This window comes from Flavobacterium riviphilum, from assembly GCF_055231795.1.
In genome coordinates this window covers 57672-115342 of sequence record NZ_JBUYSY010000008.1, presented here as the reverse complement: position 1 = coordinate 115342, position 57671 = coordinate 57672, and the positions used below count along the sequence as shown (strand labels likewise).

47 protein-coding genes (2 of these 47 cut by a window edge) are annotated in these 57671 nt (G+C 36.5%); 27 read left to right on the top strand and 20 right to left on the bottom strand.

Annotated features, from left to right (window positions below):
* The 8 genes from ACZIX2_RS09355 to ACZIX2_RS09320 all read left to right on the top strand — a co-directional run.
* Positions 1 to 1681 carry the 3' portion of a hypothetical protein gene (locus tag ACZIX2_RS09355; RefSeq protein ID WP_463339838.1) on the top strand. Its footprint begins 1610 nt before the window's first position, so 1681 of the gene's 3291 nt are visible here — the last part of the coding sequence; its start codon lies off the left edge, out of view; its stop codon occupies positions 1679 to 1681.
* Positions 1674 to 2093: an rRNA maturation RNase YbeY gene (ybeY, locus tag ACZIX2_RS09350; protein ID WP_463339837.1), complete on the top strand. Its 420-nt coding sequence runs from the start codon at positions 1674 to 1676 to the stop codon at positions 2091 to 2093. Before ACZIX2_RS09355 ends, ybeY begins: the two co-directional genes overlap by 8 nt.
* Positions 2094 to 2188: 95 nt before the next feature.
* The gene (mnmG, locus tag ACZIX2_RS09345; protein WP_463339836.1) at positions 2189 to 4060 is read left to right on the top strand and encodes a tRNA uridine-5-carboxymethylaminomethyl(34) synthesis enzyme MnmG; all 1872 of its coding nucleotides are present in this window, start codon (positions 2189 to 2191) and stop codon (positions 4058 to 4060) included.
* Between the two features lie 102 nt (positions 4061 to 4162).
* Positions 4163 to 5011, top strand: a complete 849-nt coding sequence (locus tag ACZIX2_RS09340; protein ID WP_463339835.1) for a class I SAM-dependent methyltransferase — start codon at positions 4163 to 4165, stop codon at positions 5009 to 5011.
* A 244-nt stretch (positions 5012 to 5255) separates the two neighbouring features.
* Positions 5256 to 5828 carry an OmpH/Skp family outer membrane protein gene (locus ACZIX2_RS09335; protein WP_463339834.1) on the top strand — a complete coding sequence of 191 codons (573 nt, stop codon included), beginning with the start codon at positions 5256 to 5258 and terminating at the stop codon, positions 5826 to 5828.
* A 128-nt stretch (positions 5829 to 5956) separates the two neighbouring features.
* Entirely contained in the window at positions 5957 to 7915 is a 1959-nt protein-coding gene (locus ACZIX2_RS09330) for an ATP-dependent DNA helicase (protein ID WP_463339833.1), read from the top strand.
* A gap of 338 nt (positions 7916 to 8253) precedes the next feature.
* Positions 8254 to 9417 (top strand): iron-containing alcohol dehydrogenase, encoded by a 1164-nt coding sequence (locus ACZIX2_RS09325; protein ID WP_463339832.1) that lies wholly within the window; start codon positions 8254 to 8256, stop codon positions 9415 to 9417.
* Between the two features lie 268 nt (positions 9418 to 9685).
* Entirely contained in the window at positions 9686 to 10681 is a 996-nt protein-coding gene (locus ACZIX2_RS09320; RefSeq protein WP_463339831.1) for an NAD(P)H-dependent glycerol-3-phosphate dehydrogenase, read from the top strand.
* A 299-nt stretch (positions 10682 to 10980) separates the two neighbouring features.
* Here ACZIX2_RS09320 and ACZIX2_RS09315 read toward each other — a convergent pair whose 3' ends face one another.
* The 3 genes from ACZIX2_RS09315 to ACZIX2_RS09305 form a co-directional block, all read right to left on the bottom strand.
* Positions 10981 to 11388 (bottom strand): hypothetical protein, encoded by a 408-nt coding sequence (locus ACZIX2_RS09315; protein WP_463339830.1) that lies wholly within the window; start codon positions 11386 to 11388, stop codon positions 10981 to 10983.
* A 91-nt stretch (positions 11389 to 11479) separates the two neighbouring features.
* Positions 11480 to 12499, bottom strand: coding sequence for a phenylalanine--tRNA ligase subunit alpha (gene pheS, locus ACZIX2_RS09310; protein WP_463339829.1), 1020 nt, complete (start codon positions 12497 to 12499; stop codon positions 11480 to 11482).
* A gap of 122 nt (positions 12500 to 12621) precedes the next feature.
* A complete protein-coding gene (locus ACZIX2_RS09305; protein ID WP_463339828.1) occupies positions 12622 to 12978 on the bottom strand; it encodes a hypothetical protein in 357 nt (118 codons plus the stop codon).
* A 148-nt stretch (positions 12979 to 13126) separates the two neighbouring features.
* On the opposite strand from ACZIX2_RS09305, the gene ACZIX2_RS09300 reads away from it, so the two are divergent.
* On the top strand, positions 13127 to 13627 hold the full coding sequence (locus ACZIX2_RS09300) for a CvpA family protein (RefSeq protein ID WP_463339827.1): 501 nt from the start codon (positions 13127 to 13129) through the stop codon (positions 13625 to 13627).
* A 59-nt stretch (positions 13628 to 13686) separates the two neighbouring features.
* On the opposite strand, the gene ACZIX2_RS09295 is transcribed toward ACZIX2_RS09300, so the two are convergent.
* From ACZIX2_RS09295 to ACZIX2_RS09255, 9 genes are all read right to left on the bottom strand, one after another.
* Positions 13687 to 14433: a tetratricopeptide repeat protein gene (locus tag ACZIX2_RS09295; RefSeq protein WP_463339826.1), complete on the bottom strand. Its 747-nt coding sequence runs from the start codon at positions 14431 to 14433 to the stop codon at positions 13687 to 13689.
* Positions 14434 to 14488: 55 nt separating this feature from the next.
* Positions 14489 to 14869 carry a GxxExxY protein gene (locus tag ACZIX2_RS09290; protein WP_463339825.1) on the bottom strand — a complete coding sequence of 127 codons (381 nt, stop codon included), beginning with the start codon at positions 14867 to 14869 and terminating at the stop codon, positions 14489 to 14491.
* A 47-nt stretch (positions 14870 to 14916) separates the two neighbouring features.
* Positions 14917 to 16668 carry a BatD family protein gene (locus tag ACZIX2_RS09285; RefSeq protein ID WP_463339824.1) on the bottom strand — a complete coding sequence of 584 codons (1752 nt, stop codon included), beginning with the start codon at positions 16666 to 16668 and terminating at the stop codon, positions 14917 to 14919.
* Positions 16669 to 16690: 22 nt separating this feature from the next.
* Positions 16691 to 17458: a tetratricopeptide repeat protein gene (locus ACZIX2_RS09280; protein ID WP_463339823.1), complete on the bottom strand. Its 768-nt coding sequence runs from the start codon at positions 17456 to 17458 to the stop codon at positions 16691 to 16693.
* 66 nt (positions 17459 to 17524) lie between these two features.
* Positions 17525 to 18556: a vWA domain-containing protein gene (locus tag ACZIX2_RS09275; protein WP_463339822.1), complete on the bottom strand. Its 1032-nt coding sequence runs from the start codon at positions 18554 to 18556 to the stop codon at positions 17525 to 17527.
* A gap of 126 nt (positions 18557 to 18682) precedes the next feature.
* Positions 18683 to 19684 (bottom strand): vWA domain-containing protein, encoded by a 1002-nt coding sequence (locus ACZIX2_RS09270; RefSeq protein ID WP_463339821.1) that lies wholly within the window; start codon positions 19682 to 19684, stop codon positions 18683 to 18685.
* A complete protein-coding gene (locus tag ACZIX2_RS09265; RefSeq protein WP_463339820.1) occupies positions 19684 to 21315 on the bottom strand; it encodes a hypothetical protein in 1632 nt (543 codons plus the stop codon). The genes ACZIX2_RS09270 and ACZIX2_RS09265 overlap by 1 nt, the downstream gene beginning before the upstream one ends.
* A gap of 63 nt (positions 21316 to 21378) precedes the next feature.
* Positions 21379 to 22242, bottom strand: a complete 864-nt coding sequence (locus ACZIX2_RS09260) for a DUF58 domain-containing protein (protein WP_463339819.1) — start codon at positions 22240 to 22242, stop codon at positions 21379 to 21381.
* Positions 22243 to 22323: 81 nt separating this feature from the next.
* Positions 22324 to 23328, bottom strand: coding sequence for an AAA family ATPase (locus ACZIX2_RS09255; RefSeq protein ID WP_463339818.1), 1005 nt, complete (start codon positions 23326 to 23328; stop codon positions 22324 to 22326).
* Between the two features lie 209 nt (positions 23329 to 23537).
* On the opposite strand from ACZIX2_RS09255, the gene ACZIX2_RS09250 reads away from it, so the two are divergent.
* From ACZIX2_RS09250 to ACZIX2_RS09240, 3 genes are all read left to right on the top strand, one after another.
* Positions 23538 to 24410, top strand: a complete 873-nt coding sequence (locus ACZIX2_RS09250; protein WP_463339817.1) for an aldo/keto reductase — start codon at positions 23538 to 23540, stop codon at positions 24408 to 24410.
* Positions 24411 to 24440: 30 nt separating this feature from the next.
* The gene (locus tag ACZIX2_RS09245) at positions 24441 to 25193 is read left to right on the top strand and encodes an SDR family NAD(P)-dependent oxidoreductase (protein WP_463339816.1); all 753 of its coding nucleotides are present in this window, start codon (positions 24441 to 24443) and stop codon (positions 25191 to 25193) included.
* A gap of 183 nt (positions 25194 to 25376) precedes the next feature.
* A complete protein-coding gene (locus tag ACZIX2_RS09240; RefSeq protein ID WP_463339815.1) occupies positions 25377 to 26516 on the top strand; it encodes a DUF5929 domain-containing protein in 1140 nt (379 codons plus the stop codon).
* Between the two features lie 11 nt (positions 26517 to 26527).
* On the opposite strand, the gene ACZIX2_RS09235 is transcribed toward ACZIX2_RS09240, so the two are convergent.
* From ACZIX2_RS09235 to ACZIX2_RS09225, 3 genes are all read right to left on the bottom strand, one after another.
* Positions 26528 to 27235 carry a heterodisulfide reductase-related iron-sulfur binding cluster gene (locus ACZIX2_RS09235; RefSeq protein WP_463339814.1) on the bottom strand — a complete coding sequence of 236 codons (708 nt, stop codon included), beginning with the start codon at positions 27233 to 27235 and terminating at the stop codon, positions 26528 to 26530.
* Between the two features lie 8 nt (positions 27236 to 27243).
* Positions 27244 to 29358: an FAD-binding and (Fe-S)-binding domain-containing protein gene (locus ACZIX2_RS09230; protein WP_463339813.1), complete on the bottom strand. Its 2115-nt coding sequence runs from the start codon at positions 29356 to 29358 to the stop codon at positions 27244 to 27246.
* 201 nt (positions 29359 to 29559) lie between these two features.
* Positions 29560 to 30552 (bottom strand): HU domain-containing protein, encoded by a 993-nt coding sequence (locus tag ACZIX2_RS09225; RefSeq protein WP_463339812.1) that lies wholly within the window; start codon positions 30550 to 30552, stop codon positions 29560 to 29562.
* A 201-nt stretch (positions 30553 to 30753) separates the two neighbouring features.
* Here ACZIX2_RS09225 and dprA point away from each other — a divergent pair, with 201 nt between their 5' ends.
* Both dprA and ACZIX2_RS09215 read left to right on the top strand, forming a co-directional pair.
* A complete protein-coding gene (gene dprA / locus ACZIX2_RS09220) occupies positions 30754 to 31854 on the top strand; it encodes a DNA-processing protein DprA (RefSeq protein WP_463339811.1) in 1101 nt (366 codons plus the stop codon).
* 200 nt (positions 31855 to 32054) lie between these two features.
* Positions 32055 to 32912 carry an MBL fold metallo-hydrolase gene (locus tag ACZIX2_RS09215; RefSeq protein WP_463339810.1) on the top strand — a complete coding sequence of 286 codons (858 nt, stop codon included), beginning with the start codon at positions 32055 to 32057 and terminating at the stop codon, positions 32910 to 32912.
* Between the two features lie 71 nt (positions 32913 to 32983).
* Here the strand turns inward: ACZIX2_RS09215 and ACZIX2_RS09210 are convergent, their stop codons facing one another.
* The gene (locus ACZIX2_RS09210; protein WP_463339809.1) at positions 32984 to 34294 is read right to left on the bottom strand and encodes an NCS2 family permease; all 1311 of its coding nucleotides are present in this window, start codon (positions 34292 to 34294) and stop codon (positions 32984 to 32986) included.
* Between the two features lie 264 nt (positions 34295 to 34558).
* Between ACZIX2_RS09210 and ACZIX2_RS09205 the strand changes: the two genes are divergently transcribed.
* On the top strand, positions 34559 to 36157 hold the full coding sequence (locus tag ACZIX2_RS09205; protein WP_463339808.1) for a S8 family peptidase: 1599 nt from the start codon (positions 34559 to 34561) through the stop codon (positions 36155 to 36157).
* 44 nt (positions 36158 to 36201) lie between these two features.
* Positions 36202 to 38076 (top strand): M1 family metallopeptidase, encoded by a 1875-nt coding sequence (locus ACZIX2_RS09200; protein ID WP_463339807.1) that lies wholly within the window; start codon positions 36202 to 36204, stop codon positions 38074 to 38076.
* A 109-nt stretch (positions 38077 to 38185) separates the two neighbouring features.
* Here ACZIX2_RS09200 and radA read toward each other — a convergent pair whose 3' ends face one another.
* From radA to panC, 4 genes are all read right to left on the bottom strand, one after another.
* The gene (radA, locus tag ACZIX2_RS09195; RefSeq protein WP_463339806.1) at positions 38186 to 39550 is read right to left on the bottom strand and encodes a DNA repair protein RadA; all 1365 of its coding nucleotides are present in this window, start codon (positions 39548 to 39550) and stop codon (positions 38186 to 38188) included.
* 40 nt (positions 39551 to 39590) lie between these two features.
* The gene (locus ACZIX2_RS09190; protein ID WP_463339805.1) at positions 39591 to 40745 is read right to left on the bottom strand and encodes an alpha/beta hydrolase; all 1155 of its coding nucleotides are present in this window, start codon (positions 40743 to 40745) and stop codon (positions 39591 to 39593) included.
* 289 nt (positions 40746 to 41034) lie between these two features.
* Positions 41035 to 41385, bottom strand: a complete 351-nt coding sequence (panD, locus tag ACZIX2_RS09185) for an aspartate 1-decarboxylase (protein WP_463339804.1) — start codon at positions 41383 to 41385, stop codon at positions 41035 to 41037.
* A gap of 12 nt (positions 41386 to 41397) precedes the next feature.
* Entirely contained in the window at positions 41398 to 42246 is an 849-nt protein-coding gene (gene panC / locus ACZIX2_RS09180; protein WP_463339803.1) for a pantoate--beta-alanine ligase, read from the bottom strand.
* A 107-nt stretch (positions 42247 to 42353) separates the two neighbouring features.
* Between panC and ACZIX2_RS09175 the strand changes: the two genes are divergently transcribed.
* From ACZIX2_RS09175 to ACZIX2_RS09125, 11 genes are all read left to right on the top strand, one after another.
* Positions 42354 to 43160 carry a glycogen/starch synthase gene (locus tag ACZIX2_RS09175; protein WP_463339802.1) on the top strand — a complete coding sequence of 269 codons (807 nt, stop codon included), beginning with the start codon at positions 42354 to 42356 and terminating at the stop codon, positions 43158 to 43160.
* Positions 43161 to 43179: 19 nt separating this feature from the next.
* Entirely contained in the window at positions 43180 to 44787 is a 1608-nt protein-coding gene (locus tag ACZIX2_RS09170; protein WP_463339801.1) for a DUF4270 domain-containing protein, read from the top strand.
* 6 nt (positions 44788 to 44793) lie between these two features.
* On the top strand, positions 44794 to 46641 hold the full coding sequence (gene glmS / locus ACZIX2_RS09165) for a glutamine--fructose-6-phosphate transaminase (isomerizing) (RefSeq protein WP_463339800.1): 1848 nt from the start codon (positions 44794 to 44796) through the stop codon (positions 46639 to 46641).
* A gap of 433 nt (positions 46642 to 47074) precedes the next feature.
* Positions 47075 to 49900: a TonB-dependent receptor domain-containing protein gene (locus tag ACZIX2_RS09160; RefSeq protein WP_463339799.1), complete on the top strand. Its 2826-nt coding sequence runs from the start codon at positions 47075 to 47077 to the stop codon at positions 49898 to 49900.
* A 27-nt stretch (positions 49901 to 49927) separates the two neighbouring features.
* Entirely contained in the window at positions 49928 to 51484 is a 1557-nt protein-coding gene (locus ACZIX2_RS09155) for a G-D-S-L family lipolytic protein (RefSeq protein ID WP_463339798.1), read from the top strand.
* Between the two features lie 256 nt (positions 51485 to 51740).
* Entirely contained in the window at positions 51741 to 53252 is a 1512-nt protein-coding gene (gene atpD / locus ACZIX2_RS09150; RefSeq protein ID WP_463339797.1) for a F0F1 ATP synthase subunit beta, read from the top strand.
* Between the two features lie 73 nt (positions 53253 to 53325).
* Positions 53326 to 53607: a F0F1 ATP synthase subunit epsilon gene (locus tag ACZIX2_RS09145; protein ID WP_463339796.1), complete on the top strand. Its 282-nt coding sequence runs from the start codon at positions 53326 to 53328 to the stop codon at positions 53605 to 53607.
* A 115-nt stretch (positions 53608 to 53722) separates the two neighbouring features.
* Entirely contained in the window at positions 53723 to 54874 is a 1152-nt protein-coding gene (locus ACZIX2_RS09140; RefSeq protein WP_463339795.1) for an aminotransferase class I/II-fold pyridoxal phosphate-dependent enzyme, read from the top strand.
* Between the two features lie 82 nt (positions 54875 to 54956).
* Positions 54957 to 55574: a dethiobiotin synthase gene (bioD, locus tag ACZIX2_RS09135; protein WP_463339794.1), complete on the top strand. Its 618-nt coding sequence runs from the start codon at positions 54957 to 54959 to the stop codon at positions 55572 to 55574.
* 110 nt (positions 55575 to 55684) lie between these two features.
* Positions 55685 to 56956 carry an adenosylmethionine--8-amino-7-oxononanoate transaminase gene (gene bioA / locus ACZIX2_RS09130; RefSeq protein WP_463339793.1) on the top strand — a complete coding sequence of 424 codons (1272 nt, stop codon included), beginning with the start codon at positions 55685 to 55687 and terminating at the stop codon, positions 56954 to 56956.
* A 228-nt stretch (positions 56957 to 57184) separates the two neighbouring features.
* A protein-coding gene (locus ACZIX2_RS09125; RefSeq protein ID WP_463339792.1) for a beta-ketoacyl synthase N-terminal-like domain-containing protein crosses the window boundary here: on the top strand, positions 57185 to 57671 show its start. Its footprint extends 719 nt past the window's final position; 487 of the gene's 1206 nt are visible here — the first part of the coding sequence; the start codon lies at positions 57185 to 57187; its stop codon lies beyond the right edge, outside the window.

Sequence of the window (57671 nt, the reverse complement as noted above, 5' to 3'; positions counted from 1 at the left end):
TTTTAAAACACAACAGCAAGTTAATGATTTTATTCAGCGTCAAGAGCAGCAAGATAAATTAATGCAATCTTTTTCTGAAAAAATCAAAAGTAATTTAACTAAAGAAAAAAGTGAAGTTTCCGATAAAAAGTTAGAAAATTTACAATCCAGAATTGAAAAAGCATCTGAAGATCTTGAAAGAAATAAGAAGTTATTAGACGAATTAAAAGCCTTATCACAAAAACTAGATGATGAACAGTTACAAGAAAAGCTGCAACAATTTAAACAGCTGAGTAAAAATCAAGTGAAAACTTTAGAACAATTGGTAGAGTTAACCAAGCGTTATTATGTAGATAAAAAAACAGCTCAATTAGCAGCTCAACTGGAAAAATTATCCCAAGCTCAAAAACAATTATCAGAGCAACAAAACAATTCTGTTCAAAAGCAAGAAGAATTACAACAACAATTCAATTCGCTTCAAAACGACCTTAACAATTTAAAAAAGGACAATCAATCGCTTAAAGCCCCATTTGATTTACCTAAGACTGATAATTTAGAAAAATCTATTGAACAAGAAATGAAAGACGCACAAAAGGATTTATCTCGTAATAATGGTTCTTCAGCACAAAAGTCTCAAAAGAAGGCCGCTCAAGATTTAAAAAAATTAAGCGAAACTTTGCAAGAAAGTATGAATGCATCCGAGCAAGAACAGTTACAAGAAGATGTATCTATGTTACGCCAAATTTTGGATAATTTGCTTTCTTTTTCCTTTTCTCAAGAAGGACTTATGAAACAAATTCGTAATACAAAAGTTGGATCTAGTAGTTATAATGCCTCTTTAAAAATACAACAATCCTTAAAAACTCAATTCAAACATATTGACGATTCTTTGTTTACCTTATCCTTACGTAATGAAAAGATCACTGAAATGGTTACAAAAGAAATTGGAACGATTACCTATAATTTAGATAATGCTATTGATAAACTAGGGAATGGATTACAACCTAGAGGTGTTTCTTACCAACAATTTGTTGTAGCTGCTGCTAATAAATTAGCCGATTTTCTTAGCGAACTATTACAAAACATGCAAATGAACTTATCAGGTCAAAGTGGTGGTAAACCAAAGTCTGGTCAAGGTCAGGGTTTGCAATTGCCCGACATCATTTCCAAACAAAAAGGTTTAAGTGATAAAATGCAACAACAACTCAATTCTAAAGAGGGTAAACCCAACGATAGTGCTTCGCCTCAAGGAAAAGAAAAATCAACAAGTGGAAGCACTCAGGAAGGGGAGGGGGAAGCTAGACGTTTGCTAGAAATTTACAAAGAACAACAAGTACTTCGCGAAGCCTTGCAAATTCAACTTCAACAACAAGGTAGTAAAGGTGCAGGACAACATGTGGTAGACCAAATGAAACAAGTCGAAAAACAACTTTTGAATAAAGGATTCAAAAATGAAGTGGTGCAACGTATGAAACAACTCAATCAAGAATTACTTAAACTCGAATCGGCACAGCGCGAACAAGGTCAAGATAATCAACGCCAATCAGAGACCAATCTCAAGCCTTTTTCTAACCCAGCCAAACCCTTGCCACCAGCCGTTATACAATATATGAATAGTATAGAGATTTTAAATAGACAATCCTTACCTTTGCGAACTGATTTTAATCAAAAAGTACAACGATATTTTAAACAAAATGATTGAGTTTAATTATGAAACCGATTTTAACCTAGACAATGAAGACGTTTATAGCGCATGGATTAGTCAGGTAATTAGTTCTGAAAACAAAAAGGAAGGAGAAATTAATTATATATTTTGTGATGATGATTACCTTCATCAAATCAATGTAGAGTATCTAAATCACGATACTCTTACCGATATCATTAGTTTTGATTATACTGTAGGTAATGAAATTAATGGTGATATTTTTATCTCTATAGAACGAGTACAGGATAACGCTTTAGATTTTGATACCAATTTCAATGAAGAATTAAAACGTGTTATGATACATGGTATCCTACATTATTGTGGATATAAAGACAAAACAGCAGCTGACGAAGCACTAATGCGTCAAAAGGAAAATGAAAAAATTCTAATGTTCCACGTGAAACCTTAAATCTCTTTTTTAATTAATATGTTTCACGTGAAACATATTTGACTACACATTTTTTAAACGTTCCACGTGGAACTTTAAATAAAAATTTTAATACTATGTTTTTAAATGAATATGATGTTATTGTTGTCGGTGCAGGACACGCTGGAGCAGAAGCGGCAGCAGCAGCAGCAAATTTAGGTTCTAAAACTTTATTGGTAACCATGAGTTTGCAAAACATTGCTCAGATGTCATGCAATCCAGCAATGGGAGGTATAGCCAAAGGACAAATTGTTCGTGAAATTGATGCTTTGGGTGGATATTCTGGAATAGTTTCGGATCGTACAGCGATACAGTTTAAGATGCTGAATAAATCGAAAGGTCCAGCTATGTGGTCGCCACGTGTTCAAAGTGATCGTATGCGCTTTGCAGAAGAGTGGCGTATGATGTTAGAACAAACTCCTAATTTGGATTTTTACCAAGAAATGGTAAAAGGATTAATTATAGAGCAGAATGTTGTAAAAGGTGTTGTTACTTCTCTTGGTGTGAAAATCTATGGTAAATCGGTTGTATTAACAAACGGTACATTTTTAAATGGATTGATTCATATTGGAGAAAAACAGTTTGGTGGTGGTAGAGCAGGAGAGAGTGCTTCTTATGGTATTACCGAGGATTTGGTAAAAGTAGGTTTTCAAGCAGGACGAATGAAAACAGGAACACCACCTCGTGTAGACGGACGTTCTTTAGATTATTCTAAAATGAATGAAGAAAGAGGTGATGATAATCCTTCGAAATTTTCTTATTCTGATTTGACTACTCCTTTGGTACATCAACGCTCTTGTTATATGTCGTATACTTCTCCAGAAGTACACGAAATTTTACGTGAAGGTTTTGATCGTTCTCCTATGTTTAATGGTCGTATTAAAAGTATTGGTCCTCGATACTGTCCTTCAATTGAAGATAAAATTAATCGCTTTGCTGATAAAGAACGTCACCAGTTGTTTATTGAACCAGAAGGTTGGCATACTTGTGAAATGTACATCAATGGGTTTTCTACTTCACTTCCTGAAGATATTCAATTCAAAGCTTTGCGTTCTGTCGCCGGTTTTGAAAATGTCAAATTTTTTAGACCGGGTTATGCGATAGAATATGATTATTTTCCACCTACGCAATTAAAGCATACTTTAGAAACGAAGTTGGTAGAAGGTTTGTATTTTGCTGGTCAAATTAATGGTACGACAGGTTATGAAGAAGCTGCCTCTCAAGGATTGATGGCGGGTATAAATGCACACTTGAAAGTACATGAAAAAGCACCTTTAATTTTAAAACGTGATGAAGCTTATATTGGAGTATTAATTGACGATTTAATTACAAAAGGAACAGAAGAACCTTATCGTATGTTTACTTCTAGAGCAGAGTATCGTACCTTGTTACGTCAAGATAATGCCGATTTTCGTTTAACGCCTATGTCGTATGAAATTGGTTTAGCTTCTGAAGCACGTATGCGACGTATGGAGTATAAATTAAATGCTTCGGAAAAAATGGTAGCCTTTTTAAAAGATACTAGTGTAACAGTTGCTGAAGCAAATCCGATTTTAGAAGCTAATGAATCTGCTTTAATCTCTCAAGGGGATAAGATGTTTAAAATTTTTACACGTCCTCAAATTGACATGAATGATATGTTACAATTTCAAAAAGTGAAAGAGTATGTTGAGCAAGAACAATTGGATATTGAAATTTTAGAACAAACGGAAGTGCAAGTGAAGTATTCTGGTTATATTGAAAAAGAACGTAACAATGCCGATAAATTGCATCGTTTAGAAGAGGTGAAAATTCCAGATAATTTTGATTATTCCAAAATAAAATCAATGTCAATTGAAGCACGTCAAAAATTAGAAAGAATTCGTCCCGTAACCATTTCTCAGGCCTCTCGTATTAGCGGCGTATCACCAAGTGATATTTCTGTTTTGCTTATTTATATGGGCCGATAATTGCATACGCTTTCGGGTTTGTTCCACGTGAAACTTTAAATACTTATTAAATAAATACAGTGACTTTTAATTACTGTGTTTTTTTTGTTTTTGCATTATACTATGAATATTTTAAATAAACCTCTTTATCTTACGGTAAAAGATTTTTCGGTATCTCAAGAAACATTCGAATTGTATCACGATACAGAGTTAGATATGTTGATTACCTATCCACAACCAAGTTTAGAAAATCTTGGAAAATATTATGAGAATTCAAATTATATATCTCATACCGATTCCAAACGCGGTCTTTTCGAAAAAGCGTATCATTTTGTCAAAGGAATAGCTTTGAAAAATAAATTGGCTTTGATTAATGCGCAACAGTCACAAAAAGGTAAACTTTTGGACATAGGTGCTGGTACTGGCGATTTTTTGATTACTGCTAAAAATTCCGGTTGGGAAATTACAGGAATAGAACCTAGTGAAAGTGCAAAAGCTTTGGCTATAAAAAAAGGAGTGTCTTTTGTAGATTCTACTTCGGATTTAGAAGAGCAACAATTTGATTGCATTACCATGTGGCACGTGTTAGAGCATGTACCCGATTTGGATTTTCAAATTAAGGAATTGAAGCGCTTGTTAAAACCATCCGGTACTTTGATTGTAGCTGTTCCTAATTTTAAATCGTATGATGCTTTTTACTATCAACAATTTTGGGCGGCCTACGATGTACCAATTCATTTTTGGCATTTTTCTAAACCTGCGATACAAAAACTATTTGAAAAGGAATGCATGCATTTGATTGAGGTACTTCCGATGAAGTTCGATTCTTTTTATGTGAGTTTGCTTTCTGAAAAATATAAAACAGGAAATATGAATTTTTTAAAGGCGTTTTGGATAGGATGTAAGTCCAATTGGAAAGCACGTAGCACAAAAGAGTATTCTTCGCATATTTATGTGTTCCAAAATCACTAAAACGCATTTTAAGCCCTTTTAAGCTTAGTTTTACTGGTTTAATAGGGGTTTTTATGGAAAATTTTAGAAAATCGTTTAAAATTGAGCTATTACAGTCGATTTTTATAACTGTTTTTTATGTGATTAATGGCAAGTATAATAAAAATTGATATGGAATAAATCGCCCAAATTTTCAAGTTTTAACAGTTGCTAACTATTTTTTTATATTTTTGTCCTACATCTTAAAATATTAAATTTAATTCCAATGAAAAAATCATTTGTTATCCTTGCACTAGCTTTTGCTTTTGTAGCGTGTGATAAAAAAGAAGAAGTAAAAGAAGTGAAAGAAGTGAAAACTGCTTATGTGGATACTGCTGAGTTAATGAAACAATACACAGAAGCCAAAGATCTTGAAGCAAAATACAAATCACAAGCACAAGAGAAAGGAAGACAATTAGAAGCTGAAATCAATCGTTTTAAGCAAGAAGCAGCTAATTTTCAAAGTCAAGCTCAAGCCAATGGTCAAGAGTGGGCACAAAAAAAAGGACTTGAATTGCAAAAAAGAGAGCAACAATTAGGCTATGCTCAACAAGCTTTGGCGCAACAATTGCAAGCAGAAAGTGGAAAAGAAATGGATTCTTTAGTAAGTGGAGTAAAGAAATTCATTAAAGCATACGGTAAAGAAAAAGGATATTCTTATATCTATGGCACTGGAGATGCTGCTACTATTTTGTATGCAGAAGATAAATATGATATCACTAAGGAAATTATTGAAGCTTTGAACGAAAAATACAAAGCTAATTCTTCTAAAACGGCTAAAGAAACACCAAAAAAATAGTTTTATATCGCAAAACTTCATCAAAAGCCTTCTACTTTTTTAAGTGGAAGGCTTTTTTTTATACTCGTAAACCGTTCTTTTTACTTTCTTACTATTTTTTTCTACTTTAGTATTTTAATATACGCCATATGACTTCTATTTCTAACGCCGCCGAATTGGCTCTTCAATTTGTTAATCAAACCCAACGCTCGGTATTTCTTACGGGCAAAGCAGGTACCGGAAAAACCACTTTATTGCAGCAAATTATTGCTACTACGCACAAAAATACGGTAGTAGTGGCACCCACCGGGATTGCAGCACTCAACGCCAAAGGAGTGACCATTCACTCGATGTTTCAACTTCCTTTTGCTGCTTTTATCCCAGATTATTCTGATCCTCTTTTTCAAGATGCGGTTACCTTTGAAACCAAAGCTACTTTACAACGTCATTTTAAAATGAATGGCCAGAAAAAAGCTGTACTTCGCAATTTGGAATTATTGATTGTTGACGAAGTCAGTATGTTGCGACCCGATATTGTTGATGCTATGAATTTTATGCTGCAAACTGTACGCAAGAATCCTTTACCCTTTGGCGGTGTACAAATATTATTTATAGGAGATTTACTACAATTACCACCTGTAATACAATCCAAAGAATGGTCAATATTGAGACGATATTACACAGGTAAATTCTTTTTTAATGCTCAAGTTTTACAGCAAAACCCCCCTTTGTATATAGAATTGTCTCATATTTATAGACAAACTGATGAAGTATTTATTAGGCTGCTAAATCATTTACGAACCAATGAAATCACCAAAGCTGACCTTGAGTTATTGAATCAGTATGTACAACCCGATTTTGATACCAAACAACACAAAGGCTATATTTGTTTGACCACCCATAATGCTAAAGCAGAAGCCATTAATGCTAAGTCGTTACAAGACATTCCTTCACCCGTTTTTCAATATTTTCCCGAAATCAAAGGCGATTTCCCTGAAAAGATGTATCCTTTAGAGTTTCAATTAGAATTAAAAGTTGGTGCACAGGTGATGTTTATCAAAAATGATTTATCTTTTGAAAAAATGTATTATAACGGCAAGATGGGGATTATCAACGATTTAAGTGATAGCGCTGTAACGGTGCATTTTCCAGAAGAGTCTAAAACGATTACCTTAGAGAAATATGAGTGGCAAAATATTCGATACACAGTAGATCCAAATACCAAAGAGATTCAAGAAGAAGTTTTAGGTTCCTTTATTCAGTATCCTATAAAGCTGGCTTGGGCGATTACGGTGCATAAGAGTCAAGGCTTAACGTTTGACAAAGCAGCAATCGATGTATCGCAAGTTTTTTTACCTGGACAAGCCTATGTAGCTTTTTCTCGTTTGCGTTCCTTAAATGGGCTTATTTTGCTTTCTCCATTGAAATTGCAAGGTATCGCTAACGATGATGAAGTAATTCAGTATGTACAAAGCAATATTCGGGAATCCCATTTAACTTCCATATTACATCACGAAACCCAAGCTTTTTTAACATCTTACTTGTGTGCGGCATTTGATTGGTCTGATTTAGCTCAAGAATGGCGAAATCATCGTTTTAGTTATTCCGAAGTGGCCGAAAAATCCTTAAAAAATACTTACGCTACATGGGCTCAATTGCGTTGCGAAGAAATAGAACAGCTGCTTGAACCCTCCACGAAGTTTATCAAACAGTTACAGCAATTAATGGCTACCGCATCTGTTGATTTACCTTTTGTTTTGCAAAGGGTACAGGCTGCCTACGATTATTTTTGGGATCCCATGGATCAGCTTTTAGAAAAACTTTTGCTTACAATTCACGAAGTTGAACAACATTCTAGAAGTAAGTCGTTTCTTGAGGAACTTTTACACATTGAAGCCATGCAAACTAAATCCGTATTGCAACTGATGAAAGCAAAGGTTTTACTCGAAACCATTGTAGCTGGAGCCCAAATAACCAAAGATACTTTCAAGACGCCAAAATTTACTTCCTACCTTCCGAATAAGATCGAAAAAGTACGTGCAAATTTCCTAGAAACCAAAGTTCAATCCTCAAAGAAGACCAAGAAAAGTTCTTCCAATTTACTATAAATATCTGGTTTATTGTGCTTTATTTTATTCTATGCCCGTATGCTTAATTTACAAACCATTAGATAGCATTCAGTTCGATACGCCAGTGGACTTAACTTAATAGTTTTTTTGTACGATACTTGGGTTAAACAATTTCTCTTTTTTTTTTGTAAGTAGTTAATAATAAATAGATTAACATTTATTTAGTATTAGTTGCGCTTTAATTTAATACATTTATTTTCTTAATTTAAGAGTATAGTTTAGGTATATGTAAATAAAATATTATAAGAAAATATTTATATATAATACATAAGATTATTTTGCACACTGTTTTTATTAACATCTTAAAGGCTTATCTAATGACAAATTTTGAATTATTTAATCCCACAACCATTGTTTTTGGGAAAGGGCAAATGGAAAAACTTAATACACTTATTCCTAAAAATGCCAAAATATTATTAGCGTATGGTGGAGGAAGTATCTTTAAAAATGGAGTGTATGATCAGGTCAAATCGGCTTTATCTAATTATGAATTAGTGGAGTTTGGAGGCATTGAACCCAACCCTCATTTTGAAACCTTGATGAAGGCTGTTGCTGTAATTCAAGCAAAAAAACTCGACTTTATTTTAGCCGTTGGAGGGGGGAGTGTTATTGATGGGGTTAAATTCATTTCGGCTGCAGTTCTTTTTGAGGGCAATCCTATTGATATTTTGCAAAAACAAATTGCAAGTAACGATCTACAAAAGGTGATTCCCTTTGGCACTGTTTTGACTTTACCCGCCACGGGTTCAGAAATGAATTCTGGTGGAGTTATCACTATAGAAGCTACTAATGAAAAATTAGCTTTTTTTGGAACCGCTTTGTTTCCAAAATTCTCAATTTGTGATCCCACGGTGATTCAATCTTTACCAAAGAGACAATTGCAAAATGGGGTAGTAGATGCCTATACTCACGTATTGGAACAGTATTTAACGTATCCTCATGAGGGAATACTACAAGATCGATTTGCTGAAAGTATTTTACAAACTTTAGTAGTAATTGGTCCTCAAGTAGTAGAAAATCCTAAGGATTATACGCTCGCCTCTAACTTTATGTGGAGTTGTACCATGGCGCTCAACGGATTAATTCAGTATGGTGTGCCAAGTGATTGGGCGACCCATATGATTGGTCATGAGCTCACAGCTTTATATGGCATAGATCATGCCCGTACACTTGCCATTATTGGACCCAATTTGTATCGGGTAATGTTTGATACCAAAAAAGAAAAATTAGCACAATACGGGCGTCGTATTTTTAATTTATCAGGTTCTGATGAGGACGTAGCCAAAGCTGCAATTGAAAAAACTGTCGCATTTTTCCAAACCATGGGTATGGAAACCAAAATCTCTCAATGCACCGATGATTATACCGCTTCGGCTCAGTTTATTGCCCATCGTTTTGAGGAAAGAGGTTGGTTGGGACTTGGAGAACGACAAAATGTAACCCCAGAAAAAGTAAAACAGATAGTGGAAATGAGTTATTGAGCAGAGTATAGTAAATACAAAAGGCGTATTACAATTGTAACTACGCCTTTTACTTACTAAACAAAAAACTAACTCAACCAAAATATGAAAAATCCTAATAGTAAACCTACTCTATTCATAGTAAATAAGTTACAACGGGTATTCCTTTGATTTATTGTGAGGAAAGCCCTTTTTTTAATCAAAACTATTGATGAAATGGTTTTGACTCGTAATATTAATTGTCCAACTTCTTTATTTTTGAATACTTTTGTAAAAATTTATAATACTAATGGCCGATACATTAAAATTTGCAGTAATTGGTGGAGGAAGTTGGGCTACAGCAATTGCTAAAATGCTTTGTGTGAATCAAAAAGAAATTTGTTGGTACATGCGAAACGAAAGCGCAATTGAACATTTAAAAAATTTCAAACACAATCCCAATTATTTAAGCTCGGTTGAATTTGATACTCAAAAATTGCTGCTTACTTCAGACATTAATGAAGCAGTCAATTATGCTGATTATTTAATTTTCGCCATTCCTTCCGCTTTTTTAGAAGGGGAATTGGCCAAAATAACGGTTTCCCTTAAAGACAAAATCATTTTTTCAGCCATCAAAGGAATTGTTCCTGAAACCAGTTTAATTGTTGGCGAACATTTTCACGTTCAATACGATATTCCTTACTACAACATCGGTGTAATTACGGGTCCTTGTCATGCTGAAGAAGTAGCTTTAGAACGTCTTTCTTATTTGACTATAGCTTGTGGCGATCCTGATAAAGCTAAACTAGTAGCTGATAATTTATCGGGTAATTATATTAAAGCTAAAATTTCCGACGACATTATTGGGACCGAATACGCGGCTATGCTTAAAAACATATACTCTATTGCTGCTGGAATTGCTCATGGACTAGGGTATGGTGATAATTTTCAATCTGTTATCATGAGTAATGCGATTCGCGAGATGAAGAAATTTATCAAAAAAGTACACAAAATGAAACGCAATATCAATGATTCTGCCTACTTAGGGGATTTATTGGTAACTGGCTACTCTATCTTTTCTAGAAATAGAATGTTTGGTAATATGATTGGAAAAGGTTACACTGTAAAGTCAGCCATGATGGAAATGAGTATGGTGGCCGAAGGGTATTATGCCGTAAAAAGTGCTTATAAACTCAATCAAGGTTATGGAGCCAAAACTCCAATTATAGATGCCGTGTATCAAATTCTATATGAAGGAAAAGAGGCGAAAATGGTCTTTAAAAAACTAACCGAGGAATTAGATTAATGGGATTCAAAATCTTTTGATATAAGATCAAAAATGGCAACTATATAAAAATAGTTGCCATTTTTACAAAAACACATAACTAACTTATCAATTAAATAACTACAAACTTTTACAGAGCATTATTCTGGTTTAAATAAATGCAAATGGCATGCCTAAGTAAAAAACTCTTAATTTTCAAAGGATTGTCTAATTTTTAGAGTAGTAAAACTGTCCATTTAATGGAATTCTTTTTGAATTTTGGACAAAAAAAATACCATCGGAACTCCAATGGTATTTTTTAAACTTTCATTATAGCTAATTTACCTTACAATTACACCATCCACAAAAAGAATAGGCACTTCCTCCATTTCGGCTTCATTGATGCTATTGGTTTTGAAAATGAATTTTTTATCGTACAAAGTGCCGTCAATAAAATAAGTCACCATAAACTCGTTATTGAGTGTAAGCACACTTTTCTCAATCATTTCTATTTTAACAACAGAAACAGCTGGTATTTCAACGAAAGCGTGACGCAAAAGCGACGTTTTCTTCATTTCGCCATCAATCGTTCCAAACGCTTTAGAAACGACCATAACACCTTCTAAATTAAAATCACTATCGTTTACCAAATAGGCGTACCACACTTTTTCCATAAAGTCGTCGCTCCATTCTTGAACGGCAGCAATAAATACATTTTCTACTACTGGTATGATGATGTCTTTTTTCATATCATAAAAAATAAGTCCTTAGTATTTAGTCCTTAGTCAATAGATGCTATGACTACAAAAGAACTAACTGCTAAGGACTATTGACTTGTTACTAAATAATCGATTTAAATTGCTCTAAGAAACGTACGTCGTTTTCATAAAACATACGGATATCACCAATTTGATACAACAACATCGCGATACGTTCTACACCCATCCCAAAAGCAAAACCGTTGTACTCCTCTGGATTGATACCGCAATTGGTCAATACATTAGGATCTACCATTCCACAACCACCAATTTCTAACCAACCCGTACCTTTTGTAATACGATAATCGGTTTCGGTTTTTAACCCCCAATAAATATCAATTTCGGCACTTGGTTCTGTAAACGGAAAATAAGACGGTCTAAGACGAATTTTTGACTTTCCGAACATTTCCTTCGTAAAATACAAAAGCGTTTGTTTTAAGTCAGCAAAAGACACGTCCTTGTCGATGTATAATCCTTCTACCTGATGAAAAATACAGTGCGAACGCGAAGAAACCGCTTCGTTACGAAATACACGTCCAGGAGAAATGGTTCGAATAGGCGGCTTGTTGTTTTCCATATAACGCACCTGCACTGATGACGTATGCGTACGCAACAACACATCAGGATTCGTTTGAATGAAAAAAGTATCTTGCATATCGCGAGCCGGATGGTATTCTGGCAAGTTCAAAGCCGTAAAATTGTGCCAATCGTCCTCAATTTCTGGTCCTTCAGAAACATTGAAGCCTATGGTTGAGAATATATCAATAATTTGATTTTTTACTAAAGAAATTGGGTGACGAGAACCGACAGTAAAGGGTTCTCCGGTGCGAGTTAAATCGCCATAAATCCCCTTACTTTCTTGCTGATTTTCTAAGCTTTCTTGAATCGATTTTACTTTATCTTCAGCCGTTGTTTTTAGTAGGTTTATAACTTGTCCAAATTCTTTCTTTTGCTCGTTTGGAACATTTTTGAACTCGGCAAACAAGGCTTTCAAAAGCCCTTTACTTCCTAAAAATTTAATTCGAAATGCTTCCAGTTCAGCACTATCTTGAGTAGAAAATGCCTGTGCTTCTGCAATGTATTCTTTTATCTTATCTATCATTTTCATTCCATAATTGAGGTGCAAATTTAGCTATTTTTGGTGATTAGTGAAAAGTAATTAGTGATTAGTCCAAAAAATTACCTCTTGCTAATCAAGAATTACTAATAACTTTTCACTATTTACTAATCAATCACCTCGCGTTCTACAAAATAATTTACAATGGCTTCTTTCATCAAAACGGTTTGTTCTCCCGCTTTTAATGGAGGCAATTCCTCTTTCACTTTATAATGTGGCCATCCCTCATCATCAAAATACTCGAATTCATAAAATCCGTAGGGTTCGAGCAATCTACAAATAGCGATGTGCATCAAGTTGACTTTTTCGTCTTTTTTAAATTCGCGATGCACCTGCCCCAATTCTTGAACTCCGATAAGGTAAATTATAGCGTCTAAATCCAAATCTTCGCCTTGCGAAAATCGATCCGACAATAGGGTAACTAAACGTTCCCAGCGTTCTTTTAACTGTATATCTCTAGACATTTTGCTTTTAAATTTTTTTTGACAATTTGATTATGGGTTGCGCCATTTATATCTTTTGCCATTTTTGGCAAAGATACACACTTGTAAACGCACTTACGGTATTGCCGAATTCTTTTATATTTGTGCTTCTAATTTTATTTTAAAAAATATGACTTTTTTTGATCTTTTAATCGGTGGTCTATTGGCGTATGCCTTGTTCAAAGGCATTCAAAACGGGCTTTTTGCCGAATTGGCGACTTTGGTTTCTTTAGTTATTGGAATTTATATAGCCGTAAAATTTTCGGCCATTATGAGTTCTGTGCTTTCTGGTTTTGTAAAATGGAATCCGTATACCATCAAAACGGTGGCTTTTATTCTCACTTTTATAGTGGTAGTGGTTGGAATTTACATGACGAGTAAATTTTTTACGGGCCTTGCCAATTTTGCTTATTTGGGCTGGATTAATAAAGTAGGCGGAGGCGTGTTTAGAGTGTTAAAATTTGTTTTGATTATCAGTGTGTTTTTGACCATTTTCGAAAAAATCAATTACAAAAATTTCTTAGCGAAAAAGGAAACCTTAGATAATTCCTTATTCTTTTACCCTATTCAAAAAACGGCCGATTTTATTTTTCCTTCTTTGGAAAAGCTGTACGATAAAGCAAAAAAGTAAATTGTTGCTTTTTTTGTAAACAAAGTGCCCTTGAAAGATTAAGCTTTCAAGGGCACTTTTTATTTTACTTCTTTAATAGCCTGAGCATTCAGCCAACCTTCGGTACCATCGGTAAGTTGTATTTTACGCCATTGTTCCAGTGTTTCAATTATATATACTTTGGTTCCCTCATGCAGGATAACTACTGTGGGGCTTGCGGTTTGCGGCTCACTTTTGACTTCGGTAACATCTGCAAATAATATAGCAGGGCGATCGTTTTTAAATTGATTTTGTTCAAAATAGCCCGCAAAAACACTTATTAAGACCAAAAGCAATCCAAGCAACATACCAAAAAAGAAAATACGCTTTGCTACTGAGGTTTGGCCAAAATAATAGCCAAAGAAAAACATTAAAAATAAGACCGCAAATCCTATGGCTATCCAGGCCCATGTGTCATAATGAAAAAATGAAGTGAAATCGTGTATCAGTTTTTCGAAACCAACTTTTGGGACCACTTTTATTTCATCTATGGTTTTCTTTTGTGCAAATTTCAAATTGTTTTGAATTTCAGCATCGTTGGGTTTCAACACCAAAGCTTTTTCATAATTGAAAATGGCAGGCGCTACTTGGTTGAGTTTGTAATAACAATTGCCCAAATTGAAATACAAATCGGCCGATTCTTTTTTCTCTGTTTGAATCACCGATTCATAGGCCTGAATGGCTTGTTCGTATTGCCCTTTTTTGTACAACGCATTCCCCGCTTCAAAACCATTTTGAGCGGTTAAAACACTGGTTATAAATAATAATAAATAAACTATTTTTTTCATAATTTGTTTAAATTTTAAACACAAAGATCACAAAGAAAGCACTAAGACCACTATTTTAAAGTGTGCCGTTTATTACCCTTCTCACTCCTTCTTTGAATAATTTGACGTTAAAATTGATTAATAATCCTAACTTACAATCTGACAATTTTAAATAAGTAAGCAGTTGAGCCAAATGAACATCATTTAAGCTTTCTACAGCCTTAATTTCAACAATAAACTTATCTTCAACTAAAATATCAATTCTATATCCTACATCTAATTTAACTTCTTCATAAACTAGTGGTAAGGATTTTTGTTTTTCAACTTTTAAATTTGCTTTCTTTAGTTCATAAAACAAGCACTCTTCATACGCACTTTCCAATAATCCTGGGCCTAAAACTTTATGAACCCTTAAGGCACATTCAAATACTATTTTGGAAATTTCATTTTCAGTCATCTATTTAAAAAATTGTGCTTTTTGTGCCTTCCTAGTGCCCTTTGTGGTTAAACAATTTGTTTTTCTAATCCCGAAATAATTTCAACGGCTTTATCAAAATCTTGCTGAATCGAGGCGCTAGAAGAAGGCGCATAACGTGCAATCTCGCAATTTTCTGTCAAGACAATAAAATCATTTACGGCCTCAGGATTGGCTTTTCTAGACAACAATAATTCTCGAATATTATCTTTACTCATTTCGGAGGTTTCGATGTGTAATTTGGCTTTTAAGAAATTATGCAAGGCTTTTTCCAAGGCAACATAGAATAATTCTTTGTTGGCTATTTGGTTTTTGGCTTCCGACAAATATTTCTTGGCCAATTTATTGTTCATTTTGATTCGGTTACCAAGTACATCTTTATCTAAAGTTTCTTTTTTCTTTTGGAACGCAATGATAAAGGGAACAATAGCAAATGGCAATAATAACAACGCATAGAAGCCTGTAGAGCCCAAGAAATCTTGTTCATGCACATCGGCTAGTTCCGTTTTGAGTTTTATGAATTTAAATTGTTCAGGATTGCTAATCCTATTTTTAGTAATATTAGTTATTGCCGTACTATCTGACGCCGTCGGTCCGTCCAACACGTTAATGAGGATTTCTTTTGAAGTAATCGTTTTGTAGGTACCCGAATTCAAATCAAAATAACAGAAAGTCATGGGTTTGATAGGGTAGGTCCCTTTGAATTGAGGGATAATGGTATAACTGTCGGATATTTTACCGGTCATTCCAGAGAGTGGCGTGTTAACCGATTCTGTATGAACAGGGTCATACATTTCTAGTGCATTAGGAACTACGGGTTTAGGTAAGGTAAATAATTTAAGATTCCCTTTTCCAGCCACACTCACCACCAAATCTAAACTTTCTCCATTGTGTAGTGTTGTTTTGCTTGGTGTCACTTTAAAATCAAAACTTCCCACGGCACCTGAAAAATCTGCTGGCTTACCGGATTCTGGCAATCCTTTTACAGCTATAGTTCTGGAACCAGCAGACACTCTTTTGCTGGTTTCGCGAATCATCATTTGACCAAAAATATCTCTTCTATTGGTCGGTAATTGTACATCTATGTCGAGCGATAACGGTTCTATTTCAAGTTTACCCGATTTTTGTGGATACAAAACCGTTTTACGCAGTACGACATATCGGAAACGTTCTCCTTTAAACATGCCTTCTTCTGCTACCAATTGTTTGATATCTATGTTTTGACTCCAAAAATCATTGTACTTAGGTTTGTTTAACTCACGCCAATTGGAGATCCCAATATTGTAGCTGAAATACAATTTGTAAACAACAGTAATGGGTTCGTTGATGTACGGATTGGTTTTAGAAACATCGGCTACGAGATACAAATTGTTATCGGCAGAGATGACACCATCGTTTTCTTCTTGTGATTCTTGTACGGCATTGGTAACATTTATTTTGACCGGAGTCGTTTTATACAACTGTCCGTTGAACTCTATAGCCGCTTGTTTGATGACTAGGTTTCCTTTTCGAGTGGGTAACAAGAAATAGGAATAGATTTTTTCAAAAGAGCTTCTGCCGTTGACCCAAGATTGACTCACTTGTTGGCTTGGACCAGCAATGATTCGGAATCCATCGAAGGAGGGTTGAATGAAATTATCGCCATCTACGTTCATGATAAAATCCACTCGAAGTCGTTCATTTAACGCTATTGTATTTTTGCTCACTCGGGTTTCAAACTGTACCTGAGCCAAAATGGGAGTGGTGATAATAAAAAGTACAAATGCAATGATCTTTTTCATTTTGAAATGGGGGTTTGTTGCTTTACCAGTCTTTATCCGTTGGTACGGGTTTTCCTTGTCCTTGTTTGGCTTTTACTTTATCTTGAATTTTCTTTTCTTCGTTATTTACAGCATCCAAAAGATTTTGTAGTCTATCAGGCGAAATCCCACCGGGTTTGGGTTTGGGCTGGCCTGGATTGTCTTGATTTTTATTGTTTTTAGGTTCGTTTTGCTTTGGATCTTGTTTTTTATCCTGATCGCCTTTGTCGTCTTTTTTGTCTTTGTCTTTATCTCCGTCTTTTTTGTCGTCTTTCTTATCTTTATTTTTATCCTTGTCTTTGTCTTTGTTTTTATCCTGATTGTTTTTTGGTGGATTTTCCTTTAGCATTTTCTTGGCCAAGGCATAGTTATACCGTGTTTCTTCATCTTTTGGATTGCATCGCAAGGCATTTTTGTAGGCTTCAACCGCTTCGGCATAATTTTTATCGTTCATAAAAGTATTGCCTAAGTTGTGTAAAATCTTGTGCTTTTGCGATTTTACTTTTGCTTTTTGAAGCGCATCGGCATAGGCAAATTGTGCTTCTGCATTTTGTTTTTGCTTATAGATTGTGTTTCCTAAATTGTAAGGAGCGACCGTACGGTTAGGGAATTGGGATTTAGAAATTCTATAATTGGCTTCGGCTTCGGCATATTTTTTTGTAAAATATTCTTCATTTGCTTTAGGTAAGGCATTGTCTTTAGTTTGAGCAAATAGGCCCCCTAACCCCCAAAGAGGAAACAAGAAAAGGAATATCAAATAGTTTTTAATCATTTGTGAATAGGTGTTTTATCACTTTCAAGTACAATAAATAACTTGAGATTGAAAGATCAGAAAGCTTTATTTTTCGTTAAACAAATTCAATTTTTTTATCCAGTTGGTTTTGCGTTCAAGCATAAAAATATCGGCAAAAATAAAAAAGAAAGCCAATCCTAAAAACCATTGAAATTGGGATTGATATTCAGCCATTTCAGTAGCTTCAAATTCTGTTTTTTGGATTTTATCCAAAGTGTTTTTTACAAACTCTAACACTTGTTTGGTGTTGGCTCCATTAACATAATTACCTTTAGTGGCTTGTGCAATGTTTTTAAGGCCTTCAGCGTTTAATTTGGTAATTACAATTTGACCTTCTTTGTCTCTTTTATAACTTTCAATAATGCCATTACGACGCAACGGTATGTTGCCTCCTTTTTCTGTTCCAACACCAATAGTAACTATCCTCATGCCTATTTTGTTGGCTTCTTGTGCGGCAGCTTCTGCACCTTCCGAATGATCTTCGCCATCCGAAATCATAATCATAAGTTTACTGGTTTTGCTTTTTTCATCAAAAAAAGTAGCGGACAATTGTATGGCTTCTTCCAAGGAAGTACCTTGAGAGGAAACGATATCCGTATTCATACTTTGTAAAAACATTTTGGCCACACTATAATCTGTAGTAATGGGCAACACGGGAAAGGCACTTCCTGCATAAGCGACAATTCCGATACGGTCGTTTCCGAGTTGATTGATAATTTGCGAAACGATTTGTTTGCTTTTTTCTAAACGACTAGGCGCAATGTCTTCGGCCAACATACTTTTGGAAACATCAATAGCAAATACAATATCGATACCTTCGCGCTTTACAGTTTCCAATTTGGTGCCAATTTTTGGATTTACTAGTGCTATTATAAGCGCTGCAAAAGCCAATACCATGACAATTAATTTGAGTACAGGTTTTGTAGTTGAGCTATCTGGGCTTAACTTTTTGACCATTTCTATAGAACCAAATTCGCGTTGTTTTTTCCTTTTCCAATACAAGTTGTATAGGAAAAACAACACCAAAATGGGTACTATCAACAATAAGGATAAATATTTTTTTTCGTCTAATTCCATTTCTTATTTAAATTCCAAAAATTAAATCCTAAATTCCAATTCTGAGGGTAACTACTTCAAAATAAACTCCAATCATTGGAATTTGGAATTTTAAAAATTGATTTTTGTTTTATTTAAAACAATGCTTTAAATAAAACTTCTGTATACTGTATTTCTCAAAACAACTTCTATAAGTAACAATAGCCCTGCTAGCAAAACAAAGGGGCGAAATTTTTCGTCGTAATCATAAAATTTTAATTCTTCTATTTCAGTGGTTTCTAGCTTGTTAATTTCGTTATAGATTTGTTGTAGTTTGTCATTGCTCGTCGCTCTAAAGTATTTTCCATCGGTTTTTCGGGCAATATTTTTCATCAATTGCTCGTCGATTTCTACTTTCATCATTTGGAACAAAAAGCCTCCATTCGGTGCGATAGCATAGGGAAACATGGCCATACCGTTTGTTCCAATACCGATAGTGTAGACTTTGATTCCGTATTGTCTGGCAATATCCGAAGCGGTTTCCGGTTCGATAAAACCAGCATTATTTACCCCATCCGTCAAGAGAATAATGACTTTGCTTTTTGCTTTACTGTCTTTCAAGCGGTTCACTGCCGTGGCCAATCCCATTCCTATTCCGGTTCCGTCTTGCAAAACATTATCGTACTTAATACTCTTGATGGCTTCTAGCACAATGGCTTTATCGCTTGTAACTGGGGTTTTGGTATAGGCTTCGGCAGCATAAACCACTAGTCCAATTCTATCATTTGGTCGTTCTTCGGCAAAATTGGCTGCTACTCTTTTAAGCGCCTCCATACGGTTGGGTTTCAAATCTTTGGCCAACATACTACCAGAAACGTCTATCGCCATGACAATATCAATCCCTTTTGTGGTTTTGGTTTTATTGCTAATATCTACCGTTCTGGGTCTAGCCAATGCTACAATTAGTAGCGCCAAAGCTATTATGCGTAAGATATTCAAATAGGGTTTCACACGAATCCAAAAGGTTTTTTTCCCTTCAAATCCTGCTGTTGAACTCATTTTTAAAGTAGCTACTAGTTGTTTTCTTTTCCAGAATTGCCAAAAAATTGCAATGGGTAGTAGCAAGAACAACCAAAAAAATTCTGGATTTAAAAAGCTGATTTTTTCCATTAGTTTCTGGTTAGTTTTAATTCAACGGAATTCATCATACGTTCGGCAATTTTCATTGCATAGTCATCGCCTTCTTCATGAAGAAACAGAATTTGTTGTAAACCTCCATTTTGACTGAATAAAATGACTTCATAATATAATTTGGAACTGCTATTGGACTGTTCGTCAATTTTGGAAAAAGTACCATAGCCTTTAATTCCTTTTAATCCTTCGGGAGTTTCAAAATCTTCTTGTTTGACCAACATGTTTTGGGCACCTTGATGCTCTAGCATTTTTATGGTACTATCTAAGGCTTTTGGTAAATCTAAGGCGTTTTCTTGTTGAAAACTGTAGGTAGATACCATAATGTAAAAATTGTCCTTAAAATTGCCATATCCGAACGATTGCATGTCTTTGATTAAGGCAAGTCCGTCTTTGGGTAACGATTTTTTTAAATCTATCCTAGTTAGTACTTGTGGTGTTTCAATTCTAATACCAGGATTCCCGTATTGACTTTTAATCCATTCCCCTTCAAGGAGTTCTTTGGATGGATGACCCAAAATGGAATCAATGGTATACCAAAATCCTTTGGTAATTACAAAAAAGGCAAAAACAGCGGTTAATAATCCCACACCAATACCCATACCTAGTCGCATTTTTGCTTTTCTCTCTTTTTCCTTTTGAAGCTGTAATTGTTTTTGTTTTTGCGCTTCGTTAAGCAGCAAGGCTTCATCGGTTTCAACTTCAGCAGGAATAGCGTTATCAAGGGTAAGAATCGCTTTTTGTATTTTATTTCGATCTTCGGTGATTTCAAAATCTAGTGGCTTTGATTTGGCAAACTTTACCAAATCGGCTTGTTTTAGAACGCGTTCTAGATTTTCTATCGTTTCCTGAGAAAGTTTCATGTTCTTTTTTTGAGAAGCCGCTTTTAGCCCAGCAATCAATTCTGAAGTAGTGCTTTCCATGGCAGGTATGGCGATGGCTTCTTCGATATAATTTCTAGCAATATCCGTTAATTCGCTGTAGTAGCCTTTAACATCTCCTTTTTGCCACAATTCTTTTTGTTCCAAAGTGTTCAATAAACTCGTGGCTTTTTCAATAGGAGTTTTGTAAACAATTTCTTCTTTGATGGGTGCTTTACGTACTTTGAAATACCAATAGGCCCATGAACCTAGACAGGCTAAAAGGATACATAGCAAAAGGTATTTCCACCAATTGCCCCAAGAATTTTCGGCTTTGATGATATCCTTGATATCGTACATTTTTTGTTTCAGTGTATCCACGGCTACATCGGCTACTTCAACTTTTACTGAATCGGTGTAAAAAGCCTTTTTATCGATTACAATTTTAATTGCTGGTATCGTATATTTTCCTGAATCAAATTGGGTCAATCCATATTTTTTTGTCAGTTCTAACAGGTTGTCTTTTTTGACAGTATCTATTGGATACGATTCAATTACCTCAAGCGCTCCTATGTTTTTAAGGTTTGGGAATTGAACTTTGTTAGACGGTTTTACAGTTGTTTTTACAGCCAGTACAAACTCGGCACCAATTTTATTCTTGGTAGTATCTATGGAGGTCAACACTTGTTTTTGTTGCGCCCAGATCGAAGTAGAAAAAACAATAAATAGTAAGTATAATTTTATCCTCATTTTATATTTTATTAACCCAGAAGCCCTTTCAGTATAAAAATGCTAAAAGGGCTAGGTTGTCATTTATCTTGATTTGAAGTAACTCAACAACTTGGTTACATAACTTTCATCCACTCGGGTACTCACGATTCCAGAACCGGATTTCCGGAAGGATTCTTTGAAATAATTGATCGTATCGAGATAATGTTTTTCATAATTTGTTCGCACCGTTTTTGAACCAGTATCAATAAGTTGTACACTTCCAGTTTCGGCATCGAGCATAGTAACCATACCTAAATTGGGCATTTTTTCTTCGCGCACATCATATACTCTAATTCCTGTTATATCATGTTTTTTTGCGGCGATTTTAAGGGTTTGTTCGTAATCTCCACACATGAAATCAGAAATCATGAATACAATCGCTTTCTTTTTTTGAGTGCTGGACAAGAATTTTAGCGCTTGTGCCACATCGGTTTTATGACTTTTTGGTTCAAATTCTATCAGCTCTCGGATAATTCGAAGAACGTGTGAACGTCCTTTTTTGGGTGGAATGTACAATTCTATCTCATCCGAAAACAAGATCAAACCTATTTTGTCGTTGTTTTGTGTAGCCGAAAAGGCCATGGTAGCGGCAATTTCAATGACAATTTCTTTTTTAAATTGACTGGTAGATCCAAAATGTTCCGATCCCGAAATATCGACCATCAACATCATGGTCAATTCGCGTTCTTCCTCAAAAACTTTTACATGGGCTTCATTGTAACGGGCCGTTACGTTCCAATCAATAGCTCGAATATCATCGCCATATTGATATTGACGCACCTCGCTAAAGGTCATGCCTCGGCCTTTGAAAGAAGTATGATATTCGCCAGAAAAGATATGATCGCTTAATCTTCTGGTTTTGATTTCTATTTTACGTACTTTTTTTAAAAGCTCTTTTGTATCCATTTATTAAGTGATTAGTGATTAGTAATTAGTAATTAGTGAATAGTAAAAGCTAATTACTAATCACCAGTTACTAGTCACTTTTTAGGGTACTTCGATTTCGTTTACGATTTTGTTGATAATATCTACAGAGGTAACATTTTCGGCTTCGGCTTCGTAAGTTACACCAATACGGTGACGCAATACATCGTGAACCACAGCACGCACATCTTCTGGAATTACATAACCTCTACGTTTGATAAACGCATAACATTTAGCAGCATTGGCCAAATTGATACTTCCACGAGGCGAAGCTCCAAAACCAATCAATGGTTTCAAATCGGCTAGTTTATATTTCTCAGGATAACGCGTGGCGAAAATGATATCTAAGATGTATTTTTCAATTTTTTCATCCATATACACTTCGCGAACGGCTTCTTGTGCACGTAAAATTTGTTCTACCGAAACTACTGGATTTACTTTTTCGTAACTTCCTTTTAAATTTTGACGAATCACATAGCGTTCGTCTTCCATTTTTGGATAATCTATTACGGTTTTAAGCATGAAACGATCCACTTGAGCTTCGGGTAATTGATAGGTACCTTCTTGTTCAATTGGATTTTGTGTGGCTAAAACCAAAAAGGGTTTGTCTAGTTTGAAGGTAGTATCGCCAATAGTTACTTGCTTCTCTTGCATCGCTTCTAACAATGCCGATTGCACTTTGGCAGGGGCACGATTGATCTCATCTGCCAAAACAAAGTTGGCAAAAATTGGACCTTTCTTGATTGAAAATTCGTTTTGTTTGATGTTATAAATCATCGTTCCGATAACATCTGCGGGTAGTAAATCTGGAGTAAATTGGATTCTACTAAACGTACCATGAACAGCTTGTGAAAGCGTATTGATGGCAAGGGTTTTGGCTAGTCCTGGCACCCCTTCCAACAGAATATGACCTTGTCCTAAAAGACCGATGAGTAATCGTTCGATCATGTGTTTTTGCCCCACAATAACTTTGTTCATTTCCATAGAAAGCAAATCTATAAAAGCACTTTCGCGTTCTATCTTTTCGTTGATGGCTCTAATGTCTAAAGTTGTTGCGTTTTCTTCCATTGTTTCGTTTTTATTCACTTTGATATGGGTAGTTAATTTGATGGTGCAAATTCAATCTTTTTTAGCAGGTATGATGTTAAAAAATGGTTAAAAATTACAAACAATTCTTAGTTTTAAGTAAGATTTAGGATACTTTATTTCAAAATTTAAGAACTTTGTTCACAACGTAAGGAAACCGCTATTAGGTATTCCATAAAATATTTAAGACTATGACAAAATCATCTTTATCTCCCATCATTGCTGGTGTTATGAACTGGGGTGTTTGGGATAAAAATCTCAAAACAAAAGAAATGGAAAATATCATTAATATTTGTTTTGAAAATTCAATAACCACTTTTGACCACGCAGACATTTACGGAGGCTATACTACTGAAGCTCAATTTGGTAAAGCGCTTTTTAATTCTAAAATCAATCGCGAGCAAATACAATTGATTTCTAAGTGTGGGATTCAATTAATTAATGAAAAAAGGAAAACTTCGGTTAAACATTACGATTATTCCAAAGAGTACATCCTTTGGTCGGTAGAGAATTCATTAAAAAATTTAAAGACAGACTACTTAGATGTGTTATTATTACATCGTCCTAGCCCTTTAATGCAAGCCGACGAAATTGCCGAAGCCGTAGAAAAATTAAAAACCGAAGGGAAAATATTAGATTTTGGGGTGTCTAATTTTACGACTTCACAAACCGAATTGATTCGCCAAAGGACTCCAATATCCTACAATCAAGTACAGTTTTCTGCAACTGATTTTCAACCCATGCTAGATGGTAGTTTTGATTATATGCAGTTGCATCACATACGCCCAATGTGTTGGAATCCTCTAGGAAGTGTATTCCGCCAAGAAAATATGCCGACCTATCGTTTGAGAAAATTATTGGCGGCATTGGTTGCCAAATATGAGGTAGGTGCCGACACCATTTTGCTAGCGTGGATTTTAAAGCATCCGGCCAATCCTATACCGATAGCAGGTACGGTGAATGTAGCGCGAATTCAATCGTTACCCAAAGCTATTGCTCTAAATTTATCGCCAGAAGATTGGTTTTCCATTTGGACCGAAAGCATGGGACATGAAGTACCATAATCTTTTGAACGATTTTTCACTTTTTACATTATGATAAAAACCGCCCTTATTACCGGTGCTACAAGTGGCATTGGTAGAGCTACGGCAAAGCGCTTAGCTCAAGATCATTTTAAAATCGTCATTTGTGGTCGTAGAAACGATCGCTTAGAAGCCTTAAAAACCGAATTAGAACCGTTCACCCAAGTGCATACTTTGTGCTTTGATGTGCGAGACAACGCGGCGGTAGTAAGTAGCATAGCCTCCTTGCCCGAGGCTTTTTCGGATATTGATATTTTGATTAATAATGCCGGTAATGCCCACGGTCTGGATAGTATTCAAAATGGGAGTATAGACGATTGGGACGCCATGATTGATAGTAATGTCAAAGGATTGCTTTACGTTTCAAAAGCTATTATTCCTCAAATGATTGCTAAAGCCTCAGGACACATCATTAACATTGGTTCTATTGCTGGCAAAGAAGTATATCCCAATGGGAATGTATATTGTGCTTCCAAATATGCCGTAGATGCCTTGAATCAAAGTATGAGAATCGATTTGAACCCCTACAATATTCGAGTTGGCGGAATCCATCCTGGGATGGTCCAAACCGAATTTAGTGAGGTACGTTTCAAAGGAGATACCGAACGAGCTGCAACTGTTTACAAAGGTTTGACTCCTTTACAAGCAGAAGATATTGCTGATATCATTCATTTTGTTGTCACTAGACCTTATCATGTGAATATTGCAGATCTTATTGTCTATCCCACGGCTCAAGCCTCTGCAACCGTGGTGACACGCAAGTAGCAGGTTTTTAAAATATATTGCAGTTAAGAATCCTTTCCAAATATCAAAAATCGATTTGGAAAGGATTTTTATTTTTAGAAAAGATATTCAAAAGTAATTTCATTTTTACAAATTGGATCCTTTTCTTATGTAATTAAAAATGAGTACTTTTAGGGATGCAACCCTCATTTTTAGTTTTGAATTATGATTAACAAACGTTTGCTTATCAAAAACTTATTGGCTCATAATGATGAGAGCAGTTTTTATGATAAAAAACGTCAACTGAATTTACACTCTCGTGAAGGAAAAGCCAAGTTTCTTAAACATATATGTGCTTTATCCAATTCTAATCCTACCAACAATTCCTATATCGTGGTGGGTGTGGAGGATCAAGACAACACCATCGTGGGCGATGATTTTTTTGACGACAGTAGGATTCAAAACTTAGTCAACGCTTTTTTAGAAAATCCTCCGCAAATTCAATACGAAAATATTCCTTTTCCTAATTTACCCAAAGACAAAGTCGTTGGATTAGTCACAATTAAACCCAATCCTCATACCTCTTTTTTTAAAAAGGGAATTCATACCATATTACCCAACACCATTTTTGTGCGTAGAGGAAGTAACACGCTTCCGGTTGATGGACCTATAGAGCGCTCGGTTATCAACACATCTACAGTAATTGGTATCGAAAACAATTCTCGAAATAGCATTGCCTACACGCTAGATGGCGTTATGGATTTTATGAATAATCGGCATAAAAACATGACACCCAAATACCGTGTTTTTAAAGAACTTTTTGTGATTTGTTGGGCTGGAATTGCCAAACATTATAAAGGCAAAACGTATTTGTCTCGTGTAGATATAGAACTCATAAACGAACAAATCAAGTTGTTTTATTCTGCTCAAGATGTGGTTGAAATTACCTACAATGAAGATTCGTTTACCATTATCGAATATGTGCCCTTAGGACTCAATGACAAGACTAGTTTTTATCCCTTAGAACAACAAACCATCTATTTTCAAGAAAACGGATATTACAACATCGAACGTCTGTTTTTGTTTGAACCACCGGCTTTCAATACCAAAATGCTGTATCACATATACAATTCAAATAAAGCATTGTTACAAAAACTTCAAAAAGGGCAAACCTTGAACGAGCGCGAAATGAAAGATTTAGAGAATATTCCTTCTACGTTTATGATATGCTATCTCAACGGCTTTGAAGAGGCAAAACAACGCCTTATAGACGCTAAACTGTTGCTAAAACCTTACCCACAAGTCTATCTCTATTTTAAAGAAGCCCTTCGCATTTTACGAAAAATGAAGTATGATAAAGCATGAAAATGAACTAATTATCTCGTTACTTCATCTACCAAATAAAAAATCGAGCTAAATGAGATACCGCTCATTTTTTCCAAACCAATTTCGCAAGTTCTACTAGTGGAATAACCGTCTTTACATGAGGCCGGAATTTGTTGTTTTAACTCTCGAAGTCCATGTTCATTCAATTCAGGAACTAAAAAACCTCGATCACCTGCAAAACCACAACAATTGCTATCAATTAGGGTTACATGGTGTGCGCAATTTTGCGCTATGGCAGTCAACTGTTCCATTTTGCCAATTTTCTTCACGGAACACACCGGAAAGACTACCACGCTGTCTTTTTTATTCTTGATGGTTAATTTTGGTAAGACATAATCCAACATAAATTCGATAGGATCCACCAATTGTAGAGCAGCATTAAACTCTTCTTTCGAATGATAAAAGCAAGGACTCATATCGTACAAAATGGGGTATTTTCCGTTTTCCGAAATAGTCATCAGCTCGTCTTCAAGTTGTTTGGATTGTAGTAGGTTGGCCTCGGCGTACCCTTTACTAGAAAAGGGCATGCCACAACAATGGCTATCTAGGTTGGCAGGGTACAGAACGCTATAACCCGCTCTAGTCAATAACTCATGGGTGAGGGCAGTAAGTTGTAAATCTTCTGCTGTTTGAAATTCATTTTTCCCCATAGCTCTATTGATGCATGAAGGGAAATAGACTACTTTTAAATCCGTCATGATGTTTTTTATTTCTTTGGATTGGAATTGATTTTTTGAGCTCCTTTTGGAATTTGAGCTATCCATTTTGGAAGTGCTCCTCTGGTGATGGTATGCAGACCATTGGAGATACCTGAAAGCGCTCTGGTGCCAATAATTTTATGGGTTAAAGAAACCGCTTTGAGTCCCCATCGCATGATTGCGGTGGTTTGACTCATGTGAGTTGCAATATACTCCGCTGCTTTTTTCTGGTTCGGACTAAGTTCGTTCGCCCGCCATTTTTTGACAAACTTACCCGTGTCAATATGTACCGGACAAGCTAAAGCGCAAAGTCCATCAGTAGCACAAGTTTCGTCTAGTTGATAGGAGACATTTTCTTGAATAGCCTTTAATCGCTCTGGATCTTCCTGAGTAGCTTGTAATCTGCTAATTTCTCGAGCAATTACAATACGTTGACGTGGCGAAAGGGTGAGTCCTTCGGATACGCAATGCGGCTCACAAAACCCACACTCCATGCATTTATCTACAATTTCGTGCGATTGTGGTAATGGTTTTAAGTTTTTGAGGTGTGCCTTTGGATCGGGATTGATCAAAACATCCGGATTAATGGTGTTGTTCGGGTCAAAGATCGTTTTAATACGTTTCATGATGGTATAGGCAGTAGCACCCCATTCTTTTTCAACAAAAGGGGCCATATTGCGCCCGGTACCATGTTCTGCTTTTAAAGAGCCGCCAAATTGATCGACTACCAATACAGCTATCTCGTCCATCAATTGTTCGTAGCGTTCTACTTCTTTTGGATTGGAAAAGTCTTGAGAAAAAACAAAGTGTAAATTTCCTTCAAGAGCGTGACCAAAAAGCACCGCGTCGTGATATTGGTATTTTTTGAAAACTTCTTTCAAAGCCACACAGGCTTGTGCTAATCGCGGTAATGGGAAGGCAACATCCTCAATAATAACGGTAGTTCCTGTTTTTCGCAACCCACCAACGGTAGGCAATAAACCTTTTCGGGCTTTCCAATTGAAATAATATTGTTTCGGATCTGAAGTAAATTCGAAATCGGTTACGGTTGCTATGTTTTGAATTTGGTGACGAATTTGTTCTTGTTTGTGCACCATTTCGGAAACATCATTATCTCTACACTCAACAAGTAGGGCACAAACGGGTTCGGCTAATGTTTTAAAGTATGCTGGAGCCATCGGATCGTTTTCTACTGATCGGATAGAATCGCGATCCAATAATTCTACCGCAGCTACTGGGCTAGATTTGAGTAAAATAGTAGCATTACAAGCTTCTTCAATAGAGTGGAATAATATAAGCGCACAGGATTTGTGTTTTTCATCCACAACGGTTTTGAATGTTACATTTGAGATGAATCCAAGGGTACCTTCAGAGCCTACCATTAAATGTTTAATGATGTCAATAGGGTCTTCATAATCAACTAACGCGTTGATACTGTAACCTGTGGTGTTTTTTATTTTAAATTTTTCATGAATGCGTTGATGCAACGCTTCGTCAGCAAGTATCTCTTTTCTAAGTTGCATTATTTCTTGTAACACAACCGAGTGAGACTGTTTAAAAGCAGCTACGCTTAATGCATCTGAGGTATCAAGCACGGTGCCATCATACAAAACAATTCGAATGTCTTCTAATGTTTGGTAAGAATTTTGAGCCGTACCACAACACATCCCACTGGCGTTGTTAGCTACAATACCTCCAATCATAGCAGCACCAATAGAGGCAGGGTCAGGGCCTATTTTTAGACCATGTGGTGCAAGGTACTGATTGGCTTTGGCACCTACAATTCCGGGTTCTAACTTAATTTTTTGGTTGTTTTCTAAAAGTTGATAGTTTTTCCATCCATGGGTAGCCACCACCAAAACAGAATCGGTTATAGCTTGACCGGACAAACTCGTGCCAGCGGCTCTAAACGTTAAGGCAATTTTTAAATCATGGGCATGTTTGATAACGGCAATTACTTCTTCTTCTGAATGCACTAATACGACCATTTTTGGAACCAATCTATAAAAACTTGCATCCGTTCCGTAGGCTAAGGTTTGCAATGGATTGGTGATAATTCGTTTAGTGTCGATAATGGATGAAAGCCGATCTTTTAACTCTGCTATAGTAGGTGGAAGTTGCATTATGAAGTAGCTATTGATTTTCTAAAATTGTTACAAATATATTTATTTATAGTGTAAAATGTTGTTTATGTAACAAATAAATAGGTAAATATTTTAAAAACAAATGGGTTAATTAGCGTTACGAATTTTGGAATACCAAAACCATTCAATTCAAAATAAATCAAAAAAACCTATTCGTTTTGGGAATAGGTTTTTTTGATTTTATAGGGTTTGAATTATAATCCAAGCATCTGGATTTTCAAATTCGACGATGTCTTTTTGCTCTTTTTGTGCTTCAGCAAAAGTGGCATAACTACCATATACAACTGGGTAAAGCCCATTTTTATTGATAGGTAATCTTCTGGCTTGGTACCCCAATTTGCGAAGAGACTTTAGTTCGATATTAGCATTAGCTTCGCTTCTATAGGCTCCAGCCATGATATGATAACGTAATGGAGCAGTCTCTTTTTTGGTTTTCGTTTCTACCGCAAGAGTTACAGAGGGTATAGGACTTTCTATAAAAAAAGTAGCTTCTTGAATTTTGTTTTGCACCTTTTTTTGAACAGAAGTTTCTACCAATAAGGTTTGCGTTTCAATTTGTCTCTGATAGATGCTGTATCCAACACTAGAGGTTATCCCTAGTCCTAATACAAAAATAGCAGCATAGCGTAATAAAGGATAACGGTGTGTTGAAGTTGTAACTTCTTCTTCCTCCTCTTGTTGTAAAGTAATTGTTGAGGTTGTTTCTACATCTTCTATTTCAGTAGTATCTGCAAGTACTTTTTCTAAAACCGCTCGTTTGATTACTGGAGAAGTAAAAGAGCTCAAACCAAATGAAGTCGGAAGGAAAGTATTGTTTTCCTCAGGAGTAAACACTAAATTATGGTCCGAGTTTAATCGAAAAGTACCAATACTTTTGAACGAAAGGATTCCTGTTGTTTCTAAACTTTTTTTCCAAGTAAAAACTTCAAACTGAATGGCACTTACGGCATAGTCGTACGAAGTTTTTTCGGCTTGAGCAATATGATTGGCCAATAAGCCATCATTATTTTTCAAGTTCACATTAAAAGAAATCATTTTCTTAGGTGGAAAAAAAGAATGTGTGCTTTCCTGCAACTGCGCCGGTAGCGTTTCGGTTAAAAAAGCACCAAATCCAGGTACCGTAACACACTGGTAACGATACAATAGCTGAGCAATGTAATGTTCTATTTTCATATTAACAAAGTTAGCCATCCAAAATAGTTATCAAAATTTTATTCACAATTTTTATTAACAAATACAAATTTTTTTATACTTTTCACTTTCAATAGTTTAGGAAAGATGCTTTTTTGGATTCTAGAATAGTAACCTTACAAAAAATCTTACCTAAAGGATTGTTTTCTTATTTTATATACGCCAAAATTTAATTGTATCCGCATGACCGAACAAGAATTGTTTTCACTTTTAGCCCTTCAAAGTGTAGAAGGTGTAGGCGATGTAGTAGCCAAAAAGTTAATCACTCATTTTGGCGATGCTTCCTCGGTTTTCCAAGCCAAATCGCATCAATTGGCTAGCGTAGATGGCATAGGCGTTGCTTTACTCAAGAATTTAAAATCGCCTGATATCTTTCAAAAAGCCGAAAATGAACTGGCTTATATACAACAACAAAAGTTAACGGTGACCTGTTATCAAGACGATGCTTATCCTGAACGATTAAAGCATTGTTATGATGGTCCCTTGTTGTTATTTGGAGCAGGTAGAATCGATTTTAGCAATAGAAGAATTATTAGTATTGTAGGAACGCGTCAAATTACGTCCTATGGTGCCGAGTTTTGTCGGAAGTTCATGGAAGAAATTGCTCCGCTCAATCCAATCATTGTGAGTGGATTTGCCTATGGTGTGGATATTGTAGCCCATCAGTTGGCTATGGAGTATCAGCTACAAACCATCGGAGTATTGGCTCATGGGATGAATCAAATTTACCCCAAAGTTCATAAGAAATACATGGCCAAAATGGAACAAAATGGAGGATTCTTGACCGAGTTTTGGAGCGATATCAATCCCGATAAAGAAAATTTTGTGCGTCGTAATCGAATTGTAGCCGGTATGAGCGAAGCCACCATTGTTATCGAATCGGCCGAAAAAGGAGGTTCGTTGATCACCGCCAATATGGCCAATGATTACAATCGAGAGGTGTTTGCCGTGCCAGGTCGTGCTACTGACAAATACAGTCAAGGTTGCAATTTGTTGATTAAAACCCAAAAAGCACAAATGATTACCTCTGCGGCAGATTTGGTCTATCATCTCAATTGGGATTTAAAGACCGAATCAAAACCCATACAAAAGCAATTGTTCGTAACTTTAAGTGCCGATGAGCAAAAAATTTATGATTATTTGTTACAATCTGGCAAAGAAATGCAAGACAGTATTGCAATTGCCTGCGAATTGCCTGTGTTTAAACTATCAAGTGTATTGCTCAATATGGAACTTAAAGGTGTTATTCGCCCTTTGCCTGGCAAAATGTATGAAGCCATTTAGTTAAAGAGTTTCTTTTTTATATGGGCGTGCCCCTACGTAAAAACTTCGGGTCGTGCTATCCGTTCCCGCTTTTTTAGTAAAGGCAAAAAAGGCCTTTACTAAAAAGAGCTCCACTTCTATCACTCACGCGAATCCCGATCTTAACGTATAATTTTCAAATTTCTTCACAATAAATCATACTTTTGAAATAAAAATCAAAAATGAAGTTATACGCTATAGAAACCGGAAATTTTAAGCTCGACGGAGGTGCCATGTTTGGCGTGGTGCCCAAAACCATTTGGAACAAAACCAACCCCGCCGACGCCAATAATTTGATAGACATTGCCGCACGTTGTTTGTTAATCGAAGACAGCAATCGCTTGATTTTGATCGACACCGGAATGGGGAACAAACAATCCGAGAAGTTTTTTGGATACTATTCGCTTTGGGGCAATCATTCTATGGAGGCGTCCTTGGCTAAACACGGTTTTCATCGGGATGATATTACCGATGTGTTTATGACCCATTTGCATTTTGACCATTGCGGCGGAAGCATTCAGTGGAATAAAGACAAAACAGGCTATGAACCCGCCTTTAAAAATGCCAAATTTTGGACCAACGAAAACCACTGGCAATGGGCTACACAACCCAATGCGCGCGAAAAAGCGTCTTTTCTGTCCGAAAATATTTTGCCCATGCAAGAAAGCGGGCAATTGAATTTTATCCAGCGTCCCGAAGGCGATTTTGGTGCATCAACCGAAATGGGTTTTGACATTTTCTACGCCGACGGCCACACCGAAAAACAAATGCTTCCGCATATTTCATACAACGGAAAGACCATCGTTTTTTGTGCCGATTTATTAGCAACAGCTGGTCACATCCCATTGCCCTATGTGATGGGTTACGACACCCGTCCGTTGCTGACTATGCCCGAAAAAAACAAAGTACTCACCGCAGCAGCCGATCATAACCACTTTTTGTTCCTGGAACACGATGCCCACAACGAAATCATTACGGTACAACACACCGAAAAAGGCGTTCGTTTACAAGAGGTTTTTACATGTGAAGAAGTATTATAAAAGATTATTTGGATGCAAAAAAGGCTATTTCATAATTGAAATAGCCTTTTTTATGAAAAATAAATCATAAGCTAAGACCATTGCTCTAATAGCAAACTAACTATAGAAAACACGCCTACTCCCCACATCAATGGCGAAACCTCTTTGGTTTTTTGAGTCAAAATAGCCAAGATAATGTAACTCGAAAATCCATACGCAATTCCGTTACTGATACTGTACGTTAAAGGCATTAAAATAATGGTTAAAAACGCCGGAACCGCGATGTGTAAGTCGGTAAAATTAATTTTGGATAGATGTTTCGACATAAAAATACCCACTAAAATTAAAGCTGGCGCTGTGGCATAAGCTGGCACCAAACCAATAATAGGGGAGAAAAACAAAGCTAGCACAAAAAGTAAGGCCACAAATACAGAACTTAATCCGGTTTTGGCACCGTTGGCAATTCCAGTAGCCGATTCAATATAAGTCACCGTGTTGCTAGTACCCAAAAGGCCACTTGCCATTGCCGCAATACCATCCGCTTCTAACACTTTTTTGATATGTGGCATCTTGCCCTCTTTGTCCACTAAGTTGGCTTCGTAGGAGCAAGCAATAGCTGTTCCAATAGAATCAAACAAACTCACAAACAAAAAGGATAAAACAGCCGACGCAAAACTGAGTTTTAATATACTCAATACATTCAATTTGAAAAAAATAGGTTCAATAGAAGGGGGCAATGAAATAAAGGAACTAGGCAATTGTCCAATACTTGGATCAAAAACAAATCCTAAAATGGAACCCAAAATAATACCAATTAATATCGAACCTTTAACACTGTAAATTTCAAGTACAACTGTCACTAATAAGGTTACTAATCCGATAATTAATGCTGGCGTGAATTTGCCCAAAGTCACCAAAGTTGCCGGATGTGCTACCACCAAGCCTATTTGTTTCAGACCAATAAAGGCTATAAAAAGTCCCACACCACAACCTATAGCAATTTGAAGCGACGAAGGTATAGCATCCACAATTTTGTGCCGAATGCCAAATAGGGAAATGATAGTGAAAAATACTCCTGACAGGAAAACAACCCCCAAAGCATCTTCCCATTTTACGCCTTGTCCTAAAACCAAAGTAAAAGTAAACATGGCGTTGAGTCCCATACCAGGTGCCATGGCAAAGGGAACATTTGCCCAAAGCCCAACAAGTAAAGTTCCAAAAATGGCCGCAATACAGGTAACCGATATTAGCGCCTCTTTGGGCATACCGGTTAAGGATAAAACATTAGGATTTACAAACAAAATATAAGCCATAGCCAAGAAGGTAACAGCTCCTCCCATAAACTCTTGTTTGATGGAAGTATGGCGTTCTTGCAATTTGAAAAAAGCATCTATTTTTTTCATCTTTGATATAATTAATTAGGAGGAGATTCTTAAATTATCACAAAAATACTATTTTTAAAACGTTTGTCTTGATAGACCTAAAACATAAATTATTAAAAAACAACCCTTTGTAAACGAAAATGTACCAAAGTATTTTCGAAAACAAGTAAAATCAATAGGTTACAACTGTTTTTAACAGCATCACAAATTAGCGTTAAAAAAAAAACCATATTTCCTATTCTTCTCTTATTTTTGGAAAGAAAATCAAAAACAAATTCTTTATCAATGAAAAAAATCATTTATTCGCACTGGACTTTAGCCCTTGCTTTGGCTTTTTGTCTATCGGCTCAGGCTCAAACTGGTACTCCTTTTGTTGGAAAAAAAGCAGCACTTACCGAAAAACAATTGCAACGGTGGTCGCATTTGGATTTGGCTACAGACAGTATTCCTGGAATGAGTGTGGATAAAATGTATGCCGAATTAGTTAAAGATAAAAAAGGCAAAAAAGTAATTGTGGGAGTAATTGATTCCGGAGTAGATATTGATCATGAAGATTTAAAAGGGGTAATTTGGACCAATAAAAAAGAAATAGCCGGCAATGGAAAAGATGATGATAAAAATGGTTACATCGATGACGTGCACGGTTGGAATTTCCTTGGTGATGATTTGCATGAAACCCTCGAAATGACCCGAATTGTCAAAAAAGGTGATGATGGCTCTTTGGAATACAAAAAGGCCAAAACTGCTTACGATAAAAAATATGCCGAAGCCATGCAAGGCAAGCAACAGGTAGATTTTATTTTACAAAACGATAAAGTAATTCAAAATCATCTGAACAAAAAAATCTATACAGTTGAAGAAGTAAAGGCTATTTCCGCAATTGCTCCAGATTTGGTTAACGCTAAGGCTGTTATGTCTCAAATTTTAACCAATGCAGGCAGTGATTATCACGAGCAAATTGAAGAATATCGCAAGTATGTATACGATCAACTGAATTACAATTTGAATCTTGAATTGGACGGAAGAAAACTAGTAGGCGATAATGTAAATGATCTTAAGAATACCAAATACGGAAATGCTGTGGTTTTTGGTCCAGAAAAAGAAGAAGCCGTTCACGGAACCCACGTAGCAGGTATTATTGCTCAAACCAGAAACAATAATTTAGGTGGCGATGGCATTGCCAATAATGTCGAAATTATGACCCTTCGTGCTGTTCCTGATGGCGATGAATACGACAAAGATATCGCTTTGGCCATTCGCTATGCTGTCGATAATGGCGCCAAAGTCATCAACGGAAGTTTTGGGAAAAGCTTTTCACCTCAAAAACAATGGGTCTATGATGCTATAAAATATGCCGAGAAGAAAGATGTACTTTTTGTGCATGCCGCTGGAAATGATGGATTAAATATTGATTTACCAGAAAATGCCAATTTCCCTAATGACTCTGATAATTTTCAAACGGAATTTGCTTCGAACGTTATTACCGTTGGTGCTTTAACAAATAAGTATGGCGAAGAAGTTATTGCCGATTTTTCCAATTATGGTAGTTTCAATGTCGATGTTTTTGCTCCTGGGTCAGAGATCTATGCTACTATACCTAACGGGAAGTACAAATATCTTCAAGGAACGTCAATGGCATCGCCAAATGTTGCTGGGGTAGTGGCAGTTATTCGTTCTTATTTTCCAAAATTGACAGCTAAACAAGTGAAATTTATTTTGATGAAATCAGGTAATCCTTTGCCTGAAAATGTAGTTGTTGGGGAGAAAAAAGAAGCCAAAAAAGCCTCAGAAGTTGCCAAATCGGGTAAAATGGTAAATGCCTACCAAGCGTTTAAAATGGCAGAACAATTGAGTAAAAATCCAAAAGCAAAATTACAGTTGTAAAACAGACATTATTAGAACACTTTATATAACAGAAAATAAATAGCATGAAGAAAATGATTGTAGCAGCCCTATTGTGGTCTGCTTTTGGATGGGTTTCCGCTCAAAATACTTCGTATTGGCAACAAAACGTTGACTATAAGATGGAAGTAGCAATGGATGTTAAAACTCATCAATATAAAGGGAAACAAGAATTGGTCTATACCAATAATTCTCCCGAAACGCTCACCCGTGTATTTTATCATTTGTATCCCAACGCGTTTCAACCGGGTAGCGAAATGGATGCCAGAATCCAAAGTATCAAAGATCCTGACGGGCGTATGGTGCACAAAGCCACTATAAATGGGGTAGAAACCAAAGTAAGTCGCATCAAAGATTTGAATCCTAAAGAAATAGGATACTTGCATGTTGCGAATTTCAAACAAGATGGAGTTGTGGCAAATGTGAAAGAAGTGGGGACAATTTTGGAAGTAACCTTAGCCCAACCGCTATTACCAGGAGCAAAAACCACTTTAACTTTGGACTTTGAAGGGCAAGTGCCGGTGCAAATTCGTCGTTCCGGACGTAACAACAAAGAAGGGGTTGAGTTGTCCATGGCGCAATGGTATCCCAAAATGGCCGAGTTTGATTTTGAAGGTTGGCATGCCGATCCCTACATTGCCCGCGAATTCCATGGCGTTTGGGGGAATTTTGATGTGAAAATAACTATTGACAAAAACTACCTGTTAGGCGGATCTGGGTATTTGCAAAACAAAAATGAAATTGGTTTTGGCTACGAAGATGCCGGTGTAAAAGTACCTGATCACAAAAAGGACAAAACACTAACGTGGCATTTTTATGCGCCTCAGGTACATGATTTTACTTGGGCTGCCGATAAAAATTATTTGCACGACGTGGTGAAAGGGCCTAATAATGTTGATTTGCATTTCATTTATAAAAACAATCCAAAGATTATTGCCAACTGGAAAGCTTTGCAACCTAAAACGGCTAAGTTGATGGAAATCTATAATGAAACTGTTGGGCAATACCCTTATAAGCAATACTCTGTTATTCAAGGGGGAGATGGTGGAATGGAATATGCGATGTGTACTTTGATTCTTGGTGAAGGAGATTTTGAAGGGTTATTGGGCGTAACAGCACACGAAATGGCACACTCTTGGTTCCAACATGTTTTAGCCTCTAACGAATCGAAACATGGTTGGATGGACGAAGGATTTACTTCTTTTCTTGAAGATTATGGGTTGAATGCTATTTCTGATAAACCGGTTGAAAATCCTTTTACGTATGCTTACAAAGGCTATTTTGCCATGGTCAATTCAGGTAGAGAATTACCACAAAGCACTCATGCCGATCGCTTCGACGAAAATCGTTGGTATAGTGTTACCTCTTATAGCAAAGGGGAAGTGTTTTTGACTCAATTGAGTTATTTGATTGGAAAGGACAAGCTAATGGCTACTTTGAAAAAGTATTTTGAAGATTTTAAATTCAAACATCCAACTCCTAATGATATAAAAAGAAGCGCAGAACGTGTTTCTGGCGCTCATTTGGATTGGTATTTGACCGATTGGACGCAGACTATTAACACCATTGATTATGGCATCAAAGAGGCCAAAGAAACGGCTGCAAATACCGTGGTGACCTTGGAGCGTATCGGACGCATGCCGATGCCCATCGATTTGTATGTAGAATATGCTGATGGTACTACCGAAAGTTTTTACATTCCTTTGCGCATGATGAGTTTTGAAAAAGCCAATCCCACACCAGCAATCAAAAGAACGGTGTTGAAGGATTGGGCGTGGGCCTATCCTACGTATGAGTTGACCCTCAACAAGCCAAAAAGCGCTATCAAGAAAATTACTATTGATCCTAGTGGTTTAATGGCCGATGTGAAACCAGAGAACAATGTTTTGGAAATAAAATAGGAAATGATCCCAACAAAAAAGTCTAGCAATCGCTAGACTTTTTTGTTTTTATTGGATTGTTTAACAATATGTTTTTTATAGATTTCTTTTGCTGCAAACCAAGGGTTCATTAACCAAAAAGTTCAGCCGCAACATCTTCTATTTTGGCAACTAAACGAATGCGAATGGCTGTGTTTTTTAAGGCAATTTTGTTGTGTTTGGAAACAAATATGGTCGAAAATCCTAATTTTTCGGCTTCTTGAATGCGTTGGTCTACTCGGTTTACAGGGCGTATTTCGCCAGAAAGGCCTACTTCGCCAGCAAAACAAAAGTCTTTATCAATCGGAATGTCTTCGTTAGAGGAAAGAATAGCCGCGACTACCGCCAAATCAATTGCGGGATCATCAACAGTAATTCCTCCGGTTATATTCAAAAAGACATCTTTGGCTCCTAGTCGGAAACCGGCTCTTTTTTCTAACACGGCCAAAATCATGTTCAATCGTTTGGCATTGTAACCTGTGGTACTGCGTTGCGGTGTGCCATAAACCGCTGTACTTACTAAGGCTTGTATTTCGATGAGTAAAGGGCGCATCCCTTCGAGTGTAGTGGCTATTGCGGTGCCTGAAAGTTCTTCGTTTTTATGCGAAATCAAAATTTCGGAAGGGTTTGATACTTCTCTTAGCCCACTGCCTAGCATTTCATAAATCCCAATCTCAGCAGTTGAACCAAAACGGTTTTTGTGCGAACGCAAAATGCGATAGACATGATTTCTGTCGCCTTCAAACTGCAAAACCGTATCCACCATGTGTTCCAAAATTTTTGGCCCTGCTATAGTGCCATCTTTGGTAATGTGTCCAATTAAGATTACGGGAACATTGGTTTCTTTGGCAAATTTGATTAGTTCGGCGGTGGTTTCTCGAATTTGAGATATACTTCCGGCAGTCGATTCAATAACTTCGGTATGCAAGGTTTGAATCGAATCTATGATCACAATTTCGGGTTGCAAGGACTCGATTTGCTTAAAGATATTTTGGGTTTTGGTTTCGGTAAGAATATAACAATTGTCCCCATTGGGCGTTATGCGTTCGGCTCGCATTTTGATTTGTTTTTGGCTTTCTTCGCCCGAAACATACAAGGTTTTAAAGGGAAGCTTTAAGGAAATTTGCAAGAGTAAGGTACTTTTTCCAATACCTGGTTCGCCCCCGAGTAAGATTAAAGAACCTGGAACTATACCGCCCCCTAAAACGCGATTCAATTCGTTGTCCGTAGTATCTAAGCGGATCTCGGCAGTCGAATCTATTTCGTTTATTCGCAACGGGCGTGGCGCTTTACTTACTGGTGCAGCGTCGCTTTTCCAAGCTACTTTTTCTTGTTTTTGTATGATTTCTTCAGCAATGGTATTCCACTCTTTGCAGGCATTACATTGTCCTTGCCATTTGGCATATTGCGTACCACAATTTTGACAAAAAAAAGTTGTTTTTATTTTTACAGCCATGATTTGGTATTTAGGTTAAAGGATGCCCTTTTTAATACAATTATTTTTTTTGTGGTGCTAATTTGCTTTGCATCAAATCGTATTTCTCTAACATCATGGTTTGAGTTAAAGCACCAATTTCTTGCATTTGAGAAGCAATTTGATAGCGTTCCATCGCTCTTTTATAATCTTCTAGCTTTTCATACATTAGTCCTAGTTCATAATCGGCCAACATGGATTTGGGATAATACTTACTAGCTAAAATAGCCAATTGATCCAATTCGTTATAGGCTTTGTTTTTTAGTATAGCGGCTTCAATTGCTTTAAAGTCATGAATTCTTATCGGAATTTCCAGGTGTAATTTTTCTGCAATCGTGGCGTACTTTTTTTCAAGATAGTCTACATAACCAGAGGGTAAAATAGCTATTTTGTCGTTAAATTCAACTGATCGGATGGGTTTGTACGATTCAAAGAGTTGATGCAAGGCCGAGGGAATTGCGAATAGGGTTTGCGAATAATGTCCTGCATTTTTAAACGATTCGAAAATAAAATTCAAGTTTTGATTTTTATCGTTTTGTATTTTGGTCTGAAGTTGTTTTATTGGCTCTGCAAAGGACGATGTTTCGTCTTCACTAGTTGAGAGATAATAAAAAACAGGTTCGTTTAAGGCCAAAAGGCGCTCTGGAATTCTTTTTTCCATAAAGGGAGCCAGTTCTGGATTTAAACAAATATAGGCGTTAAAAAGGGGGCGGTCTTTGTACAAATAGAAATTCAAAAATCCAGCAGTACTATCCAGTCCGGCAATGATTCGGAATGGAGCAATGCGGTATTTTTTTTCTAAGTGTGCTAGTAATTCTTGTCCAATAAACTCGTAAAAAGCAGCTCCTTTTTCGGACGGGAGACCTTGAAATTCATCGAATTGACAATCATCAATTCGTTCTTCGTTTTGATTTTGATGAATGCCTACAATGATGGTTTCAGGAAAATCATCCCAATAGCTTCCATAGCTCAACGCTCCTTGAAAGGGGGCCATTAATACATCGCCATCCAATAGCAGCAAAAGTGGGTATTTTTTTGTGGTGTTTTTTTCGTAGTTTTTAGGCAAAGAAATACTGATTGTACGTTTTTCTCCTAATTTTTCAGAAGCGATGGATTCGGTTGTGATTTGTGCAAATAGTGTGGTAGAAAAACAGAGCAATAAAAAAAGAATTCTCATTTCAAAAAGGTGCTTTTAAGAAGTTTCGATTGGATTTTGGTTCCCATTAGTTTGGACATTATGCACTGTAATTTGAACAAAACCTCGACGTGTTTGGTTTTATCCTTTCGGATTGCAAAAACGTAAGAGCCTTAGTCAAATTAGGAAGCTGCCACCCATGAAACTGCCGATGTTTGGGTTAAGGGTTTAGGTTAAATAATAGAGCAATATACTATTTATTAGCTATACAGCATAAAAATAATGCCTTTACTTTTGATAAAGGCCTCAAAGGGGATGTCAAAAAATAAGACTATGTTAGCGAGTTGTCGTTTTCGTTTGGAAAAACAATCCAAGGTTGGAAGGTCTTTGCTTCTTCAAAATCCAAGGTAGCATAAGAGATGATAATGATGATATCGTCCTTTTGTACTTTTCTCGCGGCTGGACCATTTAGGGTAATGGTTCCAGAATTTCTTTCTCCTTTAATGGCGTAAGTTTCAAAACGTTCGCCGTTGTTGATATTTACTATAGAAACTTTTTCGCCTTCGATAATATTTGAGGCATCTAATAAGGCTTCGTCAATAGTAATACTGCCAATGTAATTTAAATCGGCACCAGTTACTTTTACACGATGAATTTTAGATTTTACTACTTGAATTTGCATGCTGCAAAGGTATTAATTTAAAGTAATGTTGTCAATTAAACGAATGTTGTTAACAAAAATGGCGATAAAAGCGCGGTATTTTTTTGATTTATCGTAAAAATTGATGGGTAATAAGGTAGATTCTTCAGCAATAACGAAATATTCCAGCTCAAAGGCAGGATGTTGTGCGCATTCTTTTTGTACCCAATCAGTTATCGTTTCGAAAGCACCAGTTGCGAACTTTTGTTGTGCCTCTTGCAAAAGCTTGAAAATAAATCCAGCTTCTTCACGTTCGGTTGCCGTGAGGCGCTCATTGCGAGAACTCATGGCCAAACCGTTTTTTTCTCGATAAATTGGGCAAGCGATTATAGTGACAGGAATTTTATAACGTTCTACTAATTTTTTTACAATTTGTAATTGTTGAAAATCTTTCTCGCCAAAATAGGCTGAATTGGGGGTGACAATCTCAAACAATCGCTTGACAATAGTGCCTACTCCATCAAAATGACCGGGACGAAATTTCCCTTCCATTTGATGCTCTAAACCTTCAAAATCGAAAGATGCGGCTTGGGTGTTTCCTGCGTAAATGTCTTCAACGGTAGGAGCAAAAACAATAATCTTTTCACTCAGCGTTTTCATTTTCGCAACATCTTGTTCTAGAGTTCTAGGGTATTTGGCCAGATCTTCAGGGTTGTTGAATTGGGTTGGATTAACAAAAACACTCACCACCGTATGATCGTTCTCTTGCAATGATTGTTGGATCAAAGACAAGTGACCTTCATGCAAGGCTCCCATAGTTGGGACAAAACCAATGGAGGAAGCTTGCCTTTTTAGAGGTGCCAAAAATGCAATTAATTCTTTGTTTTTATTGAAGATTTGCATGGTGTTTTTGTTCAAAATTTGTGCAAAATTAATATTTTACTCAATATCTGCGTAAAATTTTGTAATTTTGCACCGTTTTATTGTCAATACATAAAGTATTTTTTACTATGAAAGATAAGAGGATTTTATATGTTTCATCCGAGGTGGTTCCTTATCTTGCTGAGAATGAGGTTTCTTTAATGTCTTATGAAGTGCCAAAAATGGTTAACGATCAAGGAGGACAAATCAGAATATTCATGCCAAGATATGGGAATATCAATGAAAGAAGGCATCAGCTACATGAAGTAATTCGCTTGTCAGGGATGAATTTAGTAGTAAATGACTTGGATATGCCTTTAATTATTAAAGTGGCCTCTATCCCCAAAGAACGTATCCAAGTGTATTTTATCGATAACGATGAATATTTCAAACGCAAAGCAACTTTTGCGGATGAAGAGGGTGTGTTGTACCCTGATAACGATGAACGCGCTATCTTTTTTGCTAAAGGTGTGGTAGAAACTGTGAAAAAATTAAATTGGGTACCCGATATCATTCACGTACACGGTTGGATGGCTTCGATGTTGCCAGTTTACATGAAGCATTTCTATAAAAATGAAGCACTTTTTTCTGAAACGAAGATTGTAACTTCGGTCTATGCAGAGTCTTTTTCCGAAACACTAGACACAGAAATGATCAACAAAGTTAAGTTTGATGCCATTCCTCATGAGGCAATTTCAGACTTGGAAGTTCCCAATTACGAAAACATTCTTAAAACAGCGGTTCAAAATTCTGATGCCGTGATTATTGCTTCTGATAATTTGTCCGCAAGTTTAACAAAATTTATAGAAACTTCCGACAAACCTTTTTTACCTTTCACACCCAAAGAGCGTATGGCTGAGGTCTACACGCAATTCTATAACAATATGGTGGATTAATCTAACCCTTTTTAATTTTATGTGTAAAACGGCTTTCCTTAAAAAGTATGTGTTGCTTTTTGTTTTTTTTGCTTTAGTTTCTTGTGATAAGGAGTTTAATGCGGTTGGTGACGATTTAATTGGAGATAACAATTTTGATTTAGGTAAGTATTATTCCGCCGTAAAAGCATACAATCAGAAAACCGGTGCCATACAAACCAATAATTTACCTATTAATGCTTTAGGTGTTTATACAAATGAAGGTTTTTCAACCACTACAGCCAGTTATGCTACGCAATTGGCCTTGGCCGAAACTGGAGTTACTATAGGTGAAAACCCAGTAATGGATAGTGTGGTTATTTCTATTCCTTATTACAGTCACGTAGTTAGTACAGACAATACTACTGGTATTAAAACCTATGAATTGGATTCGATTTATGGTACGCCCAAAGCACCATTCAAATTGAGTATTTATGAGTCAGGGTATTACATGCGAAACTTAGATCCGTCTTCAAGTTTTGCCGAAAAACAAGCCTATTATTCAGATCAAAAAAATGACTTTGATGCCTTAAAAATTGGTAATCCAATCAATGATTCTCCATCAACCGTTGAAAATACGGAATTCTATTTTAATCCAAGAGAAATAGCCGAAACAACGGTAGATGAAGAAACCAAAAAATCTACCACTAAGCGCTCTGCTCCGGCTATGCGATTAAAACTTAATAACGAATTTTTTACAAATAAGATTTTAAAAGCATCGAAAGATAAATTAAGTACTACCGAGGCATTTACTAATTATTTTAGAGGTCTTTACTTTAAAACCGAAAAAATCGGGGCCAATGAAAGTATGGCCATGATCGATTTTACTAAAGGATCAATTCGATTGTATTACAAAGAAGATCAATCTACCACAACAGATGGTACTACTACGACAAAAAGAATAAACAAAACATTAGATCTTAAGTTAAGTGGAAATACAGTTAACTTTTTAGAAACTTCAAATGTAAATACAAACTATTTAAACAGTTTGACAAATGCCAATCCTAGTAAAGGAGATGATAAACTGTATGTGAAAGGGGGCAATGGATCTATTGCAATTGTTGAATTGTTCGGGCCCGATAACGATAACAATGGTGTGGCAGATGAACTAGAAGCTCTTAGAAAAAACAATTGGTTAATCAATGAAGCCAATTTGGTGTTTCATATTGATGCCGACGCAATGAAAAACACCGTTGAACCCGACCGAATTTATGCTTATAACTTGACGCATAAAACGGCGGTTATTGATTATTTTACAGACAATACTACAGGTCGACTTCCTAAGAAAAACAAATTCGTTTTTGATGGTATGATCCGAAAAGAAGAAGTAGATAAAGGAAGAGGGCTGTCTTATAAAATTAGAATTACCAATCAAGTGAAGAATTTGATTAAAAATGCTGATTCTACTAATGTGAAATTGGGTATTGCAGTAACAGAAGATATTAGTGTGTCTTCATTTTATAAACTCAGAACGCCCAATACATTTTTTTCTTATTTGCCTACTTCGTCGGTTTATAATCCCTTAGGGACCATTTTGTATGGAGGTAGTATTGCAGTTCCTGAGGATAAAAGATTGCGTTTAGAAATAATTTATACCAAACCAAAATAGAGAATTATGTGTGGAATTGTTGGATACATTGGGCATAGAGAAGCTTATCCCATTGTAATTAAAGGATTGAAACGTTTAGAATATAGAGGGTATGATAGTGCCGGAATCATGATATATGACGGACAGGAAATCAAACTTTGCAAAACGAAAGGGAAAGTATCAGATTTAGAAGCCAAAGCACAAGTAGCTATTACTACTAATGGTACAATTGGTATAGGTCACACACGATGGGCTACACACGGAGTTCCAAATGATGTGAACTCTCATCCTCATGTATCTAATTCTGGTGACTTAACCATCATACACAATGGAATTATTGAGAATTATGCTCCCTTAAAGCAGGAATTAATCAATAGAGGTTATGTTTTTCATTCCGATACAGATACCGAAGTATTGGTAAATCTAATTGAGGAAGTTCAAAAAAGCGAAAACCTTAAATTAGGGAAAGCTGTTCAATTGGCCTTAAATCAAGTGGTAGGTGCTTATGCTATCGCCGTTTTTGATAAAAAAAATCCCAATGAGATCGTAGCAGCTCGCTTAGGTAGTCCTTTGGCTATTGGAGTAGGAGAAGGTGAATATTTTATAGCTTCAGATGCTTCGCCTTTCATTGAATATACTTCTAATGCGGTGTATTTAGAAGATGGAGAAATGGCGAACATTCGTTTGCACAAACCTATGAAAATTCGCAAAATAAAGGATGATACTTTAGTTGATCCTTATATTCAACAACTTCAAATGAATTTGGAGCAAATTGAAAAAGGAGGCTATGAGCATTTTATGTTAAAAGAGATTTACGAGCAGCCCAATGTAATCAAAGATACTTACAGAGGAAGATTGCATGCTAACGAAGGCATCATTCAAATGGCTGGGGTTGAAGATAATTTAGAGAAATTTCTAAATGCCGATCGTATTATAATCGTAGCTTGTGGAACTTCTTGGCATGCTGGTCTTGTGGCCGAATATGTGTTTGAAGAGTTTACACGTATCCCTGTAGAAGTAGAATACGCTTCAGAATTCAGATACAGAAACCCGATTATAACCAGTAAAGATGTAGTTATTGCTATTTCGCAATCTGGAGAAACTGCCGATACTATGGCAGCTATCAAATTAGCCAAAGAGCACGGTGCTTTTGTTTTTGGTGTTTGTAATGTTGTAGGTTCTTCTATTTCAAGAGAAACTCATGCAGGAGCCTATACACATGCTGGACCAGAGATTGGGGTGGCTTCAACAAAAGCATTTACTACACAAATTACGGTTTTGAACATGATTGCATTGCGTTTAGCAAAAGCTAAGGGGTCTTTGACTCAATCACAATATCATACCTATTTGCAGGAATTAGAAAACATACCTAATAAGGTTGTGGATGCCTTACTAACCAATGATCAAGCCAAGTTAATCGCTGAAACTTTCAAAGATGCTGCCAACTGTTTGTATTTAGGAAGAGGGTACAATTTCCCAGTGGCATTAGAAGGGGCTTTAAAATTAAAAGAGATCTCTTATATCCATGCTGAGGGATATCCAGCAGCAGAAATGAAACATGGTCCTATTGCTCTGATTGATGAGCAAATGCCAGTTATTGTTGTTGCGCCAAAACAAGGACATTATGATAAAATTGTAAGTAATATCCAAGAAATCAAGTCCAGAAGTGGACGAATCATTGCAGTTGTAACCAAAGGTGATATTGAAGTACGTAGCTTGGCTGATTTTGTCATCGAGATCCCAGAAACATCAGATGCTTTATCTCCATTAATTACTACTATACCATTGCAATTGTTGTCGTATTATATTGCGGTGCTTCGAGGTTGTAATGTTGATCAACCCAGAAACCTGGCCAAATCAGTTACAGTAGAGTAAATTTTTATTTTATACTAGCCTCAAAAGTATTCTTTTGAGGCTTTTTTTTGCACTTTCCTCTCCTTTTTTAAGAATATTTTACACTTTGGTAATAGTATTTGAGCCGTCTAAAAATAGGGTAAAATTCTTTCAAATAACTTCTCAATTATTCTAAAAATCACTTTCAATATCAATCGTTTTCGGAGTTTGTTAATTTTTATCAATTTTTCAACGAAACCGTGTGTATTTTACTAAAAAAACGACAAAATATATGCGTGCATAATAATATGTTGTTAAAATATGGGTTAAGGGTTTAAAATTTTGCATTATTCAAAATTTAATTTGTTGTTTTAAATGGCTTTTAAGCTAGGAATTCACTAAAAAAAAAATTCAATTTTTAGATATATGTGAAATATTTTTAAATTTACGAACTAAACCAATTAACTAAATCCAAATGAGAATTTATTACATTATTATGATGTTGATTTGTTGTGGTCTCACGTATGCACAAAAATCAATTTCAGGGATTGTTACAGATGCAAACAATCAACCTATTCCAGGGGTGAACGTCAAAGTGGTAGGTCAAACTATCAGTACAGCTACCGATTTTGATGGTAAGTTTACTTTAAAGTCGGTTCCATCGTTACCGGTAACTTTAGATTTTTCAAGTGTGGGACTTACGTCTCAAACACTCAAAGTAACCTCCTATTCTCAGCAAATAGTTGTAAAATTACAAGATCAAGAAACTAAATTGGAAGAAATTGTAGTTTCTGCCTCTAGAACTCCAGAACGAGTTTTAGAATCCCCAGTAACTATTGAAAGAATGGGTCTTGCTGAGATAAAAAAAACAGCTTCTCCTTCTTTTTATGATGGATTAGAAAATTTAAAAGAGGTTCAAATGAATACGTCAAGTATGTCATTTAAATCTATTAATACTCGTGGTTTTGCTTCGGTTGCCAATACTCGTTTTATGCAATTAGTGGATGGTATGGATAATTCTTCTCCTTTATTGAACTTTCCATTGGGTAACCTTATTGGTTTATCTGAAATAGATGTGCAAAGTGTAGAGTTATTGCCAGGAGCTTCTTCTGCATTGTATGGTGCAAATGCTTTTAATGGTATTTTGTTTATGAATAGTAAAAACCCGTTTACATCTCCTGGTATTACTGCGTATGCCAAGTTTGGACAAACAAGTCAAAAAGCAGCAGGAACAAATGATTATTATGATTATGGTGTGAGAATGGCTGGTGTTTTCAGTCCAAAATTTGCTGCAAAAGCTAATTTTTCTGTAATGAAAGGTACTGAGTGGCATGCGGTAAATTATGACGATAAGACTAGAGAAGGGATAGATAGAAATACTATTAATTATGATGGAATTAATATTTATGGTGATGAGGTAGCGACAAATATTAGAAATGTGGGTACTGCATTAGTAGCTGCAGGTGTTCCTGGGCTGACAACTGCGTTGGTTAATCTTTTGCCAAATACTAATGTAAGCAGAACCGGGTATAATGAAGTTGATTTGACGGATAATAAAGTTGCGAATACTAAAGTGGATTTCTCTTTACACTATCGTCCTTTTGGGGATGAAAAATTGGAAGTAATATGGCAAAGTAAGTTTGGCTTTGGGAATACGGTTTATCAAGGAGCTAATCGTTACTACTTGAATAACTTTTTTATGCAACAACATAAAATTGAGTTCAAAGGCAAGAATTTCTTTGTAAGAGGATACTTTACAACTGAGGATGGAGGAAGTTCTTACGACATGTTGTTTACGGGTATTAATATTAATAGAAAATGGAAAGATGACAGAACTTGGTTTGGGCAGTACGCCGCTGGATATATTGGAGCGACTTTAGCAGGTTCTACTCCAGATCAAGCCCATGCAGCAGCAAGAGCAAGTGCTGATACAGGTAGATTGATTCCAGGAACAGCAGCATTTAAAAATGCTTTTAATCAAGTTATAGCAGATCCTAATGTTTTGTCTGGCTCTAAATTGGTAGATAATTCTAGAATATATCATTCAGATGCTAACTATAATTTCAAAGATTTAATCTCTTTTGCAGAAATACAAGTAGGTGGTTCATTTAGACAGTACCAGTTAAATTCTGGAGGACGTATTTATACTGATGCTGATGGTCCTATCTATTATAATGAATACGGTTTGTATACACAAGCGACCAAAAAAATGATGGATGATCGTTTGAAGTTTACGGGTTCTATTCGTTATGATAAGTCTCAAAATTTCAAAGGTAATATTTCTCCAAGGTTATCTTTGGTATATTCAGCGGGAGAGAATAAGAATCATAATTTTAGAGGGTCTTTTCAAACAGGATTTAGAAACCCGACCACACAAGACCAATATATAGGATTCAACGTGGGTAGTGCTATTTTGTTAGGGTCTGCTCCAGATAACTTAACTAGATATTCTGAGGTGTTGCCAGTTGCTACTGCTTTAGGGCAATCATTTGCAGGAGGAACATCTGTAACGGTTAATGGCTTAAATGCTTACAATAATTCATATACTGCTTCATCTGTTCAGGCTTTTGCTGCAGCTGGTGGTAACACAACATTATTGCGTAAAACTAATGTCGGTTTTGTTAAGCCTGAAGAAGTTAAAGCATTTGAATTGGGGTATCGTTCATTCATTAATAAAACTTCTATTGATATTAATGGGTATTACAATATCTACAATAATTTTATTGGTAACTTGAATGTTGTGGCTCCTTTGTATGGTACTGCGCAAGATGCTCCAAATGCAACGCCGAACCCTGCTGATTTAGGTTGGCAATCCGTACATGCTTTAGGGACTGGAAATGCTAGAACATTCCAATTGTATACTAATACTGATTTAGAAATAAAATCCTTAGGATTTGGTGTTGGATTGTCTAGAAAGGTGTATCAAGATTTTGAGGTAGGTGTTAATTATAACTACGCAGAATTTAGTTTTGATCAAGCTAAAGATCCAAGTTTTGAGGCAGGTTTCAATACGCCAAAGCACAGAGTTAAAGCTTCAATTAGTAATGAAAATTTATTTAAAAACTTTGGATTTAATATAAGCGGTAGATGGAATAGTGAATATTTGTGGCAGTCTACATTTGCTGATGGTGTAATCGCTTCTGCTACTGTGATTGATGCGCAATTAAATTACAATATACCTTCTTTGCGATCAACTTTAAAAGTAGGGGCTTCAAATATTGGAGGAAAAGAATATGGTCAAGTATTAGGGGCTGGGTTAATCGGTCAACAATACTTCGCTTCTTGGACAATTAATCCGTAATTATTCATTAATCAAAAAATAAGAACAATGATAAAAAATTTCAAATGGTTACTTATTGCTTCTTTAGCATTTGTAGCTTGTAATAATGATGATGAAGTAACGATTGATTCGAATTCATCAGACGGAAAGCCCTTAACGGCAGGAACTGCAGATGTAACTAAGTATGTGGCCTTAGGGGATTCTTACGGGGCTGGTTTTAGTGATAATGCATTGTTTAAATTAGCACAAGAAGGGTCATATGCTAATTTATTAGCAAATCAATTTGTTTTAGCTGGTGGAGGAGAGTTCAAAACTCCATTTATGGCGGATAATGTAGGAGGGTTGCTTTTTGGGGGGAACCAAATACTTGGTGTGAGATTATATTTCGATTTAGTGACCAGATCTCCATTGCCTGTTGCTGGTAAGCCTTCTACAGAGGTAACTGCTAAATTAACTGGTCCATTCAATAATTTAAGTGTTCCAGGAGCCAAAAGTTACCATTTGGTAGCGCCGGGTTATGGCAATGTTGCTGGTGTAGCAACGGGTGCTGCAAATCCATATTTTGCTAGATTCGCAACTTCGGCAACTACCACTGTGGTTGCTGATGCTGTAGCGCAAGACCCAACTTTCTTTTCATTATGGATTGGAGGAAATGATATTTTGGGTTATGCCACATCAGGTGGAACTGGGAAAAACCAAACAGGTAATTTGGATCCAAGGACGTATGCAAGCAACGATATCACCGATCCTAATGTGTTTGCCAATGCTTATAATGCCATTGTAAATGCTATGACAGCTAAAGGTGCCAAAGGGGTAGTGGCTAATTTGCCTTATGTTACTGCACTTCCTTATTTTACTACAGTTCCTTTTAATCCGCTATCGGTTGGGGTGTTAGGAGGAGGTAATGTAACCGTAGGACAAGCTACTGTTACCGCATTAAATACCCAATTGTACGGTCCGCTAAAACAAGCATTGACAGCTTTTGGTGCAGGGGATCGTATCAACCTTTTATCGGCTACGGCTTCAAACCCATTGTTGATCATTGATGAATCCTTACCTAATTTATCTACTCAATTAACGGCTGCGTTTACGCCTACTTTAGGTGCGGCTACAGCTGCTTTTTATGGTCAAGTATTTGGTCAAGCCCGTCAAGCCACAAAAGATGATTTGGTAGTACTAACCGCGCAAACAGTGATAGGTGCTTCGCCTGCAGGGGTGCCAGCTCCTTTGAATAAATTTGGAATTACCTATCCGATGCAAGACAAAGACGTTTTGACCAAAGCAGAAATTGCCGAAGTTAAAACCGCTACCGATGCCTATAATGCAACTATAAAGGCAGTAGCAGATGCCAAAGGATTAGCATTTGTAGAATTGAAAGGGGTAACCGATCAATTGGCGACAACAGGAATAGTTTACAATGGTTATACAACAACCTCTGCTTTTGTTACCGGAGGTATGTTTTCATTAGATGGCGTACATCCAAGCCCTAGAGGGTACGCTATAATTGCCAACTTGTTTACTCAAGCAATCAATGCAAAGTTTGGGGCCAACTTCAAAGATGTTAATGTTGGGAAGTATCGTATTTTGTTTCCCGCTTCATTATAACATAACCAAAATAAATAACCAAAACCAAAGACCACTTGTGCTTAACAAGTGGTTTTTTTATTTCATTGTCCAACTAAAACTTCTAACGTTTTAGTGAGCTAATTAATTTACAAATTTTTGTGCTATTTTTTAAAAAAAGATGTGGTATATGAATTTTAAAAATATATATTTGCACTCGAAAAAAATCTTCTGGAAACCTTATTTTCATTGGATAAAAAATTCAAACCTAAATAGCTATTTAATAAATACATAAGTAATGTCTAAAGTTATAGGAAAAGTTGCCCAAATCATTGGACCAGTAGTGGACGTAGTTTTCAACGGAAAAGATGTTGAACTTCCAAAAATTTATGACTCATTAGAAGTCACAAGAAAAGATGGTACTTTATTAGTACTAGAAGTACAAGCGCACATCGGTGAAAATACCGTTCGTACCATTTCGATGGATTCAACTGATGGTTTGAGTAGAGGATATGAAGTAGTGGGAACAGGAAGCCCAATTCAAATGCCAATTGGACAAGATGTTTTCGGACGTTTGTTTAACGTAGTGGGTGATGCTATCGATGGTTTAGGCGAGTTGCCAAAATCAGGTGATAATGGATTGCCAATTCACAGACCAGCGCCAAAATTTGAAGATTTATCTACATCTTCTGAAGTTTTATTTACAGGTATCAAAGTAATCGATTTGATTGAGCCTTATGCAAAAGGAGGAAAAATTGGTTTGTTTGGTGGTGCCGGTGTAGGTAAAACAGTATTGATTCAGGAGTTGATCAACAATATTGCAAAAGGTCACGGTGGACTTTCTGTATTCGCAGGAGTAGGAGAAAGAACACGTGAAGGAAATGACTTACTTCGTGAGATGTTAGAGTCAGGAATTATTAAATACGGTGAAGATTTCATGCACTCTATGGAAAATGGAGGATGGGATTTGTCAAAAGTAGACATGAAAGGATTGAGAGATTCTAAAGCTACTTTCGTATTCGGACAAATGAATGAGCCTCCAGGAGCTCGTGCTCGTGTGGCCCTTTCAGGATTGTCTATCGCTGAGTATTTCCGTGATGGAGCAGGTTCTGACCAAGGTAAAGACGTATTATTCTTCGTGGATAACATCTTCCGTTTTACACAAGCAGGATCTGAAGTATCAGCACTTTTAGGACGTATGCCATCGGCGGTAGGATACCAACCAACATTGGCAACAGAAATGGGGGCAATGCAAGAGCGTATTACTTCTACAACTAAAGGATCTATTACTTCTGTACAAGCGGTTTACGTTCCTGCGGATGACTTAACGGATCCAGCTCCTGCAACAACGTTTGCTCACTTAGATGCAACTACTGTATTGTCTCGTAAAATTGCCGAGTTAGGTATTTATCCAGCGGTAGATCCATTGGATTCTACTTCAAGAATTTTGGCTCCTCATATCATTGGAGATGATCACTATAACTGTGCTCAAAGAGTTAAAGAAATTCTTCAAAAATACAAACAATTACAAGATATCATTGCCATCCTTGGTATGGAAGAGTTGTCTGAAGACGATAAATTAGCAGTAGCTAGAGCGCGTCGTGTGCAACGTTTCTTGTCTCAACCTTTCCACGTAGCAGAACAATTTACAGGAATTCCTGGAGTATTGGTAGATATTAAAGATACAATCAAAGGCTTTAATATGATTATTGATGGAGAGTTGGATCACTTGCCAGAAGCAGCTTTCAACTTAAAAGGAACCATCGAGCAAGCAATCGAGGCAGGAGAGAAAATGTTAGCGGAAGCATAAAATCAGTTGGATGTTTTCAGTTAGCAGTCCTAAAACTTCTAACTTCTAACTTCTAACTTCTAACTCAAATTATATGATTTTAGAAATTGTATCAGCAGAAGCCAAGTTATTCGATGGAGAGATTACCTCTATTACCTTACCAGGGGTAGATGGAAGTTTTCAAATCTTGAATAATCACGCGCCAATTGTATCACTATTAAAAGCAGGAACTGTAAAAATTGCAGCTACAAGTTTTGATACTGCAATTGAAGATGTACCTCAATTAAAAAAAGTTTCTAATCAATTGTACACGCTAGATATAGCTTCAGGGACAATCGAAATGAAAGACAATAAATTAATTCTTTTGGCAGACTAAAAGAATTGAAAACTTGTAAAAAGCCTAACTTTATGTTGGGCTTTTTTTTTAGCTATTTTCTAGCCTTTTTTTGGATATTTCAATTTAGTTTTGTCATTGTTAAACGCTATAGTGTATGACTTCTTTTCCTCCAGCGCTCACTCGAAAATTGAATCTTCGTGAAGAACAATTGGCCTTGCGTCAATTGACTTTCCCTAATGATTTAATCGATTTTTCTTCCAATGATTATTTGGGTTTCTCCAAATCGAGTTCGATTTTCAATCAAACCCACGATTTTTTATTGGAGCATCATTTCAATCGAAATGGCGCTACTGGTTCGCGTTTGTTATCCGGAAATCATCATGTTTATTCATTTGCGGAAGAATTTATTGCCAATTTTCATGAGTCCGAATCGGCTCTTCTATTCAATTCAGGATACGATGCCAATCTGGGCTTTTTTAGCGCTGTTCCTCAAAGAGGTGATGTCGTGTTGTATGATGAGTTATGTCATGCTTCTATACGAGATGGCATTCAATTAGGTTTAGCCAAGTCCTATAAATTCTTGCATAACGATTTGGAGGATTTGGAGCGCTTGCTTCAGAAGTTTACAGCTACTTCGGAAGCCACTATTTATGTAGTTACAGAGTCTGTTTTTTCAATGGATGGGGATGCGCCTCACTTAGCTGATTATGTTCGTTTAACTGCGCTTTATGCTAGTTATTTGGTGGTTGATGAAGCCCATGCTTTGGGAGTGTTTGGTGATAATGGGGAGGGTTTGGTGCAACAGCTTGGGTTGCACAAACAAGTATTTGCTCGCATCATGACTTTTGGTAAAGGCCTAGGATGCCATGGAGCGGCAATTCTAGGGTCTGTTTTATTACAATCTTATTTGGTCAATTTTGCAAGAAGTTTTATTTATACCACGGGGCTTTCACCGCACTCAGTGGCGACTATTTTCATAGCGTATCAACATCTAGTGGCCCAAAAGGAAACTCGAAAGGCACTTAGAGATTCAATCGTTTATTTTAATCAGCAGAAGAAACTATTGGGTTTACAACCTTTATTTGTCCGTAGTCAATCTGCGATTCAATGTGCTATCATTCCAGGTAATGAAAAAGTAAAAAATATAGCCTTACACTTGCGAGAAAAAGGTTTTGATGTAAAGCCCATCCTAGCGCCCACAGTCCCCGAAGGACAGGAACGTTTGCGATTTTGTTTGCATAGCTATAATACTACCAATGAAATTGATAGAGTGTTGCATTTGTTGCATCATTTGGTATTTGAATAATGATAAGCAATCGTAAGTGTGGTTTGTAGTTTCTATTTCATTGTTCTTTTTTACCTTTGCCTGATTTTGAAAAAATTTAACTATGAAATTATTTATTACAGGAATAGGTACCGATGTTGGTAAAACCGTTGCAGCCGCTATCATTACTCAAGCTTTAGAAGCCGATTATTGGAAACCCATTCAGGCAGGCGATTTAGATAATTCTGATAGTCATAAAGTAAAGGCCTACGTGTCCAATCCAAAGACTGTTTTTCATCCCAACAGTTATGCTTTGCATACACCTGCAAGCCCGCATTATGCAGCCGAAATAGATGGAATCACCATAGATACCACTCAGATTAAAGAGCCAGTTACCGAAAACCATTTGGTAATTGAAGGCGCTGGTGGAATTTTAGTTCCCTTGAATGCCAACGATACCATTGCCGATTTGATTCAACCCGATTACAAAGTGATTGTGGTTTCTCGTCATTATTTGGGTAGTATCAATCATACACTCTTGACTATTGCGGCCTTACAAAATCGAAACATTACTGTAGCAGGAATTGTTTTTTCTGGAGATGAAAATCAAGCAACCGAATCGATTATTTTAAGCAAAACAGGAGTAAAATGCATTGGGAGAATCGACCAAGAACCCTATTTTGATACCAATGTAATTGCAGAATATGCCGATTTGTTTCGAGAGCAATTATTGAATTTATAAGAAATTAGAATATAGAACAAAGAGCCTAGACTTTCTATCTTTGTCCAAAAATTATAGAGTATTGTCTATCCTCTATATTCTATATTCTTTACTCTATCTTCTTTAACACTATGAATTTAACAGCAAGAGACCAGAAACACCTTTGGCATCCGTACACCCAACACAAAACAGCCGCGTTGCCAGTTGGAATTGTGCGTGGCGAAGCCGCTTTATTGTGGGACGAAAACGGGAAAGAATATATTGACGCCATTGCTTCGTGGTGGGTCAATCCGTATGGCCATTCGAATCGCTTTATTGCGGATGCCATTTATAAGCAACTCACCACCTTAGAGCATGTGCTTTTTGGAGGATTTACACACGAACCTGCTGTTCAATTGTCCGAGAAATTGATTGAAATCTTACCTAGCAATCAACAAAAACTCTTTTTCTCGGATAATGGTTCTACGGCCGTCGAAATTGCTATAAAAGTCGCTTTGCAGTATCACTTTAACCAAGGGATTTCAAAAACAACGATTATTGCATTTGAAGACGCCTTTCATGGGGACACTTTTGCGGCTATGGCGGCGAGTGGTATTTCGTTTTTTACCGAAGCTTTTCAAGGAATGATGATTGATGTGGTTCGGATTCCCGTTCCAGTGCAAGGAAAAGAAGCGGAAAGTATAGCAGCTCTTCAAAAAGCAATTGTCGATAAAAATTGCGCGGCTTTTATTTTTGAACCTTTAATACAAGGTGCAGCAGGAATGGTGATGTACGCACCCGAAGCTTTGGATAACTTGCTTCAAATTTGTAAAGAAAACCAAGTATTGACCATAGCCGATGAAGTGATGACTGGTTTTGGTAAAACCGGAAAAAACTTTGCTTGCGATTATTTGAAAACCCTGCCCGATATGATGTGTTTGTCTAAAGCCTTGACTGGTGGCACTATTCCTATGGCGATTACAACTTTCACAACAGCAATTTTTTATGCTTTTTATGATGATGATATCAACAAAGCCTTGTTTCACGGGCATACGTTTACGGCGAATCCAACAGGTTGTGCTGCAGCTCTAGCCAGTATCGAATTGTTGCAAACCGAAACGATGCAGTCCAACATTCAGCGCATTCATCAACGCCATTTGGACTTTCAAAAGCATATAGCTACCCATCCAAAAGTTGCCACTACCCGAGTTTTTGGGGTGATTTTCGCTTTGGAAATCAAGACGGATAGCAGCTTTAGTTATTACGGCTCTTTGCGTAATACTCTTTATAATTTTTTTATTGAAAATGGGGTAATTATTCGTCCAGTTGGGAATATAGTTTACATTTTGCCGCCTTATGTTATTACCGATGCTCAGTTGCAAAAAGTGTATGAAGTAGTCGAAAGCGCTTTGGAAATCGTGTAGTTTTTTAAACTCGAATTTCAAGAATTGATACAAATTGAAAAAAATATAGACATTTTAGCCGCAAGGCACGCAAAGGAAAATCGCAAGGTTCGTAAAGTGTTATGCTTTGTGGAAAATCTGTGTTCTATTCATGCACATTGTATGGAACAATTTGTATAGATTTTTAATTATTTTGTGGACTTTCTCTAATTCTTTGCGACCTTTGCGATTAAATTACAATCGTCTATTTTGTCACAAATTATCTCTATAACCGCCCTGTCCTCCATTTCCCCTTTGGGCAATAACCCGAAGACCATTTGGGAAAACTATCAACATCCTAAAACTTGTTTTTCGGAGCAGTTTTTAGACCATCAAAATACGTGTGTGGCTGCTTTGGATGCTGCTTCACAACAGGAAGTTTTGGCGTTACAACAAACGGATATAAAGTACAAATCATTGGATAAATCGGTGTTGTATGCTATGGTGGCAGCAAGAAAAGCGATAGCGCAGGCAGGTTGGGAAAAAGGAGGAAGTTTTGGCATCAACATCGGCTCGTCTCGAGGTGCTACCGATTTGTTCGAAAAACATTTTCAGGAATATTTAACCACGGGCAAAGCACAAACTTTAGCTTCACCAACGACTACTTTGGGAAATATTTCGTCTTGGGTAGCACATGATTTACAAAGTACGGGTCCCGAAATTTCGCATTCCATTACTTGTTCAACAGCCTTGCATG

Excerpts from the sequence above, each read along its gene's own strand:
- dprA (WP_463339811.1), top strand. The coding sequence starts at position 30,754 with ATGACCGAACAAGAATTGTTTTCACTTTTAGCCCTTCAAAGTGTAGAA.
- ACZIX2_RS09170 (WP_463339801.1), top strand. The coding sequence starts at position 43,180 with ATGTGTAAAACGGCTTTCCTTAAAAAGTATGTGTTGCTTTTTGTTTTT.
- ACZIX2_RS09265 (WP_463339820.1), bottom strand. The coding sequence starts at position 21,315 with ATGAGGATAAAATTATACTTACTATTTATTGTTTTTTCTACTTCGATC.
- radA (WP_463339806.1), bottom strand. The coding sequence starts at position 39,550 with ATGGCTGTAAAAATAAAAACAACTTTTTTTTGTCAAAATTGTGGTACG.
- ACZIX2_RS09330 (WP_463339833.1), top strand. The coding sequence starts at position 5,957 with ATGACTTCTATTTCTAACGCCGCCGAATTGGCTCTTCAATTTGTTAAT.
- ACZIX2_RS09270 (WP_463339821.1), bottom strand. The coding sequence starts at position 19,684 with ATGGAAAAAATCAGCTTTTTAAATCCAGAATTTTTTTGGTTGTTCTTG.
- ACZIX2_RS09325 (WP_463339832.1), top strand. The coding sequence starts at position 8,254 with ATGACAAATTTTGAATTATTTAATCCCACAACCATTGTTTTTGGGAAA.
- pheS (WP_463339829.1), bottom strand. The coding sequence starts at position 12,499 with ATGATAGATAAGATAAAAGAATACATTGCAGAAGCACAGGCATTTTCT.
- ACZIX2_RS09140 (WP_463339795.1), top strand. The coding sequence starts at position 53,723 with ATGACTTCTTTTCCTCCAGCGCTCACTCGAAAATTGAATCTTCGTGAA.
- ACZIX2_RS09290 (WP_463339825.1), bottom strand. The coding sequence starts at position 14,869 with ATGACTGAAAATGAAATTTCCAAAATAGTATTTGAATGTGCCTTAAGG.
- ACZIX2_RS09225 (WP_463339812.1), bottom strand. The coding sequence starts at position 30,552 with ATGAAAATAGAACATTACATTGCTCAGCTATTGTATCGTTACCAGTGT.
- atpD (WP_463339797.1), top strand. The coding sequence starts at position 51,741 with ATGTCTAAAGTTATAGGAAAAGTTGCCCAAATCATTGGACCAGTAGTG.
- bioA (WP_463339793.1), top strand. The coding sequence starts at position 55,685 with ATGAATTTAACAGCAAGAGACCAGAAACACCTTTGGCATCCGTACACC.
- panC (WP_463339803.1), bottom strand. The coding sequence starts at position 42,246 with ATGCAAATCTTCAATAAAAACAAAGAATTAATTGCATTTTTGGCACCT.
- mnmG (WP_463339836.1), top strand. The coding sequence starts at position 2,189 with ATGTTTTTAAATGAATATGATGTTATTGTTGTCGGTGCAGGACACGCT.
- ACZIX2_RS09200 (WP_463339807.1), top strand. The coding sequence starts at position 36,202 with ATGAAGAAAATGATTGTAGCAGCCCTATTGTGGTCTGCTTTTGGATGG.
- ACZIX2_RS09190 (WP_463339805.1), bottom strand. The coding sequence starts at position 40,745 with ATGAGAATTCTTTTTTTATTGCTCTGTTTTTCTACCACACTATTTGCA.
- ACZIX2_RS09275 (WP_463339822.1), bottom strand. The coding sequence starts at position 18,556 with ATGGAATTAGACGAAAAAAAATATTTATCCTTATTGTTGATAGTACCC.
- ACZIX2_RS09285 (WP_463339824.1), bottom strand. The coding sequence starts at position 16,668 with ATGAAAAAGATCATTGCATTTGTACTTTTTATTATCACCACTCCCATT.
- ACZIX2_RS09315 (WP_463339830.1), bottom strand. The coding sequence starts at position 11,388 with ATGAAAAAAGACATCATCATACCAGTAGTAGAAAATGTATTTATTGCT.
- ACZIX2_RS09295 (WP_463339826.1), bottom strand. The coding sequence starts at position 14,433 with ATGAAAAAAATAGTTTATTTATTATTATTTATAACCAGTGTTTTAACC.
- ACZIX2_RS09230 (WP_463339813.1), bottom strand. The coding sequence starts at position 29,358 with ATGCAACTTCCACCTACTATAGCAGAGTTAAAAGATCGGCTTTCATCC.
- ACZIX2_RS09210 (WP_463339809.1), bottom strand. The coding sequence starts at position 34,294 with ATGAAAAAAATAGATGCTTTTTTCAAATTGCAAGAACGCCATACTTCC.
- panD (WP_463339804.1), bottom strand. The coding sequence starts at position 41,385 with ATGCAAATTCAAGTAGTAAAATCTAAAATTCATCGTGTAAAAGTAACT.
- ACZIX2_RS09300 (WP_463339827.1), top strand. The coding sequence starts at position 13,127 with ATGACTTTTTTTGATCTTTTAATCGGTGGTCTATTGGCGTATGCCTTG.
- ACZIX2_RS09215 (WP_463339810.1), top strand. The coding sequence starts at position 32,055 with ATGAAGTTATACGCTATAGAAACCGGAAATTTTAAGCTCGACGGAGGT.
- ybeY (WP_463339837.1), top strand. The coding sequence starts at position 1,674 with ATGATTGAGTTTAATTATGAAACCGATTTTAACCTAGACAATGAAGAC.
- ACZIX2_RS09240 (WP_463339815.1), top strand. The coding sequence starts at position 25,377 with ATGATTAACAAACGTTTGCTTATCAAAAACTTATTGGCTCATAATGAT.
- ACZIX2_RS09280 (WP_463339823.1), bottom strand. The coding sequence starts at position 17,458 with ATGATTAAAAACTATTTGATATTCCTTTTCTTGTTTCCTCTTTGGGGG.
- ACZIX2_RS09250 (WP_463339817.1), top strand. The coding sequence starts at position 23,538 with ATGACAAAATCATCTTTATCTCCCATCATTGCTGGTGTTATGAACTGG.
- ACZIX2_RS09255 (WP_463339818.1), bottom strand. The coding sequence starts at position 23,328 with ATGGAAGAAAACGCAACAACTTTAGACATTAGAGCCATCAACGAAAAG.
- ACZIX2_RS09235 (WP_463339814.1), bottom strand. The coding sequence starts at position 27,235 with ATGACGGATTTAAAAGTAGTCTATTTCCCTTCATGCATCAATAGAGCT.
- ACZIX2_RS09320 (WP_463339831.1), top strand. The coding sequence starts at position 9,686 with ATGGCCGATACATTAAAATTTGCAGTAATTGGTGGAGGAAGTTGGGCT.
- ACZIX2_RS09305 (WP_463339828.1), bottom strand. The coding sequence starts at position 12,978 with ATGTCTAGAGATATACAGTTAAAAGAACGCTGGGAACGTTTAGTTACC.
- ACZIX2_RS09245 (WP_463339816.1), top strand. The coding sequence starts at position 24,441 with ATGATAAAAACCGCCCTTATTACCGGTGCTACAAGTGGCATTGGTAGA.
- bioD (WP_463339794.1), top strand. The coding sequence starts at position 54,957 with ATGAAATTATTTATTACAGGAATAGGTACCGATGTTGGTAAAACCGTT.
- glmS (WP_463339800.1), top strand. The coding sequence starts at position 44,794 with ATGTGTGGAATTGTTGGATACATTGGGCATAGAGAAGCTTATCCCATT.
- ACZIX2_RS09340 (WP_463339835.1), top strand. The coding sequence starts at position 4,163 with ATGAATATTTTAAATAAACCTCTTTATCTTACGGTAAAAGATTTTTCG.
- ACZIX2_RS09155 (WP_463339798.1), top strand. The coding sequence starts at position 49,928 with ATGATAAAAAATTTCAAATGGTTACTTATTGCTTCTTTAGCATTTGTA.
- ACZIX2_RS09160 (WP_463339799.1), top strand. The coding sequence starts at position 47,075 with ATGAGAATTTATTACATTATTATGATGTTGATTTGTTGTGGTCTCACG.
- ACZIX2_RS09145 (WP_463339796.1), top strand. The coding sequence starts at position 53,326 with ATGATTTTAGAAATTGTATCAGCAGAAGCCAAGTTATTCGATGGAGAG.
- ACZIX2_RS09175 (WP_463339802.1), top strand. The coding sequence starts at position 42,354 with ATGAAAGATAAGAGGATTTTATATGTTTCATCCGAGGTGGTTCCTTAT.
- ACZIX2_RS09260 (WP_463339819.1), bottom strand. The coding sequence starts at position 22,242 with ATGGATACAAAAGAGCTTTTAAAAAAAGTACGTAAAATAGAAATCAAA.
- ACZIX2_RS09205 (WP_463339808.1), top strand. The coding sequence starts at position 34,559 with ATGAAAAAAATCATTTATTCGCACTGGACTTTAGCCCTTGCTTTGGCT.
- ACZIX2_RS09335 (WP_463339834.1), top strand. The coding sequence starts at position 5,256 with ATGAAAAAATCATTTGTTATCCTTGCACTAGCTTTTGCTTTTGTAGCG.